Origin of the sequence: Guptibacillus hwajinpoensis, assembly GCF_020171785.1 — a bacterium.
In the GTDB taxonomy this organism is placed as follows: Bacteria; Bacillota; Bacilli; order Bacillales; family Guptibacillaceae; genus Guptibacillus; species Guptibacillus sedimenti.
In genome coordinates this window covers 114,016-170,819 of sequence record NZ_JAIVAE010000008.1, presented here as the reverse complement: position 1 = coordinate 170,819, position 56,804 = coordinate 114,016, and the positions used below count along the sequence as shown (strand labels likewise).

The window sequence follows — 56,804 nt, the reverse complement described above, 5'->3', positions numbered from 1 at the left end:
TCTTCTTGCGATCAGCAATCAAGTCATCAACAAGGTTGAACATATAGTTAATATCTTCTCTAAACTGTTTTTTCGATTTTACCATTAGCTTATCTTGAACGCCGAGACGCTGTGACTGATTCATTGCTTCATCTAGCGCGCGGACCATAGCATCAACAAATTCGTGGTTATTCTCTCTGTAAAAACTATTGAAACGAAAGTCGAATCCACAAAGACCAATGGTGTCGAGCGTTAATCGCGTCATATCTTCAGGCACATCAACTTCCTCATCTGGATTTAATCGTGCCCATTTCTGAATAAGCTGGGTTGCAATATCAACCATTTTATTATGGTAGCCTTTCATAGCCTGTTGGCTAAAGCTAGGCAGAAGAATATTGTGGGCTTTTTTCCAGTTTGGTTCTTCTGTTTCACTTGTAAATAAACCATCTCCGCCAAAAGCACGAACTTTTTGAAGAGCAGGACCTACTTTTTTATCAAAGCGCTTCTCATCTGTAATTTCTGCAACAAGGGCGGCACTTGAAACAAACGTACTGGTGCGTCCTGGAAACTGGAACTGATAAATTGGACCCAATTCTTTAGCAAGTTTCATAAAAGATTGAATTGGTTTTTCTTTATCAATAAGAGGGAGGCTTCCTAAAGGTCCATAAGTTTTAGGTTGTGGGAACGATTTCTTAGTAGTCATGATTACATCACCTCATTTATAAATTAACGGAATGAACGTTCATTCATTCTGCTGTATGAAGAGTTAATACTCTTCACGAATGTGCTCTTACGGAATCCCATAAACTATTCTCAATACCAGTAAGAAGCTCAGGATCAGGTTGTAGTTCACCGGCTCTTACAAGATTCTGAAGTTCTAGAAAAGCTCCATAAAGAATGGCGATAAGAGCTTCAGAAGGTAGGTTACGAATAATTAACTGCTGCTTACCAGTATCAAAAAAGCTTCTTAATAGGTTGAGCAACTGAGTGAAATCTTCCTGACTTTGACTATCCAGGAAATGTGCAGCACTATGCTTTTTAATGAAGTAGAGTGCGTGTTCATTCTGGTCTGTAAACAAAATCATGGCTTTAAATATATGGTGAAACTGATGACGAACAGTCTGTTGAAAGGGAAATTGATCCTCAATCGTCTTTGTAAAGGTTCGAACATAATCTTGAAAAAGGGTATTAACGAGCACCTCTTTATTCTCAAAATAACGGTAGATTGTACCAGCACCGACTTTAGCTGAAGTAGCAATCATTGGTACAGTCGTCGCATCATAACCTCGTTCGGCAAATAACGCTAGAGCACTGGTCATGATGTTTTCCCGCTTATTTTGGGTCGCCACAAGCATCCCCCTTTCTGATCAAAAATGCGGAATGAACATTCATTCTCTTTCTATTTTAAACCTATTGGAAAAGCTTAACAATAAAGCAGAGGTCCTAAAAAGATTGAAGATCCTGTTAACTAAAGGGCCATTTCACCTATTGTAATGCTAATAATTGGAATTTCGCTTTGGGGAAGGTGGTAAAAATTGTTATGAAGAGTGAGGGCAAACTCTTTTAGAAGCGTACCCTCATTTTATTCTACGGTTTTAGAATTACTTTAATATTTCCATCTTCTTTCTTATCGAAAATCTCATATCCTTTTGCGGCTTCTTCAATTGACATGCTATGAGTAATAATGTCTTTCGGGTCAAACTCCTGATTTTCAATCATATCGTAAAGCTTCGGCATAAGGTGAATCACAGGTGCCTGTCCCATTTTTAGGGATACGTTTCTAGTAAAGAAATCTCCTAATGGAAATCGGTTCGCTTCCGTTCCATAAACACCTGTCAATTGTACGGTTCCGAACTTACGAACTGACTTAGAGGCTGTCACAATGGGGCTAATTGTACCAAATTGATTATCAAATTCTGATCCAAAAGATTCGTTAGGAGGAACAGTGCCGTCCATTCCAACACAATCGATGACAACATCAGCGCCGCCTTTTGTCTCTTCGTACAATAAAGCTCCGATATCATCATGTTGTTTAAAATTAAATGTATCAACGTGGTTTGTGCGCTTACCATGTTCAAGACGATGGTCTACCTGATCGACCGCAATGACCCGTTTGGCGCCTTTAAGTTTGGCGAATTTCTGAGCCATTAATCCGATTGGCCCACTTCCTAGGATGATAACAGTGTCACCTGCTTTTACGCCGCTATGTTCGACGCTCCAATAGGCTGTAGGGACAACATCAGAGAGGAAAAGCACACTTTCATCCTCAAGTGTACTTGATTCTGGTACTTTAAATGAAGTGAAATCTGCATAAGGCACACGTAAGTATTCAGCTTGCCCGCCTGGGTAATTCCCGTTTATTTCAGTAAAACCAAACAAGCCACCGACTTCACCATGCGGATTCGATTCATCGCATTGGCTTTCCATCTGATTTTTGCAATAGTGGCACTCGCCACAACCAATATTAAACGGAATGACGACGCGGTCGCCTTTTTTTAAGGTTTTTACGTCTGGACCTACTTCTTCCACGATTCCCATTGGCTCATGACCGACGATGTAATCTTGTTCAGGTTCAATTCCTCCATGATATAAATGCAGATCTGAACCACAAATTCCGCTAGCGGTAATTTTTACAATCATATCAGTACGTTCTTGAATAGACGGAGCTTCTACATCCTTTACAACCATTTTTTCTTTCCCTTGATACGTAACAGCTTTCATCTCTTCACATCCTTTTGTGTATTGGTTTATTCTTCCTATTTCCGGAATCTCTTTTAATAAAACCTCATCTTTCGTCACAATAAAGGAGGCTCATCGCACAGAAGAGCCTCCTTTAATTTGAACATTATAATTAGTCGATTGGATCTTGCGCTTTTCCGTATCGAATGACATCGATAATCGCCATGCCATCACTCGGTTTGCCGGCATCATTTCGATAAGGCATTAGGGAAAAGAAAATAAAATAAATCGAGAAGTAAGTAAATTGGTAGAAGAAGAGATCAACTGGAAGAATGTCAGCATAAATTAATGCGTTTAGAATGAGAATAACAATAATGTTGAATAGACTACCAGCCGCATAAATGGCCACGTGAGCCCATGTTTTGTTATAGGTTAAATCTTCGTATTGGCACCAACCTTCCATAAAGTATTTCTTTTTTACTTCAAGAGGACCAATATGAAAAATGGTCTTCCCAGTACCAATACAAAATTTGATTTTGCCTCCAAAAACTCTTGCTACAAGAACATGTCCAGCTTCGTGTAGGAGAGTGATGATAGGTAATATGATAAAAAAGTTCACGAAGAACATCGGAACATCGCTTAAAGTAAACATTGAAAACCTCCAAATAAATCGTTTAATAATCGCTCTTTTCGTAAATAGTACACTGAGATAGTGCGTTCCCGATTAAAGGAATTCCAAACATGTATAAAGAAGATTCTTTCTGATATGGCCAATAGATGCATGTGGGTTGCTGAAAAATGAAAAAGGGTTTATGATGGTTACAGATACCCCAAGGGGTAATTTAGAAAACTGTTACTAGGAGGATAATGACATGTATTTACGTACGTTTTTTGATGAAAAATTGGCACAGTATTCTTATATGATTGGCTGTCAACGAACGGGTGAAGCGCTTGTAATTGATCCGGCGCGAGACGTTACACCGTATTTAGAAACAGCGAAAAAGGAAGGCTTTCATTTAGCGGCAGCTGCTGAAACGCATATTCATGCTGATTTTGTCTCAGGCGCAAGACAACTAGCTGAAAAGCATGACGTAAAGCTGTACTTATCCGATGAGGGAGATCAAGACTGGAAATATGGTTACCTCGATGGTTTGAATGTAGAACTTGTAACAGATGGTTCTATGATTCATGTAGGTAACGTTGAACTTCGTGTGATGCATACCCCTGGACATACCCCAGAAAGTATTTCGTTCGTACTGACAGATCGTGGTGGTGGCTCTGAAGTACCAATGGGGATTTTTACAGGAGATTTTGTATTTGTAGGAGACATTGGTCGTCCAGATTTGCTTGAAAAAGCAGCAGGGGCTGTGGGAACAGCTGAAACGGGTGCGAAATCAATGTTCAAATCTCTTCAAAAGTTTAAAGATCTGCCAGAATTCTTAACGGTGTGGCCAGGTCACGGCGCAGGAAGTGCTTGCGGCAAGTCACTTGGTGCCGTACCACAATCAACAGTTGGTTATGAACTTCGCAATAACTGGGCGTTGAAAGAAGATAAGGAAGAGACGTTTGTAAAAGAACTATTAAATGAACAGCCTGAAGCTCCGACGTATTTTGCTGTGATGAAGAAAGTAAATAAAGAAGGGCCCAACGTCTTAACAGGTGAAGAACTTAAAAAGGTTAAGAGCGTTGATGAAGTACGTGCACTTGCAACAAATGGTAAGACCACGATTGTGGATACGCGACCAGCACAGGATTTCGCGGATGGCCATATTGATGGAGCCATTAACCTTCCATTCAATAAAGCATTCACGAACTGGTCAGGTTGGGTACTAGACTATGAACGCGACTTGCTTCTTATTGCAGAGGATAATCAAAAAGAAGAGATCGTAAAGGCGTTACACTCCATTGGCATTGATCGGATGAAAGCATATGCTGGTCCTGAGCTTCTCTCTCAATGGGATGATCTTGAAGGCTATTCCTTTGTGACAACGGAAGAATTGAAAGATGTGTATGATAAAGAAGATGTTTATGTGGTTGATATTCGAAAAGAAAATGAATGGAACGCCGGTCACATTCCTGGCGCCAATCATCACATGCTTGGGTATTTAGAAGATCAAGCGAAGGACATTCCAGAAGATAAAACGGTTGTGGTTCACTGTCAGTCTGGAACTCGTTCAGCAATCGGAACAAGTTTACTTCAGTCGCTTGGTTTCAAGGATATTTTGAACTATAGCGGTGGTTTTGCTGCATGGGAAAAAGACGGAGATAAAATTGAAAAATAATCTAAAAAGAGCGTAAAGCCACTGCTTTGGTGGGTAACCCCAAAAGTTAGTTTTCTACTCTAACTTTTGGGGGTCGATACCTTTACGCTCTTTTTCTTATGCACTCATTTCAGTTTCTAACGTAGCCGGTTTAGGCTTTATTAGCATTAATCCAATCCCCCCAACACTAAGGACAGCTGCAACGAGGAACGGTGCGTGAGCTGATACTCCCTGCCCAATCAAACCAGAAAGAACGGGGGCAATGGCAGCACCGAGCCAGCGAAGGAAATTGTATCCTCCTGACGTTATGCTTCTTTCATATGGAGAAACTTCCATCACGTAGCTTGTAAAGAGGGCGTTATTGAGTCCTGAAGCAAGTCCTGAAACGATCACTACAGTAATCAGAAGCGGTGTCGTTGGGACCACAAATAGTAAGGCTAGTAAGAGAGCAAATATCAATAAGCTATAAGGAAGAATCTTCTTCGGTAGAAATTTTTTCTCAAGTTGATGACTTAGAATGGCTGAACCGTAGGCGAGCATTAATCCCCACCCAAAGAAGACAAATCCAATTTGAATCGCATTAAGTCCGATAATGAGAGGCGTATAAGCCAGCACTACGAAAAACCCGTAGTAATAGAGCATCGCTGCAAGAGCGGACGTTAGGAATGGTTTGAATGAAAAGAGCCCTTTTAACTCATTTATTCCAACAGGTTTACGTTTTTGTTTGCCATTTGGTTCAAATACAAAGAAGAGAACAAGGCAAAATGCAGCTAGAATTAGGATCGACGTTGCAAAGAAAGGGAATCTCCATGAATAACCACCAAGAACACCACCTACAAGGGGGCCGCCCGCCATTCCTAGTCCAATCGCTGCCTCATAGTAGCCAACGGCTTTTTGTGGGTCTTTAGATAAAGCGATTAATAGCGTCATGGCTGTCGCGAAGAACATAGAATTACCAAATCCCCAACCTGCTCTAAAAATCGATAGGCTTGCGATTCCATTTGAAAGAGCGCAGAGAAGCGCAAAAACCGTCACAATACATAAGCCAAATACCATCATGCGCTTATCGCCAAAGCGACTTGCAAAAATCCCTGCAGGAATCATCATAATGGCCATTGTTAAAATGTAAGCAGTAAACAGCATTTCTACTTGCCAGTGGTTTGCACCAATTTGTTCTGCGATCGTTGGAAGGATCGGATCGACAATCCCTATACCCATAAAAGCAAGAAAGGTTGCTGCAATTGTAATCCACCGGGCTTTTGTGAATTTCTTCTCATTCATTCCATTTAACCTCCAATAAATATCGTTCGGAAAGAACAACGGTTGTTATTTATACAACAAGTGTCGTAAAATATTTTAACAGAGTCGCGAAAATGAGCAATAATCAAGTTTTCGAAGAACGTGGTTTAAACGACAAGTTATAAAGTGTTGTTGAGAAAAGTGTAATTTGGAGGAGATTTTTATGAGAAAAAAGGAAGACCCACGCGTTACGCGAACACGAAAGCTCTTGCAAGATTCGTTTATCCATCTGATGTCAGTAAAAGAATATGAGAAAATCACGATTGCCGATATTACAACAGAAGCAACGGTTAACCGCGCTACTTTTTATTTGCATTATCAAGATAAAGAAGAGTTACTACTTCAAACGGTTGATGAAATGCTTCGGCAGCTGTTTGGCGAGGCACTGACCATTCCTCCTGGTAATTTATCAATTGATGAACTTCAGCGTTATATCGCAGAACATATTTTCTCAAGTATTGCAGAATACGATAAATTCTTTCACGTCATGTTAATCAAAAAAGGAATGCCGAACTTTCTTGATCACATGCGTAGCTTCTTCTTTGATTTCTATGACAATCGAATTGCAAAGGGGAGATTCGATCCTCTCCCGTTACCAAGTGAAGTCATCGCAAGTTATATCGCATCTGCTTATACAGGCATGATTTCCTGGTGGCTTGAAAATGAGATGCCTTATACACCGAAAGAGATGGCTGAGCAAATGATTCAGTTAAATCAAAAAGGACCGACGGGGATATTGAAGATGCACGTGAGGAAGCCCTGAAGAGAGTAAAGGTAGTTGACAGAAAATTCGATTCATTGTAATCTTAACTTACTAGCTCATACTTCCCTTTAGAAAGGTCTCCCTTTCAAAATCAGGACAGTAGGGCATCGTCTGAATGATAACAATGACAATAACTGATAAAACTGTTGAAGCTCTTGCCGGAGTTTCGTCCGCAGTTTAAAGCCAGTATATTTTTTCCGTAAGACGGGAGAAGTGTGCTGGCTTTTTTGTTTTTCTTATCATTCTAAAAACTATAAAAGGAGAGATGCGTGCAATGGAACTTACAAGGATCAAGCAGAATGAAAGAAGTGTGAAAAAAGGCAAAGGGTATGAGATTAAACCGAGTGCAGTTCATGAACGGCTTTATGTAGTGGAGCTGGAAGAAGAAGTGATCACTCGTTTTTTTGAAGACGTTCGTGAGATTAGTAGTCAGCAGTTAGCGTATATCCCTTACATGCGATTTGTTCTGACTGAGAAGCTCTCACGACTTTTAGATGAAAACTTTCAAAAAGCAGTTCGAGCCATTCTCCATGATCGACAGACGGGCGGATTTACCGTTGGGGTTAACAAGCAAACGACTGATTCAGAGGACTATGTAAAGTTTTCAACTGCATTTTCTCACCTTGTTGGCATTCCTAATTTCGATGCGATGTCCGGAAATTACTACGCCCGTTTTTCAGTGAAACATACGGATACGAGTGATTCCTACCTTCGTCAGGCGTATCGTCTTTTTACACTCCATACGGATGGAACATATGTAGATGAAGCGACGGACTGGTTGTTGATGATGAAATTTGAGGAGCAACATGCGGTTGGCGGACGTTCACGACTTCTTCATCTTGATGATTGGGAAGAGCTTGAGCGGTTTTATCAGCACCCGATGGCATCACAGCGATTGATCTATAAGGCACCGCCAAGCAAAAATGTGGTGAAGGAAGTGTTTCGTACGACGTTCTATGAACAAAACAATGAACCTTGTATTTGTTTTATCGATCAGTTCGTTCATCCAGAAAACATTGCGCAGGCAACTTATTTACAGGAACTATCACGTTCGATGGAGAATTCTTCTGCTACAAAAGGACTTGAGCTTCCAGCAGGAGAATTGATTATGTTGAATAATCGATTCTGGCTTCATGGAAGAGAAGCCTTTGAAGAAAATACTGGACTTCACAGAGAGCTTTTACGCCAGCGTGGTCGATTCGCTTGAGTTTAATTGGAGGAGACAGCATGTATGATTATCTCGTGATTGGGGGCGGAATCGTTGGTTTATCCACAGCGCTTTCGATTCGACAGCGTTACCCAAATGCAACACTTGCCATCGTTGAAAAAGAAAAGGAATGGGCTAGTCATCAAACTGGCAGAAATAGTGGTGTGATTCATTCAGGAATATATTATAAGCCTGGTAGCTTGAAAGCCACATTAGCGAAGCGGGGCAGTGAGTCGATCGTTCGCTTTTGTCAGGAGAATAATATTGCACATGATGTGTGTGGAAAGGTTATCGTAGCTGTTGATGAAACGGAAAAAGGTAATCTAAATCACTTGTATGAACGTGGATTGGAAAATGGTCTAGATGTACAAAAGCTCACAAAGGAGGAGCTTAAAGAGGTCGAACCTCATGTAAATGGGGTAGGTGGAATTCGGGTGCCGTCTACTGGCATCGTGAATTATAAGAAAGTGACTGAGAAATTAGCGGAAATTCTATCGAATCAAGAAGTTGACTTATTTCATGGAACTAGAGTAACAAATATTGAGGAAAGTCTTGATGAAGCGGTGGTTGATACGTCTAAAGGAACGTTTAAAGCAAAGTATATAATTAATTGTGCTGGACTTCAAAGTGACCGTATCGCTAGGCTCGCGGATATTTATACCGATTTAAAGATCGTTCCATTTCGAGGCGAGTATTTTGAATTGAAGAAAGAGAAAAGTCATCTGGTTAAAAACTTAATTTATCCTGTACCAAATCCAGATTTTCCGTTTCTTGGTGTTCATCTCACTCGTATGATGGATGGCTCGATTCATGCTGGACCAAATGCGGTACTTAGCTTGAAACGTGAGGGCTATCATAAGCTGTCATTTAATCCAAAAGATGCCCTCGATGTACTGGCATTTGAGGGGTTTTGGAAAATGGCGGGAAGTAACATGAAAGAAGGACTAAAAGAAATGGGACGCTCGTTTCACAGAAAGTCCTTTGTGAAAAGTCTTCAGCGACTTGTACCAGAAATTCAAGAGGAAGATGTGGTTCCAACTCACTCAGGAGTGAGAGCTCAGGCTCTCCTTAAGAATGGTCAACTTGTTGATGATTTCTTTATTATTCCTGGCAAAAGATCCATTCATGTTTGCAACGCACCTTCTCCTGCTGCGACAGCATCTTTAGAGATTGGAAAAATCATTGCAGGGAAAGTGCCTTCGCCTACGCGAAAGATGATTCGATTATCGTGAACAAAAAGCCATCGAGGAAACTCGGTGGTTTATTTTATGGAAGAGGGAAAAGGAGGCTGCTACGAGAAGAATAGTTCTAGATGTGGAGGGGGTAGAGCATGTTAGTAACGAAACAATATTGGATTCCAGTGTTTAATGAAGAAAGAACGGTTAGAATTTATTTACCAGATACATATGAACAAACGAATCAAGATTACCCAGCTCTCTATATGCACGATGGACAAAATGTGTTTGAAGATAAGGATGCAGTAGGGGGAAGGTCGTTGCGTTTAAAGGACTATCTCGAGCAGAATCATGATCAGGTTATCGTTATTGCGATTGATTCGGGCGCTAATCGGATGGAGGAATATCGCTTATGGGCGCCGGGAAAGATGAGTGATGAACTTACGGGGAAAAGTGATTCTAAAGAAGCGAAGGGTAGGGATTATCTGGATTTTATCGTGAGGGATGTAGTACCGTCGATGAATGCTACGTATCGCATACAGGTGGGATCGAATTATATGGCTGGTATTTCACTTGGCGGTTTGCTTACAGTCTATGCGCTATGTTGCTATCCAACTGTTTTTAGAAGAGGAGCGGGGATCTCTTCCGCTTTTTTTCGTAATCAGGAAAAGTTAGAGCAGTATATCTTAGAATCCGAACAAGTTGCATTTGACGGTCTTTATTTGGATTGCGGAGATAAGGAATCAGGAGAAGAGCGGATCGATCGAGCGTTTCTGAAATCGAATGAACGGATTTTTGGATTGTTAGAGGAAAGAGGGAGTAGTGTTGAATTTAAAGTGGTTAAGGATGGAAAGCATCACTATGAGTCATTTTCTCATAGAGTACCCGCTGTCATGACTTTTTTGCTAGGGCGTAGAGGTTACAAGCATTCGTAACTTAAAAGGACCCTGAATGAGGTCCTTTATTGATAGAATTTACATGAATAATAGTAATCCTGCCGATATTCCAATCGTAAGAACAATCGGAGTTAATTGGATTTTCAGTAACAAACCAGATGTACTAGCATGGTGATCAAGTGGATTTTGAACGGGTGCACTCATAAAATCCGCTACTCGGTCTGATATCTTCTTCTTGAAGGAAAGGGGGGGAACGTCAACGGTGTACTGCTCAAGTTGTTCACGGAGTTCTTTCGGTAGCGAATGGTTATTGTGTGATTTCATCATAATGTCCCTCCAATAAATCTCTTAAACGTTTAATGGCTATCGATAATCTTGACTTAACCGTTCCAACGGGAATATCTAAGATGTTTGCGGTGTCTTCTTGAGTCATGTCGTGATAATAGGTTAAGAGGATAACCGCTCGCTGCTTTTCAGGTAGCTGTTTAATCGCCCACTGAATCGTCATCTTCTCCACACAATCGTTAAAAGAAAATTCTTCTTTTTTGATCAGAAAAGGGAGAAGCGTTTGCCATTTTGCTCTTCGTTTTAATTTGTTAATCATCAGTTGATAACCGATTTTGAAAAGGTACGTTTTTAGAGAAGCTCGTGTAACATCATAGCGATCCTGATACTTGTGAAATTTAACGAATGTATCCTGAACAAGATCGATACTAAGCTGCTCATCACGAGTATAGCGAAATAAGAAACGGTAGAGTGAATCTTTGTGTGTAAGGTAAATGGTTTCGAACGTCATAGCCAATGATTTCTCGAAAGGAATCGATTCGCGTTCGTTAAAATTCATTTGGCCAGCGCTCTTTTATCCCTTTGTAAGTGTAAGCGAGTCGGAAAATAAACCAGAGAAATGTGAGAAGTGGAAAAACAAAGGTCTGATGCAGAAAGAACTGCACAAATGGATTTTCAATGTTTTCTCCCTTAATTAGAAAAACAAATAAACCTGTAATACATAAGAAAGAATACGCTGAGGAAACAATCATGACATAATCCCACCGCGACCAATAAAAATAGAGAGTTGTCTTCTGAAAATCAATTCTTCCATTTGTTTTGTGAACATGTTTTTGAAGCGTTGCGATTAAGACGGCAAAAATGGTTCCGAGAACTCCTGCCATCACTAACCCCATGATCCAACCGATTGCCATGTATTTCACACCTTTCATTTCTATATTTTCACATATTTATACAAATAAAAGTGGGTGAAAGTTCATTTTCATGATGAGATTTTTTATACTGGGTAAACTATAGGCTAAGTGAAATACGAAGGCGGGTAAAAAAAATGATTAGAAAAAAATGTTGCGTGGGTCTTGTTTTTGCGTTGCTTCTACTTATGAATAACGCATATCCGGTTCAAGCAGAGCAAGAAAGGAATTTAAATGAGGTTACCTATCTCAAATCAGAAACCAAAAAAGACGCTGCTCTTGAAGAAACGTTTGCTAAAGAGTTCGGTCTTACGAAGGGGACAGACTCCATTCGTTATTACTACAATAAATTAGACTTAAACAATGATCAGATACGTGAAACATTTGTCTATTTAGTCGGTCCAATGGTATGTGGAACAGGAGGATGCAGTGGACTTTTGTTAGAAGAAAAGAACGGGGATTATAAGGTGAAGTCTCGATTTTCTTTAGTCAGAACCCCAGTCATCATTCAAAATGAAACAACAAACGGGTGGAAGGATATCGCCATGTATGTAACAGGTGGAGGAATCGAGCCTGGCTATCACCAGCTAAAATTTGATGGAGCAAACTATCCTTCCAACTCATCTGTCCAACCGATTGTACAAGAGGATAAGATAAAAGGGATAGGGATCATAAACGATGAAATTGCTGAAGATACTGGTATTGTTTTTTAAAGAGAAGTAGAGGACAAATTCTCATTTGTCCTCTACTCTTTTTATGTGTTAAGAGGTTCGGGATGCAGCTCGTATTGCTTGTGAGCATCCTTAAGAGCAGCAGCAAGAGCATTGCCGGCTTTTCCGAGATAGCCCTCTTTTAACTGATGAAGAGGGTCTGTAATACCATCTTTTAAACTGAATCCCTTCAGCAACTGTTTGACGAATTGCTTGCTATGTTCCGTTGCGAGTGTGCAAGATGCGTCGACAATCACGCCATACTTTTTATCAACTTCAAGAGTGAGGGTTAAGGTGTCTGAAATGTTGTTAGCAGCCATGCCAGTTGGGAGTTTTGAGTGGCCGGCGACGAAAAGAGTGTTCATAAGTAAGACCTCCTGATTATGGTGATGAATAGTATTCCTGTATACGGTGGACTTCTTTCATAAGTGATGATGAAATCGATTTTTCAACTTGAAAATAAACGGGTGAAAAGGCCTTTTCCCATTTCTGATATTGATTATTTGTTAATGTATCAATTTGTATATCAGTTGTTCTTTTAAGTTGTCGGATATGGCTATCGTTAATCTCAATTGAATGCCTTCTAACCCAATCCGTTGTTTCTTTATTTGCTTCTGTTATTGCCTTTTGGTGTGTTTTAGAAAGCTTATTCCAAAACTCCTCATTAACGAGGACAGCGTAACCAAGATAAGCATGGTTACTAATGGTCATGTATTTTTGTTCTTGATAAAACTTTTTTGAATAAATGTTTGAAACGGTATTCTCCTGCCCGTCAATAAAGTCCACTTCAAGATTCCGATAAGTTTTGTTAAACGATAGTTGACTCGTACTTGTATTCAAAGCATCGAATTGGGCTTTAATTGTTGGACCGGGCATTGTTCGGAAGTGAAGCTGTTCCATGTCTTCTGGTTGAAGAATAGGGTGTGTATCATTTGTAAACTGTTTGAAGCCGTTATACCAGAAACCGAGCCCCTTTGCGTTCGATTGGGTAAGATCCTTCATTAATTCTTTTCCGATTTTACCGTCATATGCTTCCTGCACGGCCTGGTAAGTTGGAAAAGCATATGGAAGGTCAAGCACTTGCCAATTAGGGAAACGAGTTGATAGCTTCGCAGTAGCAGGTGCAATCATTTCAACTTTCCCATTCGTTAAAGCTTCCCATTCGTTTTGATCCTGATAGATTTCGCCGTTTGAGTATATTTCAACATGCACGTCATGATTTGTTTTGGTTTCAACAGCCTCTGCGAAGTAACGAGCTGCCATGCCTTTCGGGGTATTTTCCGCAGCAACATGGCTAAAGCGAATAATTACCCGGTCACTAATTCCATCTTGTTCGTCATCATGAACAATCGGTGATGTACTAACAGGAAGGTTATAACCTGAAAAGATAGCTGTGAGAATCCCTATAAAAATGAATGCGGCAATCACTGCTATTGATTTCATAGACTCCCCTATTCCGTAAGCGTTTCCAATAGTTTATCATAGATTATAACGTGTTAAAGCAAACATTTTACATTTCTGATACGATCAGAATGACGGATACATGAAATAAGATACATAGGATTGATTTATTCTTAATGGTGGAAGGACGTAACGCCAATGACAAGAAGAGTGCCAATTAAAATAAAAATAATGATTTTTTCATTTGGTGTTGTGTTTTTTTCAATCACGATTGCAGGTATCATTGCTTCTGGAAAAATATATAAGGAAAATGAGAGGGAACTGGGGGAGAGAGGGTTAATCACGGGACGCATCGTGGCTAATTTACCTGAGGTTCAACAATCATTAATGGAAAGTGAAGGCTGGATTCAAATAAATCCTATCGTGAATCGCATTAGTACAATTAATGGAGCAGACTATATAGTTGTCCTTGATACAAACCGTATTCGATACTCCCATCCCGTTGAAGAAAAGCTTGGTACCGTATCAGCTGGGAAAGATGAAGGGGCTGCATTTGCAGAACATAGTTATGTGTCAAAAGCCAAGGGAGAAATGGGGATAGCTATACGATCATTCGTGCCAATTATGAACCAACAGCACGAACAGATCGGCGTGGTCATTGTAGGAAATATGCTTCCTAGCATTACAAGTGTTCTTCTCAGTATTAAACCAGAACTTCTTCTCATTGTACTACTTGCACTGGGATTTGGAATGGTAGGCTCATGGCTACTTGCAAAGCAAATTAAAAAAGAAACATTTCAGCTTGAGCCACATGAAATCTCAAGGTTGTTAGTAGAGAGGACAGCCACATTTCAAGCAATGAATGAAGGTGTCATTGCGATCGATCTGCATGGAGAGGTTATCATCTTTAATGAGAAAGCTAAAACCATACTGGATATTGTAGAAGATGTAGTTGGAAAACAAATAAATAAAGTGTTGATGAGCCCTAAATTGATTAGAGTTTTATATGAAGATCATGCCTTTGAGCGTGAAGAAATGACATTTGGAAACAAAGTACTGATGATTAGTAAAGTACCAGTTTCAGTGGGAGAAGAAACTGTCGGTGCGTTAGCTGTTTTCCAGGATCGAACAGAGGTATCTCTAATGGCAGAGGAACTAACAGGGGTAAAAAACTTTGTTGATGCCCTCAGAGTACAAAATCACGAATCTATGAATCGATTACATACAATTGCTGGACTTATTCAGCTAGATCAGAAAGAAAAAGCGTTGAATTATGTTTTTGAGGTTTCCCAAAAGGATGAGGAACTGTCTTTATTTCTAAGTAAGAACATTAAAGATTATCGAATTTCTGGATTGCTTATAAGTAAAGTGAAACGAGCACAGGAATTAGGGGTTGTTCTCTCTATTAATCAACATAGTAGATTGGAAAGACTCCCTTTCTTTTTAGATAGTCATGACATTGTCCTAATCATGGGTAATTTAATTGAAAATGCCTTTCATTCCTTTGAAAACCTACATCGTAAAGAAAGAATGATTGAGATCAGTCTCATTCAAGATGATCATTCGATTGCTATCACTGTCGAGGACAATGGGTGCGGTGTTCCGAAAGAGTTCACTGATGACATATTGACCAAGGGTTTTACAACAAAAGGTGAAAACGGAAGTGGGCTTGGGTTATATCTAGTGAAACGAACAGTTGATAAGGGCAAAGGAGATATGAAAATCATTTCTCATGAGGGTGAAGGAACGAGTATCGACCTATTCTTTCCAATGAGTAACGAAGGGGATGAGAGTGTTGAAGATAGACGTTTTATTAATTGAAGATGATCCGATGGTACAGGAAGTGAATCGACAATTTATCGAGAAAGTTGATGGTTTTCATGTGATTGGAGTTGCTGGAACTGGAGAAGAAGGCATTGAACTTGCAAAAATGCTAAAGCCTGAACTTATTATACTTGATGTCTACATGCCAGGAGCAAGCGGTTTAGAAACATTGAAATTAATCAGACAGGAAGAAATCAATGTTGAGGTTATTGCAATCACAGCAGCAAATGACCGTGAAACGATAAGAACGATGTTGCATCATGGCGCTAGAGATTATATTATTAAGCCTTTTAAATTTGGTAGGTTGAAGCAAGCCTTGCAAGAATTCCTTCACTATAAAGCGAGGTTAAGTGGAGAAGGAAAGCTTTCTCAGGAAGAGCTTGATCGGCATTTCTCTCATGTACAAGATGAAACGAACGATTCTATAACTACTCATCAAATACCTAAGGGGTTAAATCACCAGACAATGAAACAAATTATTCTCTATATCGATAAGCAAGCCAAGCCCCTCTCAGCTGAAGAAGCAGCCGATGGAATCGGCATAGCTAGAGTGACAGCAAGAAGGTACTTAGACTATCTTCAAAAGTCAGGAAAAGTACAATTGGACATACAATATGGAGGCGTTGGCAGACCGCTTAATCGCTATTCTCTTTTAAAGAGTTCTTCGAGTTAATGGAAGAGCACTTTTTCTGTCTAGAAACTATGAAAGTCGGTAAAGTCTAGCTCCAGTGCTTGTCGGGACTAACCGAGCACTGGAGCTTTTCTTATGACCAAAAAGACCAAAATGTCCAATATGTTCTAAATATTCAAAAATAAAAGTGTAAGCGTTACCATAAATGTAGCAAACAATGAAGCGGAGGAATGTAAATTGAAAACAAAGATGCTCGCAACCTTATTGATTGCACTTGCCATGATCATTTCAGCATGTGGTGGTGGAAATTCAGTAGGTGGGAATAGTGGTGAAGAATCTTCAGGCTCATCGCAATCCCTTGTATTTGGGACTGGAGGAACATCAGGATCATATTATCCCATCGGTGGAGCGCTTAAGCCGATTCTAGAACAAAGTGATTTAGTAGGAAATATTACTGTAGAATCGACCGGAGCTTCTGTAGCAAACATCCAGAACATCCAGGATGGGCTAAACCAGATGGCTGTTGTTATGAGTGATGTAGCTTATGATGCGGTTGAAGGGAAAGGTCAATTTGAAGGTAAGAAAGTTGATATTAAAGCGCTAGCAGGCATGTATCCTAATGTAGTGCAAATTGTTGCAACGAAGGATAGTGGAATCAAAACAGTGGAAGATCTAAAAGGGAAAAAAGTTGGGGTAGGAAAAGTGGGATCTGGTGTTGAGCAGAGTGCACAAAAAGTACTTGAAGCAGTCGACTATACCTATGATGATCTATCAAAAGTAACTCATACTGGTTATGCCGATAGTGTTCAAGAAATGAAGAATGGCAATCTGGATGCAGCATTCTTTACATCTGGTGTTCCAAATAGCAACATTACGGACTTGATGCAACAGAATGAAATCACTTTTGTTGAAATTAAAGGAGAAACAGCAGAAGCACTGAAGGAAAAGTATCCCTTCTATAAAGACTACAAAATACCTGCGGGCGATGAAGCGAAGTATAATCTTGAAAATGAGATTGTAACTGTGGGTATTCAAAATATGATTATTGTGTCCCCTGATTTAGATGAAGAGTTAGTAAAGGATATGACCAAACGTTATTATGAATATCTTGGATCTGATGAAGTAGCTGTTGGTGTTTTAAAACAGCTTGATCGAGATGAGATTGCAAAAGATCTTATTACACCTCTCCATCCGGGCGCAAAGGCATTCTATGAGGAACAAGGAATACTTGAATAATGAAAAGCGAGGGCATCGATCCGGTGCTCTCGTTTTTAGAAGTATAGTTCTTATCATAATTTTACTTTGCATAGTATTGCTTCTTATTCCTTTTCAGGTCCTTACCATAGAAGAAGAAGATGGAGAAGAGAGCGCTCATATAGGGGCGTCAGAGTTTAGCTTAAGATGGAAACATTCTGTTGAAAAGGAAGATTGGGAGGAATTTTTTGTTCTCACAGACACAGGGATCCTTCTAACAAAAACTCGTTTTAAGACATTTGGGGCAGGTGTTCCAAATGATGTTGGCTCAGATACCTTTATAAAAGATGGCTGGGTTTACATGAGTGGTATTCAACGGTCAATTGGTACTAGTTTTTATTTTCGAACAGGAAAGACAACGGAACACCGTATAACGGTAGATGGACAAAGCGTCAAGCTTAAGGCAAACAGTTCCTATCATGTAACTGTTAATCAACTTAAACTATTCCAAGCTTTGCTATTAAAAATACGAGTTATGTGAGGTGAAGATTGTGACAGAGGGAAAAAAGAAAGATGCAGCTGAATATGATCGGGAAAGTAGTGTGAGATCGGTCGATCATTCTAAAATGAAAATGGTCATCACTGTTTTAGCGGCAGGACTTGCCCTGTTTCATTTATATACTTCTTACGCAGGTTCACTGGTGGATATTCAACAACGTAGCATTCATTTATACACGTTAATGGCACTTGGTTTTCTAATCTATCCTTTTATGAAAAAAAACGCAAATAAAAAGGTACCCATCTATGACTATATCCTTTTTATTCTTTCGTTATTTATTGGCGTTTATATGCTTTTTACAGCAGAAAGAATAATTCAATCCGGTGGGCAAATTAATTCTATTGATTTCGTGGTTGGTATTTTAATAGTCTTACTTTTACTAGATATCACCAGGAGAATTACTGGGTGGGGACTTACTTTGCTAGGGACTGCTTTTCTGATTTATGGTTTTTATGTCAAATTATCCATTTATCCTCAATTAACTGAACCGGTTATTCTCAGTGTATCGAAACAAATTATTTCTCAGCTAGTTTTCATTACAGAAGGTATACTTGGAACAGCAATCGGAGTATCGGCAAGTTATATTATCTTATTTATCCTGTTCGGGGCTTTCTTGAGTAGATCTGGAATGGGACAGCTCTTTAATGATCTTGCACTCGCTGTTGCCGGGCATACGAAAGGTGGACCCGCGAAAGTTGCGGTTATAGCGAGCGGGTTCCTTGGATCTATTAACGGATCGGCTATTGCGAATGTCGTAACGACAGGTGCTTTTACAATTCCTTTAATGAAGAAGATAGGATACCATCGAAACTTTGCTGGTGCTGTAGAATCAGCAGCAAGTGTAGGGGGACAGATTCTACCGCCGATCATGGGCGCAGCGGCCTTTATTATGGCTGAGAATTTGAATGTACCATACACCAAGATCATTCTTGCTGGTATTATTCCAGCGGTATTGTTTTATATAGGTATTCTTTTGCAAGTTCATTTCCGTGCAGCTAAACGAGGATTAAAGGGATTGCCTAAGAGTGAGCTCCCGACTGTAAAAGAAGTACTGATTGAACGAGGACATCTCATTATTCCTATGCTTTTTCTACTTTACCTGCTATTCACAGGAAAAACGCCATTCTTTGCAGCTTTCTGGGCGATCATTGCAACGGTCATTATTTCTGCCACTAGAAAAATGCTTCCTGTTATCATGCTGTTAGGATTATTTTTAGTCTTTCAACCACAGTTAACAGCTTTACTTTCAGGGCAAACACTTCCTAACATAAGGGGTGACTGGTGGGAATTAATGATTATTATTGTATTGCCGTTTTCTATCAATTTGTGGAGAAGATTCCTTAAGCTAGAGGCTGAAGAAATTGGTATCATGGATAGTATTCAAGCGCTTGAAGAAGGAACGAAAACGACAATTCCGGTTGCTATTGCATGTGGAGCGGTAGGTATTGTGGTGGGTGTGGCTTCTTTAACAGGAGTAGCGCTTGAAATCGCGAATAGTATTGTAAGCATAGGTTCAATGGTTAATAGTCCATTGATTCAATTAATTATTACACTCATTTTGGCGATGATCACGTCTATTATACTTGGAATGGGTCTACCAAGTATTCCAACGTACATCATTACAAGTACGATGGCTGCTCCCATTTTATTGCAGCTTCCATTGTTTAGAGAGCTTGCAGGATCCCAAGAGACAGCGATTTTTGTAGCTCATATGTTTGTGTTTTACTTCGGTATCTTTGCTAATATTACCCCTCCTGTCGCCTTAGCAGCTTTTGCAGGAGCAGGAATTAGTGGAGGAGACCCTAATAAAACTGGATTCCAAGCTATGAAACTAGCAATAGCAGGATTTATCGTCCCGTTTATGTTTGTCTTTTCTCATGAAATGCTCATGGTTGATGCAACGTTTTTGAATATCCTGTTAATTGCAGTTACATCTCTAATAGGTGTTTTTCTATTATCAATTACTGCTGAAGGGTATTTTCTTACGCAAGTATCAACTTGGTTCAGAATAATAACTGGAATAGGAGCACTTCTTTTAATTTATCCTGGTATTATGACAGATCTTATTGGTGGATTGATTTTTATAATTGTTGTAGCGAAGAATCTTGTATCAAGAAAACAATCTTCTGGAAATAGCTTATCAGCGTGATAAATATTGAATAGTTGTATTTGAAAGGAACGTGTATATGGATCTCAATCTAAAAGGAAAATCAGTCGTCGTAACAGCTGCAAGCAAAGGACTTGGAAGAGCTTCTGCCCTTGAATTTGCGAAAGAAGGGGCGCACGTCATTTTATCAAGTAGAAGTGACGATGAACTTAAAAAAGCATGCGAAGAAATCATCGAAGAGACGGGGAATGAGCATGTTACCTGGATTGTTTGCGATATGACAAAAGCGGATGATATTAATCGAATGATGACGTTTGCTGCGGAAACGAATGGTACAGTCGATGTGTTAATTAATAATGCGGGCGGTCCTCCAGCTGGAGGATTTGAGGATTTTAGTGATGATGACTGGCAACAAGCGTTTGAATTGAATCTATTAAGCTTTATTCGAACATCTAGAGCAGCGATACCTTATATGAAGGAAAATGGATGGGGACGTATCTTAAACATTGCTTCATCTTCTATAAAACAGTCCCTGGATAACTTGATCCTGTCGAACACATTTCGAGCAGGAATCGTGGGACTAGCCAAAAGTCTTTCACAAGAATATGCTGAGCATAATATTCTTGTAAATACCGTTGGTCCTGGACGCATTGCTACAGATCGGGTTGAACAACTTGATCGTTTGAAGGCAGATCAGCTAGGAGTCACTGCTGCTGAATTAAAGAGTCAGGCGGAGCAATCCATTCCGATGAAAAGATACGGTGAACCCGACGAATTTGCAAAGGCAATCGTATTTCTTGGATCAGATGCGAATACGTATATGACAGGGCAATCGCTCGTTGTAGACGGAGGTCTTGTCAAGGCATTATAAAGAAGTGATGGGCGCAGTAGACTGCGTCTTTTTTCTTTGAGAATCTCCCCTAATTATTTTTCTTTTAGGAAGAAACCGATATAATAGAAGAAGATGAAAAATGACTAATTCTGGTGTTGCTAAACCCTTTGGTTTCAAAGCAATTGTCGGTACAGGGAGGGTGATTGGATGATAGACGCGAAAGAACGAATTCTTGAAGCGACGGATATTCATAAAGCAACTGAGATGATCAGCATTGCGACGAATAAGCCTGTGATTATTGAAAATAAAAATTTTGAATTGATTTCATATAGCACGGCGTCTGAGAGCTTTGATCAAACGCAACAAAAAACCATTTTGTATAAAAAGTGTCCTGTTTTTATTATTGATCGTTTGAAAAAGGAAGGGATTGTTCAACAGCTTGAAAGTAATGAAGCCCCGATTCGAATTGCTCCTATTGAGGAAATCGGTTTTTATCAACGCGTGGTTGTGAAAGCGATTTATGAGGAACGGACGATGGGCTATCTTTGGGTGCAAGAAACCAACAGCCCCTTAACGGAAGAAGAGGTCGAGTTTCTTACTGAAATCACTCCTCGCATCGGAAAGCTTATTCATGATTCTTACCAAAAAGGAAAAGAGCATGAAGGGAAGCAGGAGAAATTGCTTTGGAACGTGCTGCTACATGAATATGAAAGTGAAAACCAAATGAGACGGAAAGCCCAATTAGCAAGCTTGCCACTGCCTGAGCGCTTTTCTGTACTGGTCATGTCGATTGCAGAGCCTTCTCAAGAATCGCTTTTAAATGAAGTGCTCGAGCTTCTGTCTCGATTTAAGCGTCACAAAATCCAGGTGCTAAAAACCGATCTTCAAGTGGTTGCTGTGATTTCTGGTGATAAAATTCGGAAGGGATCGGCAATTGAAAATAGTCGTGAGCTTGTTGAGTACGTGAAAAGTGCCTTAACTCATGAAGAGTTTTATTCGTTTCTAATTGGCATTGGGAAAGAATACATGGAGCTTACTGATATGAGGAAGAGTTTTCTCGAAGCACTTGAAGTGATTGAGACCGCTGACTTTATTGGCCCAAGACCCGATGTTATGCCAAGAGAATTTTCGAAGCTCGGCGTTTACAGGTATCTTGCGGCCCTTTATGAAAAGAACAATACGGAGCATTATTACAATCAAAATTTGCTTAACTTGATGGAAAAAGATTCTGTTAGCCATTCAAGTCTGTTGAAGACGCTCGAGGTGTATTTATCCAACAACGGTAAAGGAAAAAGTACCGCGGCTGAGCTGTTTATCCATCCTAATACGCTCAATTATCGTATGAAGCAAATCCAGGATCTGACCGATATTGATTTTGATGATTTTAATATGAAAAGTCACATTTATATTGAGTTGTTGTTGTTAAACAACATCCCTTCCTACTATAATCGATACCTTTCCGCTGTAGAGGATCAGAAAAGTACGGCGAAATAGCTGAGTTAAGCAGAGATCTGGCTAGTTATTGGCTCAATTTGAGAAGTTGCACATGGTGCAACTTCTTTTTTAGTTTTTTGTATCCGTTAAGTAGCCTAATTCGAGGTGAGCGAGTTAGGTTTATTGGCCAGAATTGAGATATATTAGCCAAAATCAAAATATATTGGCCAAATTCGAGATTTATTGGCTAAATCCCAAATATATTGGCCAAACCGGAAATCCGGGGTGCTCGTCTCCAGTGCCTGTCGCTCCTAACCGCTCACTTCTGCTTTTCGTGAGATCCAGCTGCGCGGGCCAAATCCTCCGGCTGTTTCACCCAATCGAATGAGACAAAAAGCGTCTCACTCTCATGGGCTCCAACATCCTGCGGATTTAAACGGGCCCGCTCCGCTTTTCGTGAGATCCAGCTCCGACTCGCAGAAACTGCGATATTTCACTCTTTCACCAGAACACAAAAAGCGTGTTCTCGTTCAAGAGTTCCAATATCTCCGTTTCTAAACGCTCGTCTCTGCTTTACCTGATCCAGCTGCAGTGGGCAGACACTTGGTCACTTCACCATTTCATCAGAACACAAAAAGCGTGTTCAAATGAAATGGCTCCAGTGCCTGTCGTGTCTAAACGCCCACTTCCGCTTTTCCTGAGATCCAGCTCCGACTCGCAGAAACTGCGATATTTCACTCTTTCATCAGAACACAAAAAGCGTGTTCTCGTTCAAGAGTTCCAATATCTCCGTTTCTAAACGCTCGTCTCTGCTTTTCCCTAGATCCAGCTGCAGTGGGCAGGGGCTCGATCGCTTCACCCCACAAAATGAACACAAAGACCGTGTTCTTTCTGAGGAGCTCCAGTGCTTGTCGCCCCTAATCGCCCACTTTCGCTTTTCCTATTGTGTTTAAACCACAAAATGTCTGCTAAACTATTGTGCTTTGACCACGTTGCCAGATGGCCCTTAAAATCGATATAATTTTCACAAGAAAACAAAAACTTTCTTTGGAGTAAGCTTGATGAATGATTGGAGATATAGGGTGAAAAGGAGCGTGGTAGAGTTGGAAGCCATCAACAAGAGTTTTTTCCTTTTTCTCGCTAGCAGACCTTCCCTTGATCGGCTCGCCAAACGTTGGGGTAGTAAGTTTGGGGCGGATAAGATTGTTGGGGGTGAGACTTTTGAGCATGCGGTTCCTCTTATTCAGAATTTGAATAGTCAGGGGCTTCGGGTAACGGTGGATCATCTTGGGGAATTCGTATCTTCGGAAACAGAAGCGAAGGAGCGAACGCAGGAGTGTATCAATACAATCCGCATGATTAGTGCTCATCAACTAAATTCTCAAATGTCTTTGAAAGTCACTTCACTTGGTCTTGATATTAGCCATGATCTTGTCTGGCGTAACATGGTTGAGATTATGGAAGAAGCGGTGAAGCATGATGTATTCGTTACGATCGATATGGAAGATTCGACACGAACGGAAGCGACGCTCAATCTTTACAAAGACCTGAAGAAAAAGTACGACAACATTGGTACGGTTATTCAATCTTATTTATACCGATCTGATCACGATCTGGATAATTTGAATGAAGTAAAGCCGAATTTACGTCTTGTGAAAGGGGCGTATAAGGAAGCAGCGAAGGTTGCTTTTCCAGCGAAATCAGATGTGGATCATAATTTGAAGCAGCTGATTAAGAAACATTTATTGAATGGGAATTTTACAGCCATCGCTAGTCACGATGATGCCATCATTAACTTTACGAAAGAATTCGTGAAAGAGCATGATATTCCGAAAGATCAATTTGAGTTTCAAATGCTTTACGGCATGCGAAACCAGAGTCAGCTCGATCTTCTAGCTGAAGGTTATGCGGTAAGAGTATACCTACCTTACGGGAACGATTGGTATGGGTATTTTATGCGGCGGTTGGCGGAACGACCTGCGAACATCGCCTTTGCTTTTAATGGAATCTTTAAAAAATAAACTTCTTATATTTGAAAGGGGAATTTACTCATGGTAGTACCATACAAACACGAACCGTTTACTGATTTCACTGTTAAGGAAAATAAGAAGGCTTTCGAAGAAGCACTGAAACTAGTGAAAGAAGAGCTAGGAAAAGATCACGATCTTCTCATCAATGGTGAACGTGTTAGCACGGAAGATAAAATTGTTTCCATTAACCCTGCGAACAAGGAACAAATCGTTGGTCGCGTATCAAAGGCAACGAAAGAGCATGCGGAACGCGCCATTCAGTCTGCAGATGAAGCGTTTGAAGGTTGGAGAAAATGGTCGGCTCGCTCTCGTGCTGAGCTATTATTCCGCGCAGCTGCGATTGTTCGTCGCCGTAAGCATGAATTCTCTGCCTACCTTGTCTATGAAGCAGGTAAGCCGTGGAAAGAAGCGGATGCGGATACAGCTGAAGCAATCGACTTCATGGAATACTATGCCCGCCAAATGATTGAGCTAGGGGAAGGGAAAGCGATTGAGAGTCGTCCTGGCGAGCAAAACCGTTACGTTTATACGCCAAGCGGAGTTGCACTTGTTATTCCTCCATGGAACTTTGCGTTTGCGATTATGGCAGGTACAACGGTAGCTCCACTTGTAACAGGAAACACCGTTCTTCTTAAGCCAGCAAGTGCAACGCCGGTTGTTGCAGCGAAGTTTGTTGAAGTGCTTGAAGAAGCGGGGCTTCCAAAAGGCGTCTTGAACTTTGTACCAGGTAGCGGAGCTGAAGTCGGGGACTATCTTGTTGATCACCCGAAAACATCGATCATTACCTTCACTGGTTCTCGTGAAGTAGGTACACGCATTTATGAGCGTGCGGCGAAAGTACAGCCAGGTCAACAGCACTTGAAGCGTGTCATTGTCGAAATGGGCGGTAAAGATACAGTTGTTGTGGATAACGACGCGGATCTTGAACTAGCGGCACAGTCGATCGTTGTTTCTGCATTTGGCTTCTCAGGACAAAAGTGTTCTGCAGGCTCACGCGCAGTCATTCATAAAGATGTGTACGATCAAGTGCGCGATCGTGTCGTTGAACTAACGAACGAGCTAACGATGGGCGAAACGACAGGACCAGACGTTTATATGGGACCAGTCATTGATCAAGCATCATTTGATAAAATCATGAGCTACATTGAGATCGGAAAAGAAGAAGGACGACTTGTGGCTGGTGGTGAAGGTGATGATTCAAAAGGCTACTTCATTAAACCAACGGTATTCGCGGATCTCGCTCCAAAATCTCGCATGCAGCAGGAAGAAATCTTCGGCCCCGTTGTCTGCTTAACGAAAGTAGATAATTTCGATGAAGCGATTGAAGTAGCAAACAACACGGAGTATGGTCTTACTGGTGCTGTGATCACGAATAACCGTGCACACATTGAGCAAGCGAAAATGGACTTCCACGTAGGTAACCTATACTTTAACCGTAACTGTACGGGCGCGATTGTTGGGTACCACCCATTTGGAGGATTCAAAATGTCCGGTACAGATTCAAAAGCAGGTGGACCGGATTACCTTGGACTTCACATGCAGGCAAAAACAGTTTCTGAAATGTTTTAATCGAATAGGCTAAAAAGGCTGTCACCTTAAGTGGGTGACAGCCTTTGTTTTGTTCTAAAGGAGAAGGGAAAGTGATGAGAAAGGAAGTGGTTTTATATGGAAATTTGGACGGCTGTTGTGATTATGATCGGGCTTATTTTGGTTCGCGTGATTGGGTTCTTTTATCCATCTTATCTTGAGATAAAAGGAAAACCGTTAACGGAAGGCCAAAAGTATGTGATCGACACAATAGCAATTGGAGTTTTGCTTTTTACGTTTATCATTGTGTGGACGTTGTAAAAGGTAGGAAGAGAAACTTAGCTCTCTTCCTTGTGAAGTGGGAGAAAGAGGTTGGCTATTGTACCGGAACCTTTATCAGAATCAATGACGATTTTTCCGTCATGAGCTTTCATAATATCAAAGCAAATCGAAAGTCCAATTCCAAGCCCACTGTTTTTCGTACTAAAAAAGGGGGTTCCGAGCTGTTTCACCTCTTTCTCACTCATCCCCTTGCCATTATCCTTAATTGCAATGATGGCGTGTTGATCTTTTTTAGATAAAGAGACCGTAATTTCTCCACCCTGAGGCATTGCTTCAATGGCATTTTTAATAAAATTAATAAGCACTTGTTTGATTTGAGAGGCATCCATCCAAACGGTTATTTGCTCCTCTTCGGCATGGAAGTTAATCTCCACATTATGTAGGTGAGCATTGCTTTTCATTAATTCAACCGTTTCAAATATGAGAGGATATAATTGGCCGGCTTTTCGTTCACTACTTGTTTGTTTTCCCATCATGACGAATTGATTGACGAGGTTTTTCATTCGTTCAAGCTCAGTTCTAATAATATCGATATAGTGGGTTTGTTTTTTATCCACATCCAATAGCTGTGTAAAGCCGATGATGGATGTGAGAGGATTGCGGATTTCATGTGCTAATCCAGCCCCTAATTTCCCGATAGCAGAAAGTTTCTCAGATTGAATGACCTGTTCTTGTAGTTGATAATAAGAGGTCATATCGCGGAACTGAGCAAAAGCACCGCTTAACCGCTGATTGTGATCATATAGAGGTAAAATATCAAGTAAACATTTGCGTTCATCAAGCTTTGAGAAGGTGATTTCGATATTCTCGATTCCTTTTTCTTTTGTGAGCACATGATCGAAAAATGGTTTAAGAACAGAAACCTCTGATATATGAGACCCGATCATGTTTAGTTTATTCATGCCTGTTAGGTGAGCGGCACTTTGATTAAATTCTCTTATATGACCAGCCTGATCTGAAATAACAATGCCAATTGGCGTGGTGCTCATCAGCATTTGATTGTAGAGATGAAGCTGTTCGTTTTGTTCATGAACCCGAATTTCGCGTTCAATGGTATCGATTGAAGATGAAAGCAAGCCAAGGTGTAACGGTGAGGCGTGCTCTTTTGGTGTCATAATTGAAATGGTGCCGATCACTTCTCCGTTACGATAACGATACGGTGCCGAGTAGCACGCCACCTCGCTGAAACAATAATGGTAATGATCCTCTCCAATTAAATGAAAGGGCTTATTGTGTTTTAGTGCAAGGGTAATAGCATTCGTACCTGCCGTTTCTTCATCGAATTTAACGCCGTTTTGAATGCCGAGTGACGCTGTCATTTGTTTAAGACGCTCGTCACCATAGGAATCTAACACAACCCCCTGGTCATCGGTTGTTACGATAACGGTAGGGATATCGGTTAGAAAGCTTAAAAGTTTTGTCATGAATGTTTGAATGATGGAAAGCGCACGTTCGTAATGGTGCATGCGCTGATTTAACTCTTCTTCTGTTAATAAAACGTGAAGAACAGGAACTGAGTTTGGATCCATATGGTAAACATGCTCGCAGGTGGTTTTAGAGTTTTGAATGTACGTTTCACGTTGCGTCATGGGGCATCCTCTTTTCCTGGTAATAATAGCTTTATATAAAAAGTATGGAAGTATGAAAATGAAGCGTTTTTTTATAGATTATCATATTTTTGTATGGGTTGGTTCGTTTTTACCATAAATAAGAATGAATGAAAATTAGGAGAAGGGTGATGACTCCTTATAAAATAGGATGACTAGATAAGCCACTCATTTTCGAAGGAGGAGATAGCGGGTGAGGACGATTCTCTTATTTGCGTTAGCAGGTCTTGCTGAAATTGGTGGAGGCTATTTAATATGGCTTTGGCTTCGAGAAGGATATTCAAGCTTACTAGGTTTAGCAGGAGGGCTTGCATTGGTATTATATGGTGTCATTGCCACCTGGCAAGTTTATCCTGATTTCGGAAGGGTGTATGCAGCGTATGGAGGGGTGTTTGTCGTGATGTCAGTTCTTTGGGGCTGGGGAATTGATAAAAAGGTTCCTGATCTTTATGACATACTTGGAGGTGCGATTTGCCTTATAGGCGTAGCCGTAATGCTCCTCCCCCGTCACTAGCAGGGTATAAATGTGAAAAGGGTTTTCATCACATGAAGAAGAATGAAAGAGAGGGGGGAATGAAAGGAGAGTAACGATCAATGAAAATCAATGAGCATAATCGCATTGTATGGGATAAAAAAGTGGCTGATGGCGTTTCATATACAAAGCCCGTCACAAGTGAAATGATTGAAGAAAGTAAGAAGGGAAATTGGCACATTACTGTAACAACGGAAAAACCCGTTCCACGTGATTGGTTTCCCACTACGCTAAAAGGGGTTAAGATTCTTTGTCTCGCGTCTGGCGGTGGGCAGCAGGGACCGATCCTTGCCGCTGCAGGAGCAGAAGTAACTGTTGTTGATCTTTCTGAGAAACAATTGGAGCAGGATCGTTTTGTTGCTGAAAGAGATCATTTGCAGCTTACGATCGAAAAAGGTGATATGACGGACTTATCATTTATTCCTGATAACACTTTTGATATGATCGTTCATCCAGTCTCGAATGTATTTGTGGAACATATTTGCCCCGTTTGGGAAGAGGCAGCTAGAGTACTAAAAGATGGTGGCACGCTAATTTCAGGATTTACTAATCCTTTGCTTTACCTTTTCGATGATGAGCAGGAGGAGAAAGGGATTCTGGACGTAAAAAACAGCATTCCGTTTTCCCCGCTCGATCAATTAAGTGAAACTGAGCTTCAACTATATAAGGAAAGCAATCAAGCCCTTGAATTCGGCCATACGCTAGAAGATCAAATTCAGGGACAGATTGATGCGGGCTTTCTGATCGCTGGTTTCTACGAAGATGATTTTGGCGGAAGGCGTCTGATCGATCGTTATACTCAAACGTTTATTGCTACAAAAGCGATAAAATCAAAATAAAGTTGCCAGTCAGATAAGAGAAAAAAGGGGGATTTAACATGGAATACGGTGGATCATCGGTGTACGATCATAATGATTTCTACGAGCAATATATGGCTAGACGACATCGCGAAGAAAGTCCCAACAAAGTAATTGAATATCCTGCCCTAATGTCTTTACTCGGAGACGTTACGGATCAGACAATACTTGATCTCGGTTGTGGAGACGCTTCGCTTGGAGAAGCATTACTAAGCAAACAGTGTAAAGAATATGTAGGGGTGGATGGCTCTCAGAACATGGTGAAGCAAGCGGAATTAAAGCTACAAGGGACGAAAGGAAGCGTTGTCCACACATCGTTAGAAACCTATTCTTATCCAGCCGGTGCTTTTGATCGGGTTGTTTCCCAATTAGTCCTCCATTACATAGAAGATCTAGAATCAATCGTTAAGAACGTATATGAAACGTTAAAACCTGGAGGGAAGTTCGTTTTCAGCGTTCTTCATCCGGTTATGACAGCTTCTTTCAAAAGTATGACAGGAAAGCGAACGGATTGGATCGTTGATGATTACTTTGACACAGGGAAGCGAATTGAACCATGGATTGGGGAACAAGTGGTGAAATACCATCGGACGATTGAAGACTATTTTCTTATCTTTCAGGGTGCAGGATTTGCGATACAGGGCTTAAAAGAAGGAACGCCACAACGAGAAAATTTTCAAGAGGAAGAAGAGTTTAAAAGAAGACAGCGTATTCCGTTATTTTTAATCATATCCTGCATAAAATAACAATTGACAGCGATGAAAAATTAAATTATGATCATCTCAACCAATTAAATAACGCAACTCCTAAAGGGGAGTAGCTTTTACAGCAAAGTCGTCATTCCAGAGCATGTTAGCTCTCGGCTTTGTTGGCAACATTCGTGTTGTTAGCAAGACCTTTACTTTTACGGTAAAGGTCTTTATTTGTTTCAAAAGACCTTTTGCCAAGCGGCAGAGGTCTTTTTTTATGCAAGATCATTTATTTGAAAAATAAGGAGGACTTAGTAATGGATGTGTCAATGTTGTTGGAATACGGATGGGTTTTGTTACTTCTCATTGCACTTGAAGGGCTGCTTGCGGCAGATAATGCTCTTGTATTGGCGATTATGGTAAAACATTTACCAGAAGAAGAGCGTAAGAAAGCATTGTTTTACGGGCTAGCTGGTGCCTTTGTTTTTCGCTTTGCCTCCTTATTTGCGATTTCTTTTCTCGTTGGTGTTTGGCAGGTGCAAGCGATCGGTGCGCTTTACCTTTTATTCATTGCAATTAATCATATCGTTCGAAAGCAGCTGATGAAGAAGGGGAAAAGCGATGTTGAGAAAAAAACCAAAAAGCAGTCTGGGTTTTGGGGAACAGTCATTAAAGTGGAATTAGCAGATATTGCGTTTGCGGTCGATTCTATCTTAGCTGCCGTTGCTTTAGCCGTTACGCTTCCCAATACACCTCTTCCACAAATAGGTGGACTAGACGGCGGGAAATTTCTTGTGATTTTTGCTGGTGGGCTAATCGGATTAATTGTGATGCGATTCGCGGCCAATTATTTTGTGAAACTTTTAAAAGCTAAGCCAGGGTTGGAGATTGCTGCTTTCATGATTGTTGGTTGGGTAGGTGTAAAATTGTCTGTTTACACCCTTTCTCACCCAGAATTAAGCATTCTACCTGAATCATTTGCGAAATCACCCGAATGGAAAGTTACGTTCTATGCAGTATTGCTCCTCATTGCAATCGGAGGCTGGTTTTTATCGAGTTCAAAAAAATCTGAAGTGTCAAAAGGAGAATCAATGTAAATGATCAGCGTTTTCTCCAAATCGCGCAATGAATCTGGTAAATTAAATAAGTAGCATACGGTAACAATTCGGATGAGGAGGAGCAAATGATAAGAGTAGATGTTGTGTATACGCTTCTTTATAACGAAAGGGACGATCAAGTGTTAATGGTTCAAAATAAGAAGCATGACAATTGGTCACTCCCTGGTGGTGCTGTCGAAGAAGGAGAGACGCTCGTCGAGGCGGCTAGTCGTGAAATGAGAGAAGAAACGGGATTAACGGTGGAAGTGGGAAACGTGTTGAGTGTTAATGAAGCATTTATAGGAAATCATCACGCTCACTTCTTTACCTTTCAAGGCAGAATCACGAACGGCACGATTGCCATTCTAGACACAGAAACGATTGCGGAGGCAAAGTGGATGAATCGAACTGAAGCGGATGAATGGATGCCTTATTATCAAGGGGGGATTCAGACGTTACTCAAAGCGTCTGTACCATACGTCTTTCAAGGTTGAATGTAACGGCGGTAAGGGCAAAACCCTTACCGCTGTTTTCATCCAAAAGTTTAAAAACGAAAGGAGATGCTTTCTTCTTTTCCTTCATTTAATGACTTCACGATAATCTTGTTATTCGTTACTTCTTCGTTTCCTATAAGAATGACTTTTTCGATTCCTCTTTTACTCGCTCGTTCAAGCGATTTCCCAATTCTCTTTTCACTCATATCTACTTCCACTCGATAACCTAATTTACGATAAGTGGAGGCAACCATTAGGGCTTCACGCTTGGCATCGATCGGAATGATCATATAATCGGGTTGTGAATCCTTAACGAGTGATGACTCCCTTCCTTTTAATGCAGTGAAAATCACATCAAGACCGAATGAAATGCCAACGGTTGAAAAGGATTCTTCACTGCCTAGTAAACCAGCAATAGCGCTGTCATAGCGACCGCCACTGCCTATGCTCGATGAGATGGACTGATCACTGAGGAAAATCTCATAAATGGTTCCGGTATAAATATCAAGACCTCTTGCAAGAAATGGGTTAAAGGAGCAATTCTTTAGAACGTTAAGTCCATCCAAATAGGAAGTTAGTTCAGAAAGCTCATTTACTCCTTTTTGCACATTCTCATTCTCGGAGGCAAATTGTTGGAAATAAGTGAGGTTTTGACCGCTCCAGTCTTGCGCGTAGCGCTCAACGTTCCGAATGGCGTCTGCAGAGATGTCTTTTTGTTGAAGTTCTTTTTTAACACCTTCTATTCCAATTTTCTCGAGTTTATCCATTGTCAGGATAACATCGTTTAATCGCGAGGAAGGGACCGATAGGGTCTGTAGCATGCCGGCAAGAAGCTTGCGATTGTTATATTGAATCGTTACGTTAAGTTCAAGTTGATTGAAAATATCAAGTGCCATTTCCATTAATTCAGCTTCTGCCATTTGAGAACTTACGCCGGTGATATCGACATCACATTGAGTAAATTCGCGGAATCGTCCCGGTTTCACAGGTCCATCTCGAAAAACTTTTCCAATTTCATATCGCTTGAATGGCATACGTAAACCTGGATTCATTGCCACTACTTTTGCAAATGGAATGGTAAGGTCGTAACGAAGGGCAAGCTCTCTTTTCCCACGATCGCTAAGTGTGTACATTTCTTCTAAGATTTCATCCCCGCCCGCGTATTTGGAAGCCATTAGTTTTTGTTCATTTAGAATAGGCGTTTCTAACGGAAGACAGTTATATTGGATAAACGTATCCTCAAGCGTTAGCCTCACTTTTCGACGTATTCGCTCATCCTCAGGTAAATAATCCATTGTTCCTTTTACATTTTGATCTTTCAGCTTTTTCATTGCGCTCATCCTTTCGTTTTTGAATACAAAAAACCGCATGAATGGGAGAAGAGTTCTTCTCAATTCATGCGGTTACGAGCAATAGCCTTCCTATACGCGATTTTTTATCAATCGGATAGCAAGGCTAACTGTGATGATGAAGTTGTACGATGAATAACTGTTTCATATCGCTCACCTCTTATTGTCAAATATAGTAGCATACGAAAAATATTAAGGCAATCTTTCTTTTCTTCTGAATATTTGATAGGATAATATTTCCTTTAGAAAGGCGGTTAGAACAATGAAAAACCTTACAAAAGAGAAAATCATCTCTAGGATCCCAGAATTGACTGATGAGACACTCATTCCAATTACAAAAGGATATTCGCATGATTTAAAATACGCAACACATTGGAAGGGACAGCACGTGTTGCTTCGGATCTATGAGCTAGCTTTAAGTGAGCGCGTACAAGAAAAAGTAGCAAAGATGCGTGCATTTAGGGAGCGTGGTGTTCGATGTCAGGAAGTGTATGCCTTTGGTGTGATACCGGAAGAAAATTTCTGTTACACGATTTTTTCTTTTCTTGAAGGAGAAGATGGCGAGGTGGCGTTACCTAGCTTAACAGAGGCTGAACAATACAGAGCAGGGTATGAAGCGGGAGTAGATCTTTTGAAAATGCACGAATTGCCCATCGTTGCCTCTAAATCAGAGCATATCGCTTTTGTGACAACTAAATTTGAGAAGGCGGTCAAGCGGTATTTGAAGCTCGAAACACGTCTTTCACATGATCAAGAGATAATTGATTATGTTAGAAGAAACTTGCCACTTATTGGAGAGAGTAAGCTTGTATTTGCGCATCATGATTATCATGCAGGAAACCTGATTATTCAGCATGGAAAGTATGCTGGTGTGATTGATTTTAACCGATGTGGTGTAAACACGGCTTATTCTGAGTTTGATAAGCTTGAATTGTTTTCGAGTCGCTTGAGCATTCCTTTTTCAAAAGGGATGATTCAAGGATACTTTTCTGGTGAAGTTCCTGAACTTTTCTGGAAAATTCGTTCCGTACATATGGCCCAGATCCTTATCTATCATATGAATTGGGCGACGGATTTTTTTCCACAAGATCTTTCACTTGCCGAAGAAGCAATAGAATATGTTCTAGAGACATATGATAGTTTTCATCGAATGGTTCCAAAATGGTATGAAGAAAGCCAGGCATAGGCCTGACTGATCACATCGCTTCTTTTATCCCCTTTTTAACGAGCCACCAATTTGCTGGATAGCTTGTCGCAAATCCAAGAACCATCGCAATTTGCATCATAAACCAGTATACGGCTGAGTTAGGCTTTGGAGGTTCGGCAAAGAGAACGAAATGTACGATGGCCATCCAGCCAAACATTCCAACTTCAAAAGCAATTAAGGAAAGCGTGTCTGCTTTGGCGGCTTCTTTAATCGCACTCCATGCACCATCTTCTTTGTTCATTGGATAAATGGCATAAAATTGAAAAAGGATACCGAATCCATATGCCAGTATAAACTCAACGAGATAGTGTGTGTAAAGAACAGAGCCCAGGAGAGCAAATCCAGTTAAGGCAACGATCGGAACGCCGACAGCATCTCCTAAAGTGCAGCCTGCTGAGCAATGACTCGTAGACATAAACACTTTTGCAGGTTCACCTCGATGATCGTCATAATCCAGGTTTTTTGCCTTCAGGCGTCCCCATTTAAAATATGACCAGATCGCAAATGGGCCAAGAAACCACCCGTTAATTGGCCAAACGACGTTCATAATTCGCATCATTTGTGGATGACGGATAATATCAACAAGAATCACGAGCGATGAGAGTAACCCAATGGAAAGAGCGAGAATTGAAATAAGCTGAAGTGTGTTCAAATGAATCATCCCCTTGGAGTATTAAGTCTATTTATAAACTTTACCCACTAGGGGTATTTCCAAAACAGGGGTTATCCGAATGAACAAAAAAACCGCTCTCCAGATAGTGAGAGCGGTTTTTGAGAGCGGATTATTCGCTAATTTTCGCAACAATCTTACCAGTTACATGACGCTTCGATAACTCAACTAAAGCTTGTGGCACCTCTTCAAGAGATATGGTTTTTGAAATCATCGGATCCAGATGGCCACCTAGAAGAAGTTGAATCATTTCATCTCCCATCATAGCAAGGTCAGCTTGTTCTGCTAAGTTAGAGGATTGATACACGCCTCCAAGAGCGATCTGATGGAAAGAGAGTGGTCGAGCGAAAGAGACACCCTGTTGAAAATCTGGGGCACCGGCAATATACGCGATTTGACCGTTAAATGTTAAGGTTTCAAGTGATTTTGTCGCGTTATCTCCACTTACAGCGTCAAGCACAGCGTGAACGCCAATACCGTTTGTTAGTTCGAGCGTTCGTTCCACGAAGTCTTCTTCTTTGTAGTCAATTGCATAGTCAGCACCAAGTTTTTTTACAAAATCGTGATTATGACGTGACGCTGTTGTAATGACGGTTAATCCCATATACTTCGCCATCTGAATCGCAAAGCCACCTACACCACCAGCGCCGGCATGAATCAGAATCGTTTGCCCGCGATGAATGTGTAGCTTGCGGAAAAGGGCCTGATAAGCAGTGTATCCTGCGGTTGGGAGTGCTGCAGCATCAACGAAAGAAATGGATTCAGGAAGCTTAGCAATCGTGTGAGCTTGTGCAATTGCATATTCGGCAAATGTTCCTTTCTTCATGAGATCGCCATGGTACACTACGCGATCACCTGGCTTCCAATCCGTTACTTCTTCGCCTACTTCCTCGATCACACCAGCGCCGTCAAGACCAAGGATATGAGGGTATTCCCAGTTAGGGTTTCCGTTTGTTGCCGTCTTATAATCAACGGGGTTTAATCCAGCAGCGTGAATGTTAACAAGAACTTCCCCTTTTTTGGGAGAAGGGGTTTCCATTTCTTGCACTTTCATGGAATCCCACTGATTTTTATCTTGAAGTAAAAGAGCTTTCATCTTAATTCCTCCTCTAGTATGAATATGGATATGATTCACCTGAACTCGTTTTTGTAAACCTAAGCGTTTTGCCATTATAAAACAGATGATTTTTTTTGATAAGTAGGCACTTTTTAGTAACTATGTGAAACAAAACAGCTTCCACAATCGTAGAAAGAGTAGAGAGCTCAATAAGGAGTGAGTAGATGACACTGATCGGATGGGTTTTTTGGGGAACAATTGCAACGTTTCTAGTGGTTGGCTTTCTCTTCCAAAAAGTTTTTGGAACAAAAGCACCGAATCGAACGAAACACGAACTAGCACAAGAAGAAGTGAAAAGCCATACAAGTCAATACGTTCATAATGATTGAAACTAAAGGGTGAATGGTCATGCGAGAATGGATTGGAGCAGCGGCAGTTTGTACAAATGATCAGGGGGATTTGCTGATGATTCAAAATGACAAGGAGAAATGGGCCGTTCCTTCTGGAGAAGTAGAAAAAGATGAAACGCCTGAGATGTGCTGCATACGTGAAGTGAAAGAAGAAACAGGCTATGATGTTGCGATTGAAAAGCCACTATTTGTGAAAGATCAGGATGTGAATGGCGTTCATGTCACGACTTATTATTATGAAGTAAATGTGGTTGGCGGCATGATTTCTCTTTCGAAATCTGAACAAGACGTAACTGAAATTGAGTGGAAAACAGTGGAAGAAGTGGAAGCGGTAGTTCATGCTTATCCTGAAGACGCATCTTACTTAACGAATTTCTTATATGAAAAGACTCCTTAACATGGTTTAAGGAGTTTTTTATGCTTCAACCTCATTTTATATAAGGATGTGAACGATTTGAAGCGGATGATTCCTTTAGTGACCTTCTTTTTAGCGATTGATCTTATAACCAAACGTTGGATTGACTCTGTCCTAACGATCAATGAACGGATTGAAGTCATTGATGGTATTTTAGGTTTCCGGCTTTACTATAACGCGGGCGCCACGATGGGGCTATTAGAAGGATACACGGGTTTACTTCTCTTTCTACAAACAGGAATCATTCTTCTGTTGATTTACGGGTACATACGTGCAACTCCAAAACGTTTTGCCATGCAAGTAGCTTTTAGCTTATTGATTAGTGGTGGGATTGGAAATTTAGTTGATCGTATTCAATATGGTCATGTTATTGATTTTCTTTCAGTAAAGTGGAGCTCGGGTATTTTTAACGTAGCTGATATGTGTATTCGATATGGGTTTATTTTAATCGTTATTCTTTACTTCATGAAGAAATTTACGATCAAAGGCTTGGATGAAGATGCAAATCAAGAGCCACAAAAAAGCGAGAGAGGATAATCCTCTCTCGCTTTCATTTATTGCGCTTCTTGAAGAATTTGTTCAAGCTGAAATGCGCGAACTTTCCTTGGTAGGAAGCTTCTTATTTCATCTTCATGAAAACCAACCTGAAGACGTTTCGTATCAAGTAAGATCGGTCGCTTCAAAATACCAGGATTTTCTTTAATTAAGCTATAAAGTTCCTGAAGCGTCAGTTCATCGAGCTCTTTATCAAGTGATTCAAACGCCTTTGAGCGCTTTGAGATGATTTCTTCTGTTCCTTTTTCAGTCATACGTATAATCGCTTTAATTTCATCCTCAGAGAGTGGCTTTGCAAACATGTTCCGCTGTTCATAAGGAAGATTGTGCTCTTCAAGCCATGCTTTCGCCTTTCTGCAAGATGTACAGCTTGGTGACGTATAAAGTGTAATCATGTGTTTGACCTCCAAACGGATTTTACATGGTTCATCTCCATGTTAAGTATACTAAAAAAGTGGTTCGCTGACTGTAAGTTATGTTACACATTTTTGACGATTATCTATGTTTGATTTCATTTCCTAATAATAAAGTAGCGAAGTTAATGCAGGAGTAAGTGTTGTTTCATTATAGCCAGGTTTTACTAGGGTATACCCACTAACAAGAGCAGGCAAACTACATATGAAGTAGAGATCTTAATGGAGGATGCTCATGGACAATAAAAAGAAGTGGGATTTGATTTCTCTTGCTTCAATTCCACTTGTGATGACGCTGGGGAATTCAATGCTTATACCCGTTCTACCTCTTATTGAAAAAAAGCTAGGCATCACATCCTTTGAAGTATCGATGATCATTACGGTCTACTCAATCGCTGCTATCTTATTAATTCCGATTGCCGGGTATTTATCTGATCGATATGGAAGAAAAAAAGTGATTATCCCTAGTTTATTTATTGCAGGAGCTGGGGGACTAGTGACGGGATGGGCATCATGGTCTCTAGAAGATCCGTATAGCATGATTCTCATCGGAAGAGTACTTCAAGGGATTGGATCTTCAGGAGCAGCCCCAGTTGTCCTTCCGCTTGTAGGAGATTTATTCAAAAGTGATAAAGATGTAAGTGCAGGACTTGGTTTGATTGAAACTTCGAATACAATCGGTAAAGTACTTAGTCCTATCCTTGGGGCGCTCCTTGCTTCTTTTCTCTGGTACTTACCATTCTTAGCCATTCCGGTTTTCTCACTTATTTCTATATTGCTTGTTATTTTCCTTGTGGAGTCACCAGAGAAAAATGAGAAGCCGCAAACATTTTCATGTTTTTTGTCGTGTTTAAAGAACATTTTTCATAACGATGGAAAATGGCTGACAGCGATATTTGCGATCGGTGGCATAATCATGTTTGTTCTATTTGGAATTTTATTCTACCTCGCCGGATTTTTGGAAAAGGAGTTTCAAATTGTAGGTGTTAAGAAAGGAGCCATCATTGCCATTCCGCTTGTGGCCCTATCTTTGACTTCTTATATCGCTGGAAAACGAATTGGTGAGAACAAAACGACGATGAAATGGTGTATCTTTGCAGGTCTTTCCTTGCTGGCTGCTGCTACAATAGGTGTATCTTTTACGGAAATACTGTGGTTCATGTTACTAATATTGTTTGTAGCTGGGATCGGGATAGGCATGTCGCTTCCATGCCTTGATGCGCTTATAACAGAAGGCGTGAAAAAAGAAGAGCGTGGCACAATTACATCGCTTTACAGTTCAACGCGTTTCCTTGGGGTAGCAGCAGGACCACCGATCTATGCCATTCTTATGAAGCAATCGCATGAAATCGTCTTTTATACCTCTGCAGCTGTAGCTGTAGCAGCCATTCTACTTTGTTTTGTTTCGATTAAGCCTGAAGCGGATGTTTAGAGTGTTGAAATATGGGGTAACTATATAATCCCCCATTAAATCCTAAAAAGGGAATTGAAACAAGAGTACAAAGAGAGGGATGAAAGAATGTCATTAGAATTAACCTTACAATTTTTAATGTTAAGCATAGGGTTCATTGCAGTTGCAGCACTATTTCTAAATGTTGATAAGAAACGAACTCAGAAACGTTTGGAAGTCGAGCTAGCAGAATACGAACAGCAGCATGAACAAAATAACCAGAAACATAACTAAGATGGAGACTCTGAATTGGGTTTTCATCTTTTTTTGTGCTTTCAGATCCGATACTAAATTTAAGCAGAAAAGTTTGATATTTGAGTAGGGTGGAATGTAAAGGTTAGCTAACTGATTCCGCAACGGAACAACTTAATGATAAAGGAGAGTATTCGCTATGAACGGCACAGACCATTACTTTGCTAAAAATTACGATGAGTCAAGAGTAACCTTTCGCAGTCATCTCGATAAAATTCAAAAGAAGTGGCCGGATGCAACTTTAACAACAAAAGCGATTGGAAAAGAAGAAAATAACACAATTGATATGATTTATTCAGAAGCACTAACTTCAAATGATCAGGTGCTTTTTTTTACAACTGGTGAACACGGAATTGAAGGCTATGCAGGTGCAGCCGTTATTCAACTATTCGTTGAAAATTATCTTGATCAAATGGATCCATCCAAAACAGGTATTTGCTTGATTCATGCCATTAACCCGTGGGGAATGCGCCACTTTCGTCGCGTAACCGAAAATAACGTCGACCTTAACCGAAATTATTTCTATGATGAAAATTCCATTCGTAGAGATGTGAATAAAAATTATGCAAAAGAAAGTAACTTATTTTTACCGAATGGAAAAATCACTGATTTAAAAGAAGAAAAGCATAAGTTATATGCTCAGTTAATGAAAGGACTCGCAAAAGAAGGATACGCCGGATTGAAAAAGGCAAAGGGAATGGGGCAATTTGAATTTGAGCGAGGCGTCTACTATGGGGGTTCTTCAGCTGAAGAGTCGGCTGTTTTCTTGAAAAGTATTCAAGAAAAGATGCTAGGAACTTATGCGAGCGTGATTCATATGGATTGGCATACGGCCCTAGGGCCAACGAATGAAATCACGATGGTGATCTCTGAGAATGACGGCAGAAGCGTAGATGAGCTGAAAGAAGCTTATCAACTTAAAAATGTTGAAACCTATACCCCTGAGAAAGTAAAAGGTGACTCAACAAATCATTTCTATAAGCTCAAAGAAGAAGCGTATCCGGAAACATACCTTCTTTCCGCTCTGTTTGAGTTTGGAACGTTTGGAACAGACAAACAGGCAGAACTTCGTGAATTTATGACGATTATTTTAGAAAACCACTTGTATCATGAAGGCGCAGAGTCTGTGGATGATATTCAGTGGATTCTCGGAGAATTTGAAGCGATGTTTTATCCGAATGACGTAGAGTGGAAGAAATCGGTTCTAAATGAAGCGCGTAAAGGTATGGAAGGTGTATTAAAGAAAGAAGGCATCTTAAAATAAATAAAGGAGGTAGCGGATGATTCGCTACCTCCTTTTGCGTGCTTATCCAATTGATCTTCGAACTTCATTTACTTGCCCATCAATCGTAAGTGCCTTGTCTTCTCGATCCTCAATCTTAATATTCGTGATGACGCGATCTGACCCTTTCCGAAGCGCACTCGTATGAATGTCTCTCGCCAATTCAAAAAGTTCATCTACATTTCCTTCAAAAACGGTAGAAGTTGGGCCAATATGGTAAGTGAAGCCTTCTTTCTCAGCTATTTGAATGGCTTCAGTGACAAAATGACTCATACTCGTCTGACTAGTTCCTATAGGTGTTACGCTGATTTCTAAAAGTGCCATATACAAACGCCTCCAGTTTATTCATGATAATAGACTATTGACTGATCTGGCATTTTTTAAACATTTACTGTTTAAGCTCACTTCGAAAGTACTAACTACCTTATTTTACAAAAAAAGTGAAACGTCTTAGGTTTTTTTTTCGTATTAAGAATATAAGCTACAGGAGGGATGCTGTATGTGGAACTTTATTCTTATGCTAGCTGTTATTGTTGCTTCTTTAACAGGATTCAATTGGTTGATGGGGTATCGGAAAAACCATCTCCAAATCGATCTGGACGATCGCTATATGGATTACAACGAATACGTGAGAGCCTTAAAGAGTGAACTGAGATCTCAGGGGAAAGACGTGGACTATTTAGGTGACCGAACGTTTAAAATTGATGGGAAATCGTATATGTTTATTGAACGGAACGTAACAATGGGTGGGGTGCCACTACAGAGAGCAATCTTCAAACCGATAAAATCCTAGCAAGCATAAAAATTGCTTTGATAAGTTCTTGCCACTATGCTTATCCTATTCGTAAACGAGCATTGGAGGTTAGAAACAGATGAAGCAAATTGCAGTTACCGCTATATTAAAGCCAAAAGAAGGACAAGAAGAAGCCGTTTTACACGTTCTTCAAGAAGTGTTAGTAGGCTCACGAAATGAAGAAGGAAACATTCAGTATGACGTGCATCAATCAATAGAGGATTCAACGTACGTGATTTATGAAGTGTGGAAAGATCAACAAGCCATTGAGACGCATATTAACTCCGATCATTATGAAAAGTATCGGCAGGATATTGGTTCTTTGCTTGAGAGTAGAGAAGTATATAAAATGAAAAAGCTCGACTAACTTCATTATTGTCTGCTTTTCATTTCCGCGGAAATAACTGTGAAATCGCGGATAACTTTCGATTTTCGCGGAAAAAATATCGAGATTCGCGGAATAATCTTGAATATCGCGGAATTAACGACTTATTTCATACAAAAAAGCACGCTGGATGACTATCCACCGTGCTTTTATCTTAATTAGCGTCCTTCTTTCGCAAAACGAGCGATACGTTCTTCGATTTCATCGCGAACACGCTGAAAGAAGGCCCATTTTTCTTCTTCTGTTCCTTCTGCTTTCGCCGGATCATCAAATCCCCAGTGATCACGTTTCACATGAGGAGGCGTCACCGGGCATTTGTCTTTTGCATCGCCGCAAAGTGTGACAACGAAATCAGCGTTGTTTAACAATTCCATATCAATTTTATCTGATGTTTGGGTTGTGATATCAATTCCAGATTCGTTCATCGCCTTCACAGCATTAGGATTAAGCCCATGTGCCTCAATTCCTGCAGAATAAACATCGTACGTGTCACCAAGATATTTTTTTCCAAAACCTTCAGCCATTTGGCTTCGGCATGAGTTTCCTGTACATAAGAAATAGATTGATTTTTTAGTAGACATAGTGAGCTCCTTTTGAATCGAAATTTAAAGTATAAGTAGCCAGAAATAAAGGCCAAGTAACGTAATAAGTAACGTTGGTACGGTTAAGATAACGCCAATTTTAAAGTAGTAACCCCACGAAATTTTGACACCCTTTTGCGAAAGAACATGAAGCCATAGTAAGGTTGCAAGCGACCCAATTGGCGTGATTTTTGGACCTAAGTCAGAGCCGATAATATTGGCATAAATGAGCGCTTCGCGAAGTGTACCTGATGTGGTTGTGGATTCAATTGCAAGAGCATCAATCATAACCGTTGGCATATTGTTCATGATCGATGACAAAATAGCTGCGATAAAGCCCATTGAAATCGTGCCAACAAGTAATCCCTGGTCTGCAGCAGCTTGGATCACGTTTGCGAGAATATCGGTTAGTCCTTGATTACGGAGACCATAAACAACCACGTACATGCCAATTGAGAAGAAAACAATCGCCCATGGCGCCCCTTTAATTACCTTTGTTGTTTCTACAGCTTTGCTGCGTCTAGCCATTAAAAGAAAGAAGATCGCAACGATTCCGGCTATGATGGAAACAGGTACGCCGATAAACTCACTTGCGAAATAACCGATTAGAAGAACAGCTAGAACGATCCAGGAAAGTTTAAACATATGGATGTCCTTAATGGCTTGCTTTGGAATGCGAAGCTCATTGACGTCATAGTTCCCCGGAATATCTTTACGGAAGAAGAGATAAAGCACTAGAATGCTTGCTCCAAGTGAAAAAAAGTTCGGCACAATCATTCGCGAAGCATATTCAACGAATCCGATGTTAAAGAAATCAGCCGATACGATATTAACGAGGTTACTAACAACAAGGGGTAGTGACGTAGTATCAGCGATAAAACCACTTGCCATAATAAACGGAAAAATCATTTTTTCTTTGAAATTTAAATTTCGCACCATTGCGAGAACGATTGGTGTCAAAATAAGTGCGGCTCCGTCGTTGGCGAATAATGCTGCGACAATTGCTCCAAGCAATGAGACGTAGATAAACATCCGAAGCCCATTTCCTTTGGCGGCTTTTGCCATGTGAAGAGCAGCCCATTCAAAGAAACCAATTTCATCAAGAATAAGAGAGATGAGGATAATCGCAATAAATGCAAATGTGGCATTCCATACAATGCCTGTTACTGTGAGAACATCTTGAAAGTCCACAACACCCACAAGCAAAGCGAGTATAGCTCCCCCGCATGCAGACCAACCAATGCCAAGGTTTTTAGGTTGCCAGATAACAAGCACTAAAGTTAAAACAAAAATAAGTATAGCTAGTGTAACGGTCAAACAAATTCCCCCATTAATCGCAACAAATGCGCAATCCTTTTTTTTCTAGATCATTCAGTTTTTCCATTTGGTCAGGAATGATGGTTAAAATACGTTCAATCAGCAATATAGCTTCATGATCTGGATTTAACGAATAGAATACCCACTGCCCTTTTTTACGCTCCTTCACTAACCCAGCGTCTCTCAATTTCCTTAAATGCTGACTGATTGAAGGCTGGCTCATTTGAAGAACTTCTACAAATTCGCACACACAGCATTCACCATCTTTTAATAGTCCCATCATCGTTAAACGAGTTTTATCTCCAAGCAGTTTAAGAACAGAAGCTGCTGGTTCTAGTTCGATCACTGATTTCTCCATCGCTTCACCTCCCTGAATCAGTATATAAGCATACGCTTATATATGCAAGGGGATTTAATCAGATTAATACCCAAGAAGAGTTTATGGTCCTTATGAGAAGAAGGAATTGAAAAGTATCGATCAAAACTAAACAAACGCCCATCCATCAGATTGGTTTTTGCATAGTATGTATTAAATCCATGATGGAAAGGAGGTCATACTCCATGGGATACGGTTACGGCAGTGGGTTTGCTCTAATTGTAGTGCTGTTTATTCTCCTTATCATCGTAGGTGCAGCTTTTGTTGGAGGAGGCTACTAATTCTCAAAACATAAGCTGTATTTGGCAGAACAACTCTGTTGAAAAAGCACGGGTTGAATAATAAACGCGCAAGAAGGCTGATATCGATAGAGTCAGCCTTTTCTTGTAGGATTTTTTAGGACAGCCTTTTTTAATCGGTCACTATTCCTGGAAATCGATTTTAAATTTAAGTTATATCCGAGCGATCCATAGGTTTTACGGTTTTTTGGATCAATGAGGTTTGTGTGCCTTTGATAAACTCGAGGGGTTTGCCAGAGTGCTATCAACGCTTCCGTCATTGGCATTTCATGGTAACGTTCTGGCCACATTGCCTTAATGTGGTGTTTTACCCTTGGATAGTATTTAGGATTCATTCCAGGAAAAAGGTGGTGTTCTGTGTGATACGAGAAATTAAAGTGCAAGATATCTACAATTTTTGGCACCGTTACTGTGAGACTGTTAGCAAGTGGATCATTGACAGGAGTCAATGGATTTAACCGATGATTGGTTGAAATGTAAGCCATCACAATAAAGTTCGCGATTAGAAGGGGGACAAGATAAGCGAATAGCCAGTTCCGAAAACCAATGACGAAGATGAGACTTAGCCAAGAGATCCATGGCAAAATCATTTGCATCCAGATATCACGTTGTTTTTTACGATTGAATTCTTTTACATATGTAAAAAACATTTTCAAAGAATGAGCGCTAAATTGAACTGTAAGTGATGCAAAAGCAAAGAACGACCGGATAAACAGCGGAAGACCATAAATCCACTTAAACATTCTCATTTTTGATATACGCTCGAGTGTTGGCCAGGCGTCAGGATCATTTTCTTCATGCTGTGTATGAACATGGTGATTGAGGTTGTGCCATTTTCTCCAAAGCGTTGGTCCGGTGTTTAGAGGCCAAAAAGCCATTGCCCCCAAAAGGTCTCGAAGCCACGCTTTTCGTACGACAGTTCCATGTAAAATTTCATGACCAAGAAAACCTAGGCCGGCAAAACAGGAACCAAGGATAATAGAGAAAATTAGCAAAACAAGTGGATGAAAATCGTTCAAACCAATGAGTGAAATAACACTAATCGTGATGATGAGATATGTAAGTCCACCGAATAATCTAGTTGGAACGGGTTTAAAGGCTTCAGGTGGAAGAAGCTTTTTAAGTTTAGCAGCATACCAGCTAAATGAATGCAGGTCGTCCATCTTAATCCTCCTAATACTTGTGGAATTGGTGATGTTGTTCTTTGGAATAAAAAACCTGTGAGATAAACTAACGTCCTGATGGATGTCTTTTACATTTATAAAGCATGCCCAATTTATTTTGAAATAGCCTTTTTTTATTGATTTGTGGGATATTTCACCAGGGAATTAACCATTCTGAAGGTGTAACTTTGTGATATGACTAATTTTAAAGAAGAATAGTATCGAAAAATCATACTTTTTCTCAAATTTCAATATTGTTATTATAAAAGCGTTGTGTATAATTTAAAATATTAGAATATTAAAAAAATAGTTCAGGGGGGAATTTGATGAGAATGTTCACGAAAGGGTTATTGATTACGGTGTTAGCGTGCTTGTTAGCGATCATGACGGCATGTGGTCAGAATGAAAGTAGTTCGACAAGCACTTCTGAAGGGGATAGTGAGAAGAAAGAGAAGTTAATTGTTGGGACTGACGCTGCGTTTGCGCCATTCGAATACATGGATAAAGGTGAGATTGTTGGCTTTGATATGGACTTTCTTGATGCTGTGATGAAAGAAGCTGGTTATGAATGGGAACCGAAAAATATCGGTTGGGATCCGCTATTTGAAGCTGTGCGCCAGGGGAAAGAAGTAGACATGGCTATCTCAGGAATCACGATTAATGAAGACCGAGAAAAAACATTTGATTTCTCGAATCCATATTTTGAATCAACGCACATGGTGATGTTCAAAGAAGGAACAGATATTCAAACGGCAAAAGATATTGAAGGGCTGACAGTAGGGGTTCAAAACGGAACAACTGGACAAGCAGCAGCTGAGAAGATTATGGGAGATAAGAGCTCTAGTATTAAAAAGTTTGAAAACAACGTTGTTGCCATTATGGCACTGAAAAACAATGATGTGGAAGCGGTAGTAACGGATAATACGGTCGTCAATGAATATGTGAAGAATAACCCGGATGATAATTTCCAAACAATCGAAGATCCAGAAAACTTTGAATCTGAATTCTATGGCTTGATGTTCCCTAAGGACAGTGAACTGAAAGCAGAATTTGATGAAGCGATTAAAAAAGTAATCGAAAGTGGAGAATACGCTAAGATTTATGAAGAATGGTTTGGAAAAGAGCCCAATACAGATACGTTGCTTGAGCAAGCAAAATAAACGACTAAACCGACTTACTACGGCTTCAGTGATACACCGGCCGTAGTTCCTTGTCGGTTAACCATCGCAGAAAATCACAAAGGAGATCGAATATGGGCGTATTTTCATTTGAAATTGTTCGAGAGTATCTTCCTTTCTTTCTAAAGGGAGCTATGGTTACGGTTGGAGCTTCGTTAGCTGGGATACTAATTGGAAGCATTTTGGGACTGTTTATGGGGATTGGACGAATCTCAAAATCATGGTGGATTCGCTATCCATTTATTTGGTACATCAATGCTTTTAGAGGAACGCCGTTATTTGTTCAAATTCTTCTCATTCACTTCGGCTTAATTCCGTTAATAATGGAATCGGTTAATCCGCTTGTTTCTCTTATTGTGACGTTATCTTTGAATGCTACTGCATATATTGCTGAAATATTCCGCGCAGGAATTCAATCAATCGATCGAGGGCAAATGGAAGCAGCGAGATCGCTAGGAATGACGCATGTCCAGGCGATGCGTCATGTGATTCTGCCACAAGCATTTAAGAGAATGATTCCTCCCCTTGGGAATGAATTTATTGTGCTATTAAAGGATTCTTCTCTTGGAGCGATTATCGCCGCACCAGAATTAATGTACTGGGGGAGAGCCGCTCAAGGGCAATATTATCGCGTGTGGGAACCATACTTAACTGTAGCAATTATCTATTTAATCCTTACCCTTTCGTTGACGTACTTATTGAATTACATCGAAAGGAGACTGGATACGGCATGATTAAAGTCGAACGTTTGAAGAAATCTTTTGGTGATTTAGAAGTATTAAAAGAAATCAATGTCGAAATTAAACCTCAGGAAGTGGTCGTTGTCATTGGTCCTTCTGGATCCGGGAAGTCTACGTTTCTAAGGTGTTTGAATCTATTAGAATCGATTACTGGTGGCAAAGTAATGATTAAAGATCAGGACTTAACAGCAAAGGGGACAAATATCAATCAAGTGCGGACGAATGTAGGAATGGTCTTTCAACAGTTTAATTTATTTCCTCACAAAACCGTTCTTGAAAACATCATGATGTCTCCCATGAAAGTGAGAAAATGGCAGCGCAAGCAAGCAGAAGAAAAGGGACTTGCTCTTCTTCGTAAGGTAGGTCTTTATGAAAAGGCACATGTTTATCCTGACTCTTTATCTGGAGGCCAAAAGCAGCGCGTTGCCATTGCGAGAGCACTTGCGATGGAGCCTGAAATTATGCTGTTTGATGAGCCCACTTCTGCTTTGGATCCAGAAATGGTTGGAGAAGTGCTTGAAGTGATGAAAGAGCTAGCCAAAGAGGGGATGACAATGGTCGTTGTCACGCATGAAATGGGATTCGCAAAAGAAGTAGGGGATCGCGTTTTGTTTATGGACGGGGGATACATCGTAGAGGAGAATGTGCCAATTGAATTATTTGAGCATCCTAAGGAAGAGAGAACGAAAGCCTTTTTGAGTAAAGTGCTATAATTCATACAATATTTGTTGAAAAAGCCTTGCTTTTTTCTTCAGTAAGATTTAAGATAAGGAAAATAATTTAGCGATGAGGAAGAAGAGTAATCTTGAGTGACACTTTAGAGAGCTGATGGTTGGTGGAAATCAGCGTGTGCGACAGATGAATGGGCTTCTGAGCTTCCGGAACTGAACGATTTAGTAGGATTCGGCGGAGCGTCTTACCGATACAAGAGACACCTTATCGAAATGGGTTTCTGTAGGGGTAAGTGCGTTTACGTCTGTAAACGAATAAAGGTGGCACCACGGGGTCTCTCGTCCTTTTTTAGAGGATGAGGGGCCTTTTTGTGTTGTCTGAAATGGAGGAGAACGATGAAAAAGACGATTTTAACAGGAATCAAACCAACAGGACGGGTGCATTTAGGCAATTATATTGGTGCTATTAAACCTGCGTTAGCACAAGCAAGCAATGAGGCACTAGACCCAGTCTATTTTGTTGCCGATTATCATGGATTAACAAAAATTCGAGATCAGAAACAGATGCAAGAATTATCATATGGGATTGCGGCCACTTGGCTTGCGCTCGGTCTAGACCCGGCTAAGGTTATTTTCTATCGACAGTCAGATGTACCAGAAATTTTTGAACTATCATGGATTCTAGCCTGCTTTAGCCCAAAAGGATTAATGAATCGAGCTCATGCTTATAAAGCGATTGTCGATAAGAATAGGATGGAGGATCGGGAAGAAGACGATGGGGTAAATATGGGGTTATTTACGTATCCGATCTTAATGGCTTCCGATATTTTATTGTTTCAATCCCAATACGTTCCTGTAGGAAAAGACCAAATCCAACATGTAGAGATTGCACGTGATTTGGCAACGGCTTTTAACCATCAATTTGGTGACATATTTACAATGCCGAATCACATAGTTGATGAAAATACATCGGTTCTTCCTGGACTGGACGGTAGAAAGATGAGCAAAAGTTATCATAATACGATTCCTTTGTTTGAAGAGCCAACTAAGCTGAAGAAGTTAATCAATCGCATTACAACGGATTCGACTGGACCATCGGAACCAAAAAATCCAAACGACTCGACAGTTTTTGCGCTATATAAGGAGTTTGCAAGTAAAGAACAGACAGTTAACATGAGAAAGAGATTCGAAGAAGGGATTGGATGGGGTGAAGCGAAAAAAGAGCTTTTTCTCGTAATGAATGATTACCTTACTGAACCACGAGAAACGTTCCGCTACTATATGTCTCACAAGGATGAACTTGACCGCATCCTTGAAGAAGGAGCAAAGAAAGCAAGAGCAAAAGCGCAACCGTTATTACAGGAAGTGAAAAGGAAGCTTGGTATTCGGTTGCACACTTAACCTCTGTTTCATTCATGCCGATAAAGATACTGAACAGATTTTTAATCGGAGGCACAAAATCATGATTGAAATATCAGGACAGTACAATTGGTGGATCGTTTTACTGTCTTTAATAATAGCTGTTTTTGCATCTTATAGCGCGTTAGATCTTGCGGGGCGGGTAGCTTATTCAAAAGGGATACGCAAGTGGATATGGGTTATTGGCGGAGCGGGTACGATGGGGATTGGAGTCTGGTCCATGCATTTTATCGGTATGCTGGCTTTTTCGATGCCGATGGCGATGACTTACAACATCCCGCTCGTTTTCTTATCTATAAGTGCAGCATTCTTAGGTTCATTGATTGCTCTTGTGGCTATTGGTGGAAAACAACTTTCTATAAGAAGACTCATTGTTGCAACGGTTTTTATGTCAGGTGCTATTATCGCGATGCATTATATTGGCATGGAAGCGATGGAAATGGTGGAAATCACCTACAATCCCTGGCTACTAAGTACATCAGCTTTAATCGCGATTGTTGCTTCTTTTGGAGCGCTGAAACTATCTTTTACACTCTCAAGACCGAAGAAAATTCGTCATATCATTTTGTTGAAATTAGGTAGTGCAAGTGTGATGGGGTTGGCGATTGCGGGGATGCATTATGTTGGGCTAGAGGCTGCTACCTTTTATATGGCACAATACCATAACCCTCTTATGAACGGATTAGATACGTCAGCCCTCTCGATTGTAATTGCCATTGGCACGCTTTGTGTACAAACTATTTTAATTTTCGGTATTGTCACCGAACGTAAATTTATTAAACAGGAAACGGAGTTAAAGGGAAATGACTACCGTTTACGTTCTCTTTTAACATATAGCATTGATGCAATTTTAACACTTACAGTAGACGGCAGAATTCGTTCGCTGAATCCTGCTGGAGAAGCGTTGTTTCAAGTGAAAAGGAATCAGCTAAGTCGTATCGACCCCGTTGATTTCTTTGGAGAAAAGGAACTTGAACGTGTACGAAAGTACTTTCTCACAGTTCACAAAACGAGGCAGGCGGTCAGTTTTAACACAAGTATTATAACGCTTGATAAAGAGGTGAGTGAGCTAAATGTCACGTTTGTTCCAATCTATTTAAATGAGAAACTAGATCGGATTTATGCGATGACTAAGGATATTACGAGACAACAAAAGGCGGAGAGACAAACGCATCAGATGGCTTACTACGATGCCTTAACTTCTTTACCGAATCGTCGGTCATTTGTCGAGCACTTAGAGGGCCACCTTAAAAGGGATCAACAGGGTGACCTGGCAGTGATGATGCTTGATTTAGATCGCTTTAAAGTGATCAATGATGCCCTTGGGCACAATACAGGAGATCTGTTCCTTTGTGCAGTAGCAGAGAGATTGGCGTCTGTTGTGTCCCCCTATGGTTTCCTTTCTCGGCTTGGGGGAGATGAGTTTGTTATTGTACTTAATGGTGTTAAAGACATCTATCCTGATGCCCTTGCGAACCAAATTATTGAAGCTTTTGAGAAGCCGTTTCGCGTAGGTTCACATGATTTATCGACTTCAGCAAGTATTGGGATTGCAGTAACGTCAGCTGATGGGAGAGATGTGGAATCCTTAATGAAACGTGCGGACATCGCGATGTATTCAGCCAAGGGACGTAACCGTCAGAAATACCAATTCTATTCAACAGCAATGGGACAAAAAAGCGAATCAAGATTAGTGGAAGAAAGTTCGTTAAGAACCGCACTGCTCAATCAGGAATTTATTTTACATTACCAACCACAGGTGAAATGTGAGGATGGCGCACTCTCAGGAGTCGAGGCGCTTGTGCGCTGGCAGGTGAATGAGGGAGAACTCAGGTACCCAGGTGATTTTATTTCCCTGGCTGAAGAAACAGGATTAATTGTCGAGCTTGGAAGTCAAGTGCTCGATATGGCGTGTGAACAAGCGAAGAAATGGAGCGATCAAGGTCATTCCCTTCGCGTTTCAGTTAATCTTTCGCCTAAACAATTTCAAAGTGATGAACTCATTACAACTGTAAAAGAAACGCTTGACCGTTACAAGCTTGATCCAGCGTTACTCGAGCTTGAAGTAACCGAAAGTATGACAATGGAAAATTCAACTCGTTCGTCCTGGATGATCACTTCACTCCGGGACCTTGGAGTGAGTATATCAATCGATGACTTTGGAACGGGTCATAGTTCTTTAAGTTATTTAAAAGACTTTTCGATTAATCAGGTGAAAATTGATAAATCCTTTATTGATGAGCTGACTCAAAATGTGAAGTCTGATCAAATTACGAGTGCCATTATTGCAATGAGCAAGCAATTGAAATTGCATGTCATCGCTGAAGGGGTTGAAACGGTTGAACAAGCTGAATTTCTATCTCAAAAAGGCTGTGATAGCATACAGGGTTATTACTACAGCAAGCCTGTTCCATCGAACCAAATAGAAGAAACCTATTTCATGATTGACCAAGCACCGGCTTAGTAGAAATCATGGTAAACCACACTGTTTTCATAGTGTGGTTTTTTTGTATAAGAACCACGCTTCGACTCTATTGACAGTTTGTTAACCTGATGATAATTTAATGTTAACTTGTATTTATTTATAGTTAACATATATAAGGGAGGCGTATGATGCAAATAGTAATGAACCATTCGGTGGAGAGCTGGGAGCATTTTGCTGATTTAGCTCTAGAGGGGAAAGCATTAACAAAAGAACAAGCTTTAACAATTTTATCATCACCAGACGAGGAGTTATTACCTCTTTTACATGCGGCTTTTAGAGTACGAAAGCACTACTATGGTAAGAAAGTGAAGTTAAATATGATTATCAACGCAAAAAGTGGGCTATGTCCGGAAGATTGTGGGTACTGTGCTCAATCCGCTTTTGCGGACACAAGCGTCAGTAAATATCCTTTACTTGATCAAGAAACATTAGTTGAAGGAGCTAAAGAAGCGATGCATCGTAAAGCTGGCACTTACTGTATCGTTATGAGTGGACGCGGAGCAACAAATCGAGAACTAGATAAAGTGATAAGTGCGGTCGAGCATATTAAGTCAGAAATGCCGCTAAAGATTTGTGCGTGTCTTGGTATTCTCTCTGAAGATCAAACAGAGCGGTTAAAACAGGCAGGGGTCGATCGCTATAATCATAATGTTAATACAAGTAAGGGGTACCATGAGAAGGTTACCTCAACGCATACATATGATCATCGTGTTAAAACGGTAGAAAATGTGAAAAGGTCTGGGATTTCACCATGTTCTGGTTGCATTATTGGAATGGGAGAAACCGTTGAGGATGTGTATGACATAGCAAATGAACTTCGTCAGCTAGATGCCGATTCTATTCCTGTTAATTTTCTCTATTCTGTACCAGGGACGAAGCTTGAACAGATGGATGAACTAAATCCACGCTACTGTCTAAAAGTACTAGCCCTTTTTCGGTTCATGAATCCGACGAAGGAAATTCGAGTTTCTGGGGGACGTGAGGTTAACCTTCGCTCACTTCAAGTAATGGGTTTATATGCAGCAAATTCCATCTTTGTTGGTGACTACTTAACAACGAATGGTGCGGATGCAACTGCGGATCACCAAATGATAGAGGATCTTGGATTTGAAATTGAATCATAGACAAAAAGGACTGCCTTTGCTTACTGGCGGTCCTTTTTAATCCTTAATAAGCTTGTATCCAATCCAATTTAAGGCCTGTTGAAGGTTTGATTTTACTACAATTTGATCGAAATCACTCGTCGCCTGAACCGCTTTAATCGCAAGTTCTGGACGAATACCTGTTACAATCATCTGAACACCGATCAACTTAAGAGATTGTCCAATCTTTAGCAAGTTCGTTGCACTTGCAGAATGAATATTCGCTAGCCCCGATAAGTCGAAGATCAAGTAGTCAAGCTGATTTTTTGCACTCTCAGCAAGCGCTCTTTCCATTAGTCGTTCGGTTCGTATTTCATTTACGTCTCCGATAATTGGAAGAATGGCTACTTCCTCTGAGATAGGAACAACAGGGACAGAGAGAGACTCTATTTCTGTATTTGCTCGTTCTAATTCAAGAACATTACCTAACAGGTTGGCCATCGCTTTAAACAAGTCGATGTGATCCTGGGTATAGTGAAAGGGTTTTAAATCGAGTCCGCAAAGCGTTCCGAAATTATCGCCATTTCGGTAATAAATTGGTACTCCGATTAACGAGCCACCACCAAGGTTTTTCGTTACTTCCATATCTTTTGTTGAATCATGAGTAGCTAAATCATCAATGATAAGGGGTTCACGACCGCCTTTAACAATGAATTGTCAGTAAGAATCTCGATATAGGGTTTCAAAACCTGATTCGAGAATAATTTCATCTCTGTTAAAAGAAGAAATGATATCGACATCGGTTTTATCATTTTTTGCTATGAAAAATGTATTAACACCTACAAATTTACTAATAACCTCTAGTACATCTCTCGAAGCATCCTCGATCGAAGTATAGGTAGGAGTATTTGACTCAATCATTTCATTCACCTCTCTTCATAAGACCTTATAACACTTATGTCTCTATAGTATCGTATCATTAATAAGATAGATATGAAAAAATAAATCACTAGTAATGGAAAATGGTACTTTTGATAAACACAATTGCAACTGAAATAAATTTTCATTCTTTTTAAATTTATAGCTTAAATGTTGATGATTAGGGTAAAAGAAGAAAAGAGAATTTTGAACGAATTCTACATAACGGTAGACGAAATGGATGCAAAAGTGAAAGGAGATCTCGATGTATTGATCCGGCATCGTTTGTTATACGTAAGAAGCTAATTAATTAAGAGGTGAGTTAATGAAAAATGCAACGCTTGTTTTTTGGTATAGTCTCATTGTTTGTACGTTAGTTGTGTTATGGGGAGCGATCTGGCCGGAGCATTTACAGTCAGTAACGTCCACAGCTACAGCTTTCATATCAAGTCGATTTGGATGGTATTACCTCCTCATTATTATGGGGATTCTTGTTTTTTGTGTATACTTGATTTTTTCAAGATTTAAAGATATTAAACTTGGTGGCAAAAATGACAAGCCAGAGTTCAGCTTACCAACATGGTTTGCGATGCTGTTCAGTGCAGGAATGGGAATGGGAATGGTTTTCTGGACAACCGCTGAGCCAATCTCTCATGCTTTCAAAAATAGTCCAAGTGGCGAATTAGGAACGGATAAAGCGATTGTTGAATCTCTTCAATATTCCTTTTTTCACTGGGGTGTTCACGCCTGGGCTGTTTATGCCCTTGTTGCGCTCGTCCTCGCCTATTTTAAATTCCATAAAGGGTATCCCGGATTAATTAGTGCTACACTAACCCCTTTGTTTGGAGAAAAACGAATGCAAGGGACGCTCGGACACATGATTGACACGCTTGCTGTTGTTGCGACAGTTATAGGCGTTGCGGCAACGCTTGGGTTCGGATCAGCACAAATTAATCAAGGACTGAAGTTTTTATTTGATGCTCCAGCGAACTTCTCAGTTCAGCTGCTCATTCTCGTAATTTCAACCGCGTTATTTATTGCTTCTGCATGGTCTGGGTTAAAAAGAGGAATTAAATATTTAAGTAATATTAATATGATTCTCGGTTTTGCTCTTATGATTCTTCTGCTTATTGTCGGACCAACGCTATATATTATGAATATGTTTACTGGCTCTTTAGGTGGCTACATATCGAACTTTTTCGATATGAGTTTTCACATTGAACCGATTAACAACGATCAGCGCTCATGGGTTGATAGTTGGACGATTTTTTACTGGGCATGGTGGATTTCATGGTCCCCTTTCGTTGGAATCTTTATTGCGAGAATTTCAAGGGGACGTACGATAAAAGAATTTATGCTTGGTGTATTATTTGTTCCTTCAATTGTCTGTTTCATTTTCTTTGCGGTCTTTGGAGTTTCAGCTCTCGACTTGCAACAAAGTGGAATTGCAACGATTTCCGATTATTCGATAGAGACGGCAACATTTGCTGTTTTACAAGAGTACCCTCTTGGCACATTAATGTCGTTTATTACGATTTTTGTTATTGCGATTTTCTTTATTACATCAGCAGATTCGGCAACATTTGTATTAGGAATGCTTAGTACCTCAGGATCATTGAATCCTTCAGCCGTGATTAAGATCGTATGGGGCTTATCCCTTTCTGCCATGGCGGCAATCATCGTTTACTTCGGTGGAACGCAAGGCCTGCAAAATATGCTAATCCTTGCTGCTTTACCATTTTCAGTCGTTGTCCTAATGATGGGTTACTCCTTCTATCGGGCGGCGAGTAAAGAAGTACTATCGAAAAGAAAAAGAGCAAAAGCACAAAAAGAAGCGGTGTAATAAGATAAATAAGCTGTGTTCCTCCAGGGGGACACAGCTTTTTTGCAGGAAAAAAGGAGAAAATCGGGAATTTCTTAATGAAAGGTGACTATGGAAGGAATGAGGAAGTTGAAACAAATTATCGCGATGGGTGGCGGAGGTTTTTCAATGGAACCCGACAACCCGCTATTGGATCGCTATATCTTAAAGCAAGCTATCAGCAAGCACCCAAAAATCTGTTTTATCCCGACTGCTAGCGGTGATGCAGATGGATACATAGCAAGATTCTATGCATTTTTTGAAAAACAGTTATGCGTGCCATCTCATTTGTCTTTGTTCAAACCACATGTGAAAGATATCGAAGCCTTCTTGTTAAGTCAGGATATTCTGTATGTAGGGGGAGGAAACACAAAAAATCTTCTCGTCCTCTGGAAAGAATGGGGACTTGATCACATAATGAGGCAAGCCTGGGAGAAAGGTATCGTATTAGCCGGCATAAGCGCAGGGGCGATCTGCTGGTTTGAAGAAGGGGTTACCGATTCATTTGGGGATGAGCTTCACGCGCTGGATTGTCTTGGCTTTCTACCAGGGAGTAGCTGTCCTCACTTTGATGGAGAAGATAAGCGACGATCTGCCTATCATGCTTTGATTGATTCAGGTCACATGCAACCAGGAGTAGCGCTCGATGATGGAGCAGCTGTACACTATGTGGACGATTCGATGAAGGTGGTCGTAAGTTCACGCAAAGAAGCGTATGCCTATAAAGTTGAGAGACTGCAGGTAGATGAAGAGCGGTTGGCGACGATTTATCTCGGAAATGAAAAGGAGAATACATAAAGATGGAGTTCCTTACGACACAAAACGTTTCAGAAGTTGCTCTGATGAATCAAGCTTTAGCTAATGAAGGGTTACGTCCCTTATCGGATCGCGAAATCCATCTCTTGGGAGAAGGTGCCTGGCACTTTGCCTTTTTACTGGAGAAGGAACAGGTCGTTCTCCGGATTCCTAAGAAAGTGGCCTATGAGAAAGAGGTTCATTTCCAACAAAAAGAGTTAACAGCAGAGTATGCTGCAACAAAAGCTTTTTATCAACATGCTAATCGAGCAAAAGAAGGGGTATGTCCTGAGTTCTTTACATTTTTTGTACAACCAGAGTTAACGTATACGTTAGAATCGTACTTGGGAAAATCTGAT

General features: G+C 40.4%; 62 protein-coding genes and 1 other annotated feature (2 of these 63 only partly in view). Of the genes, 40 read left to right on the top strand and 22 right to left on the bottom strand.

The features are described from left to right. The 4 genes from LCL91_RS13285 to LCL91_RS13270 form a co-directional block, all read right to left on the bottom strand. A protein-coding gene (locus tag LCL91_RS13285; RefSeq protein WP_224883050.1) for a bifunctional cytochrome P450/NADPH--P450 reductase crosses the window boundary here: on the bottom strand, positions 1-682 show its beginning. It extends 2,486 nt beyond the left edge of the window; only the first 682 of its 3,168 coding nucleotides appear in the window; it begins with the start codon at positions 680-682; the stop codon falls past the left edge of the window. A gap of 73 nt (positions 683-755) precedes the next feature. Further along, positions 756-1,328 (bottom strand): TetR/AcrR family transcriptional regulator, encoded by a 573-nt coding sequence (locus LCL91_RS13280; protein WP_425589683.1) that lies wholly within the window; start codon positions 1,326-1,328, stop codon positions 756-758. A 238-nt stretch (positions 1,329-1,566) separates the two neighbouring features. Then, positions 1,567-2,700, bottom strand: coding sequence for an alcohol dehydrogenase catalytic domain-containing protein (locus LCL91_RS13275; protein ID WP_224883048.1), 1,134 nt, complete (start codon positions 2,698-2,700; stop codon positions 1,567-1,569). A 130-nt stretch (positions 2,701-2,830) separates the two neighbouring features. Further along, positions 2,831-3,310: a M50 family metallopeptidase gene (locus LCL91_RS13270; RefSeq protein ID WP_224883047.1), complete on the bottom strand. Its 480-nt coding sequence runs from the start codon at positions 3,308-3,310 to the stop codon at positions 2,831-2,833. A gap of 220 nt (positions 3,311-3,530) precedes the next feature. Between LCL91_RS13270 and LCL91_RS13265 the strand changes: the two genes are divergently transcribed. Beyond that, a complete protein-coding gene (locus LCL91_RS13265; protein WP_224883046.1) occupies positions 3,531-4,940 on the top strand; it encodes an MBL fold metallo-hydrolase in 1,410 nt (469 codons plus the stop codon). Between the two features lie 96 nt (positions 4,941-5,036). Here the strand turns inward: LCL91_RS13265 and LCL91_RS13260 are convergent, their stop codons facing one another. Then, positions 5,037-6,200, bottom strand: a complete 1,164-nt coding sequence (locus LCL91_RS13260; protein WP_224883045.1) for an MFS transporter — start codon at positions 6,198-6,200, stop codon at positions 5,037-5,039. Between the two features lie 181 nt (positions 6,201-6,381). Here LCL91_RS13260 and LCL91_RS13255 point away from each other — a divergent pair, with 181 nt between their 5' ends. The 4 genes from LCL91_RS13255 (at position 6,382) to LCL91_RS13240 (ending at position 10,298) form a co-directional block, all read left to right on the top strand. Beyond that, the gene (locus LCL91_RS13255; RefSeq protein ID WP_224883043.1) at positions 6,382-6,981 is read left to right on the top strand and encodes a TetR/AcrR family transcriptional regulator; all 600 of its coding nucleotides are present in this window, start codon (positions 6,382-6,384) and stop codon (positions 6,979-6,981) included. A gap of 274 nt (positions 6,982-7,255) precedes the next feature. Next, positions 7,256-8,188, top strand: coding sequence for a glutarate dioxygenase GlaH (glaH, locus tag LCL91_RS13250; RefSeq protein WP_224883041.1), 933 nt, complete (start codon positions 7,256-7,258; stop codon positions 8,186-8,188). Between the two features lie 20 nt (positions 8,189-8,208). Next, positions 8,209-9,420 carry an L-2-hydroxyglutarate oxidase gene (lhgO, locus tag LCL91_RS13245; RefSeq protein WP_224883038.1) on the top strand — a complete coding sequence of 404 codons (1,212 nt, stop codon included), beginning with the start codon at positions 8,209-8,211 and terminating at the stop codon, positions 9,418-9,420. A 98-nt stretch (positions 9,421-9,518) separates the two neighbouring features. Continuing rightward, positions 9,519-10,298, top strand: a complete 780-nt coding sequence (locus tag LCL91_RS13240) for an alpha/beta hydrolase (RefSeq protein WP_224883036.1) — start codon at positions 9,519-9,521, stop codon at positions 10,296-10,298. 39 nt (positions 10,299-10,337) lie between these two features. Here LCL91_RS13240 and LCL91_RS13235 read toward each other — a convergent pair whose 3' ends face one another. From LCL91_RS13235 to LCL91_RS13225, 3 genes are read right to left on the bottom strand one after another with little or no spacing between them, the layout of a single operon-like run. Next, on the bottom strand, positions 10,338-10,583 hold the full coding sequence (locus LCL91_RS13235) for a hypothetical protein (protein ID WP_224883034.1): 246 nt from the start codon (positions 10,581-10,583) through the stop codon (positions 10,338-10,340). Beyond that, on the bottom strand, positions 10,567-11,103 hold the full coding sequence (locus LCL91_RS13230) for an RNA polymerase sigma factor (protein WP_224883033.1): 537 nt from the start codon (positions 11,101-11,103) through the stop codon (positions 10,567-10,569). The genes LCL91_RS13235 and LCL91_RS13230 overlap by 17 nt, the downstream gene beginning before the upstream one ends. Further along, positions 11,093-11,458, bottom strand: a complete 366-nt coding sequence (locus tag LCL91_RS13225) for a hypothetical protein (RefSeq protein ID WP_224883031.1) — start codon at positions 11,456-11,458, stop codon at positions 11,093-11,095. The genes LCL91_RS13230 and LCL91_RS13225 overlap by 11 nt, the downstream gene beginning before the upstream one ends. A gap of 134 nt (positions 11,459-11,592) precedes the next feature. Here LCL91_RS13225 and LCL91_RS13220 point away from each other — a divergent pair, with 134 nt between their 5' ends. Next, complete coding sequence (locus LCL91_RS13220) at positions 11,593-12,168, top strand: hypothetical protein (RefSeq protein WP_224883030.1); 576 nt, start codon at positions 11,593-11,595, stop codon at positions 12,166-12,168. Between the two features lie 41 nt (positions 12,169-12,209). On the opposite strand, the gene LCL91_RS13215 is transcribed toward LCL91_RS13220, so the two are convergent. Both LCL91_RS13215 and LCL91_RS13210 read right to left on the bottom strand, forming a co-directional pair. After that, positions 12,210-12,530 carry a DUF3870 domain-containing protein gene (locus tag LCL91_RS13215; RefSeq protein ID WP_098442463.1) on the bottom strand — a complete coding sequence of 107 codons (321 nt, stop codon included), beginning with the start codon at positions 12,528-12,530 and terminating at the stop codon, positions 12,210-12,212. Between the two features lie 16 nt (positions 12,531-12,546). Then, positions 12,547-13,608, bottom strand: a complete 1,062-nt coding sequence (locus LCL91_RS13210; protein WP_224883029.1) for a DctP family TRAP transporter solute-binding subunit — start codon at positions 13,606-13,608, stop codon at positions 12,547-12,549. 156 nt (positions 13,609-13,764) lie between these two features. Between LCL91_RS13210 and LCL91_RS13205 the strand changes: the two genes are divergently transcribed. The 10 genes from LCL91_RS13205 to LCL91_RS13160 all read left to right on the top strand — a co-directional run bounded on the left by LCL91_RS13205 (position 13,765) and on the right by LCL91_RS13160 (position 26,025). After that, complete coding sequence (locus LCL91_RS13205) at positions 13,765-15,387, top strand: ATP-binding protein (RefSeq protein WP_224883028.1); 1,623 nt, start codon at positions 13,765-13,767, stop codon at positions 15,385-15,387. Then, positions 15,362-16,063 (top strand): response regulator, encoded by a 702-nt coding sequence (locus LCL91_RS13200; RefSeq protein WP_224883027.1) that lies wholly within the window; start codon positions 15,362-15,364, stop codon positions 16,061-16,063. Before LCL91_RS13205 ends, LCL91_RS13200 begins: the two co-directional genes overlap by 26 nt. A 195-nt stretch (positions 16,064-16,258) precedes the next feature. Then, complete coding sequence (locus tag LCL91_RS13195; protein WP_224883026.1) at positions 16,259-17,257, top strand: TAXI family TRAP transporter solute-binding subunit; 999 nt, start codon at positions 16,259-16,261, stop codon at positions 17,255-17,257. Beyond that, complete coding sequence (locus LCL91_RS13190; protein ID WP_224883025.1) at positions 17,250-17,756, top strand: DUF1850 domain-containing protein; 507 nt, start codon at positions 17,250-17,252, stop codon at positions 17,754-17,756. The genes LCL91_RS13195 and LCL91_RS13190 overlap by 8 nt, the downstream gene beginning before the upstream one ends. 10 nt (positions 17,757-17,766) lie before the next feature. Then, complete coding sequence (locus tag LCL91_RS13185; RefSeq protein WP_224883024.1) at positions 17,767-19,923, top strand: TRAP transporter permease; 2,157 nt, start codon at positions 17,767-17,769, stop codon at positions 19,921-19,923. 37 nt (positions 19,924-19,960) lie between these two features. Next, complete coding sequence (locus tag LCL91_RS13180; RefSeq protein ID WP_224883023.1) at positions 19,961-20,752, top strand: SDR family oxidoreductase; 792 nt, start codon at positions 19,961-19,963, stop codon at positions 20,750-20,752. Positions 20,753-20,920: 168 nt separating this feature from the next. Continuing rightward, positions 20,921-22,207 (top strand): PucR family transcriptional regulator, encoded by a 1,287-nt coding sequence (locus LCL91_RS13175; RefSeq protein WP_224883022.1) that lies wholly within the window; start codon positions 20,921-20,923, stop codon positions 22,205-22,207. Between the two features lie 1,043 nt (positions 22,208-23,250). Further along, positions 23,251-24,168, top strand: a complete 918-nt coding sequence (locus LCL91_RS13170) for a proline dehydrogenase (RefSeq protein ID WP_305078305.1) — start codon at positions 23,251-23,253, stop codon at positions 24,166-24,168. Between the two features lie 30 nt (positions 24,169-24,198). After that, complete coding sequence (gene pruA, locus LCL91_RS13165) at positions 24,199-25,746, top strand: L-glutamate gamma-semialdehyde dehydrogenase (RefSeq protein WP_224883018.1); 1,548 nt, start codon at positions 24,199-24,201, stop codon at positions 25,744-25,746. A 96-nt stretch (positions 25,747-25,842) separates the two neighbouring features. After that, positions 25,843-26,025, top strand: coding sequence for a hypothetical protein (locus LCL91_RS13160; RefSeq protein WP_224883016.1), 183 nt, complete (start codon positions 25,843-25,845; stop codon positions 26,023-26,025). Between the two features lie 17 nt (positions 26,026-26,042). On the opposite strand, the gene LCL91_RS13155 is transcribed toward LCL91_RS13160, so the two are convergent. Continuing rightward, positions 26,043-27,635: an ATP-binding protein gene (locus LCL91_RS13155; RefSeq protein WP_224883014.1), complete on the bottom strand. Its 1,593-nt coding sequence runs from the start codon at positions 27,633-27,635 to the stop codon at positions 26,043-26,045. 211 nt (positions 27,636-27,846) lie between these two features. Here LCL91_RS13155 and LCL91_RS13150 point away from each other — a divergent pair, with 211 nt between their 5' ends. The 5 genes from LCL91_RS13150 to LCL91_RS13130 all read left to right on the top strand — a co-directional run bounded on the left by LCL91_RS13150 (position 27,847) and on the right by LCL91_RS13130 (position 31,322). Continuing rightward, on the top strand, positions 27,847-28,167 hold the full coding sequence (locus LCL91_RS13150) for a YnfA family protein (RefSeq protein WP_224883011.1): 321 nt from the start codon (positions 27,847-27,849) through the stop codon (positions 28,165-28,167). Positions 28,168-28,247: 80 nt separating this feature from the next. After that, positions 28,248-29,024 carry a class I SAM-dependent methyltransferase gene (locus LCL91_RS13145; protein ID WP_224883009.1) on the top strand — a complete coding sequence of 259 codons (777 nt, stop codon included), beginning with the start codon at positions 28,248-28,250 and terminating at the stop codon, positions 29,022-29,024. A gap of 38 nt (positions 29,025-29,062) precedes the next feature. Then, positions 29,063-29,788, top strand: a complete 726-nt coding sequence (locus LCL91_RS13140) for a class I SAM-dependent DNA methyltransferase (RefSeq protein WP_224883007.1) — start codon at positions 29,063-29,065, stop codon at positions 29,786-29,788. Between the two features lie 260 nt (positions 29,789-30,048). Next, positions 30,049-30,828, top strand: coding sequence for a TerC family protein (locus LCL91_RS13135; RefSeq protein WP_224883005.1), 780 nt, complete (start codon positions 30,049-30,051; stop codon positions 30,826-30,828). Positions 30,829-30,914: 86 nt separating this feature from the next. Beyond that, positions 30,915-31,322 (top strand): NUDIX hydrolase, encoded by a 408-nt coding sequence (locus tag LCL91_RS13130; RefSeq protein WP_224883003.1) that lies wholly within the window; start codon positions 30,915-30,917, stop codon positions 31,320-31,322. A 50-nt stretch (positions 31,323-31,372) separates the two neighbouring features. Here the strand turns inward: LCL91_RS13130 and LCL91_RS13125 are convergent, their stop codons facing one another. Continuing rightward, positions 31,373-32,653, bottom strand: a complete 1,281-nt coding sequence (locus tag LCL91_RS13125) for a histidine--tRNA ligase (RefSeq protein ID WP_305078270.1) — start codon at positions 32,651-32,653, stop codon at positions 31,373-31,375. A 280-nt stretch (positions 32,654-32,933) separates the two neighbouring features. Between LCL91_RS13125 and LCL91_RS13120 the strand changes: the two genes are divergently transcribed. After that, complete coding sequence (locus tag LCL91_RS13120) at positions 32,934-33,857, top strand: aminoglycoside phosphotransferase family protein (protein WP_224883000.1); 924 nt, start codon at positions 32,934-32,936, stop codon at positions 33,855-33,857. 10 nt (positions 33,858-33,867) lie between these two features. On the opposite strand, the gene LCL91_RS13115 is transcribed toward LCL91_RS13120, so the two are convergent. Further along, positions 33,868-34,539 (bottom strand): DUF4396 domain-containing protein, encoded by a 672-nt coding sequence (locus tag LCL91_RS13115; RefSeq protein ID WP_224882998.1) that lies wholly within the window; start codon positions 34,537-34,539, stop codon positions 33,868-33,870. 121 nt (positions 34,540-34,660) lie between these two features. Further along, the gene (locus LCL91_RS13110) at positions 34,661-35,644 is read right to left on the bottom strand and encodes a zinc-binding dehydrogenase (protein ID WP_224882996.1); all 984 of its coding nucleotides are present in this window, start codon (positions 35,642-35,644) and stop codon (positions 34,661-34,663) included. A gap of 185 nt (positions 35,645-35,829) precedes the next feature. On the opposite strand from LCL91_RS13110, the gene LCL91_RS13105 reads away from it, so the two are divergent. The 3 genes from LCL91_RS13105 (at position 35,830) to lspA (ending at position 36,967) form a co-directional block, all read left to right on the top strand. After that, a complete protein-coding gene (locus LCL91_RS13105; protein ID WP_224882994.1) occupies positions 35,830-35,994 on the top strand; it encodes a hypothetical protein in 165 nt (54 codons plus the stop codon). A gap of 19 nt (positions 35,995-36,013) precedes the next feature. After that, positions 36,014-36,412 (top strand): NUDIX hydrolase, encoded by a 399-nt coding sequence (locus LCL91_RS13100; protein WP_224882992.1) that lies wholly within the window; start codon positions 36,014-36,016, stop codon positions 36,410-36,412. 66 nt (positions 36,413-36,478) lie between these two features. Beyond that, entirely contained in the window at positions 36,479-36,967 is a 489-nt protein-coding gene (lspA, locus tag LCL91_RS13095; protein ID WP_224883211.1) for a signal peptidase II, read from the top strand. 17 nt (positions 36,968-36,984) lie between these two features. Here the strand turns inward: lspA and spxA are convergent, their stop codons facing one another. After that, positions 36,985-37,380, bottom strand: a complete 396-nt coding sequence (gene spxA / locus LCL91_RS13090; protein ID WP_098442482.1) for a transcriptional regulator SpxA — start codon at positions 37,378-37,380, stop codon at positions 36,985-36,987. Between the two features lie 253 nt (positions 37,381-37,633). Here spxA and LCL91_RS13085 point away from each other — a divergent pair, with 253 nt between their 5' ends. The 3 genes from LCL91_RS13085 to LCL91_RS13075 all read left to right on the top strand — a co-directional run bounded on the left by LCL91_RS13085 (position 37,634) and on the right by LCL91_RS13075 (position 40,364). After that, complete coding sequence (locus LCL91_RS13085; protein WP_224882990.1) at positions 37,634-38,830, top strand: MFS transporter; 1,197 nt, start codon at positions 37,634-37,636, stop codon at positions 38,828-38,830. Between the two features lie 87 nt (positions 38,831-38,917). Next, positions 38,918-39,082, top strand: a complete 165-nt coding sequence (locus LCL91_RS13080; protein ID WP_224882988.1) for a hypothetical protein — start codon at positions 38,918-38,920, stop codon at positions 39,080-39,082. A 157-nt stretch (positions 39,083-39,239) separates the two neighbouring features. Further along, positions 39,240-40,364, top strand: a complete 1,125-nt coding sequence (locus LCL91_RS13075; protein ID WP_224882986.1) for a M14 family metallopeptidase — start codon at positions 39,240-39,242, stop codon at positions 40,362-40,364. A 42-nt stretch (positions 40,365-40,406) separates the two neighbouring features. Here the strand turns inward: LCL91_RS13075 and LCL91_RS13070 are convergent, their stop codons facing one another. Further along, on the bottom strand, positions 40,407-40,706 hold the full coding sequence (locus tag LCL91_RS13070) for an MTH1187 family thiamine-binding protein (RefSeq protein WP_224882985.1): 300 nt from the start codon (positions 40,704-40,706) through the stop codon (positions 40,407-40,409). Positions 40,707-40,881: 175 nt separating this feature from the next. Here LCL91_RS13070 and LCL91_RS13065 point away from each other — a divergent pair, with 175 nt between their 5' ends. Both LCL91_RS13065 and LCL91_RS13060 read left to right on the top strand, forming a co-directional pair. Further along, positions 40,882-41,175 carry a hypothetical protein gene (locus tag LCL91_RS13065; protein WP_224882984.1) on the top strand — a complete coding sequence of 98 codons (294 nt, stop codon included), beginning with the start codon at positions 40,882-40,884 and terminating at the stop codon, positions 41,173-41,175. A gap of 79 nt (positions 41,176-41,254) precedes the next feature. Further along, positions 41,255-41,542, top strand: coding sequence for a putative quinol monooxygenase (locus LCL91_RS13060; RefSeq protein WP_224882983.1), 288 nt, complete (start codon positions 41,255-41,257; stop codon positions 41,540-41,542). A gap of 176 nt (positions 41,543-41,718) precedes the next feature. Here LCL91_RS13060 and arsC read toward each other — a convergent pair whose 3' ends face one another. From arsC to LCL91_RS13045, 3 genes are read right to left on the bottom strand one after another with little or no spacing between them, the layout of a single operon-like run. After that, positions 41,719-42,141: an arsenate reductase (thioredoxin) gene (arsC, locus tag LCL91_RS13055; RefSeq protein ID WP_224882982.1), complete on the bottom strand. Its 423-nt coding sequence runs from the start codon at positions 42,139-42,141 to the stop codon at positions 41,719-41,721. A gap of 24 nt (positions 42,142-42,165) precedes the next feature. Further along, complete coding sequence (locus LCL91_RS13050; protein WP_224882981.1) at positions 42,166-43,458, bottom strand: arsenic transporter; 1,293 nt, start codon at positions 43,456-43,458, stop codon at positions 42,166-42,168. Positions 43,459-43,471: 13 nt separating this feature from the next. Continuing rightward, positions 43,472-43,816 (bottom strand): ArsR/SmtB family transcription factor, encoded by a 345-nt coding sequence (locus LCL91_RS13045; protein ID WP_224882980.1) that lies wholly within the window; start codon positions 43,814-43,816, stop codon positions 43,472-43,474. A gap of 203 nt (positions 43,817-44,019) precedes the next feature. Between LCL91_RS13045 and LCL91_RS13040 the strand changes: the two genes are divergently transcribed. Then, positions 44,020-44,115, top strand: coding sequence for a YjcZ family sporulation protein (locus tag LCL91_RS13040; RefSeq protein WP_142329528.1), 96 nt, complete (start codon positions 44,020-44,022; stop codon positions 44,113-44,115). A 92-nt stretch (positions 44,116-44,207) separates the two neighbouring features. Here LCL91_RS13040 and LCL91_RS13035 read toward each other — a convergent pair whose 3' ends face one another. Further along, a complete protein-coding gene (locus tag LCL91_RS13035; protein ID WP_224882979.1) occupies positions 44,208-45,296 on the bottom strand; it encodes a fatty acid desaturase family protein in 1,089 nt (362 codons plus the stop codon). Between the two features lie 326 nt (positions 45,297-45,622). Here LCL91_RS13035 and LCL91_RS13030 point away from each other — a divergent pair, with 326 nt between their 5' ends. The 6 genes from LCL91_RS13030 to bioB all read left to right on the top strand — a co-directional run bounded on the left by LCL91_RS13030 (position 45,623) and on the right by bioB (position 52,913). Continuing rightward, a complete protein-coding gene (locus tag LCL91_RS13030) occupies positions 45,623-46,456 on the top strand; it encodes a basic amino acid ABC transporter substrate-binding protein (RefSeq protein WP_425589682.1) in 834 nt (277 codons plus the stop codon). 92 nt (positions 46,457-46,548) lie between these two features. Continuing rightward, positions 46,549-47,208 (top strand): amino acid ABC transporter permease, encoded by a 660-nt coding sequence (locus tag LCL91_RS13025; RefSeq protein WP_098442492.1) that lies wholly within the window; start codon positions 46,549-46,551, stop codon positions 47,206-47,208. After that, positions 47,205-47,927: an amino acid ABC transporter ATP-binding protein gene (locus LCL91_RS13020; RefSeq protein WP_224882977.1), complete on the top strand. Its 723-nt coding sequence runs from the start codon at positions 47,205-47,207 to the stop codon at positions 47,925-47,927. Before LCL91_RS13025 ends, LCL91_RS13020 begins: the two co-directional genes overlap by 4 nt. A 64-nt stretch (positions 47,928-47,991) precedes the next feature. Next, positions 47,992-48,235: a binding site (T-box leader), on the top strand. Between the two features lie 46 nt (positions 48,236-48,281). Next, positions 48,282-49,286, top strand: a complete 1,005-nt coding sequence (locus tag LCL91_RS13015) for a tryptophan--tRNA ligase (protein ID WP_224882974.1) — start codon at positions 48,282-48,284, stop codon at positions 49,284-49,286. 61 nt (positions 49,287-49,347) lie between these two features. Then, positions 49,348-51,768: an EAL domain-containing protein gene (locus LCL91_RS13010; protein ID WP_224882972.1), complete on the top strand. Its 2,421-nt coding sequence runs from the start codon at positions 49,348-49,350 to the stop codon at positions 51,766-51,768. A gap of 149 nt (positions 51,769-51,917) precedes the next feature. Continuing rightward, entirely contained in the window at positions 51,918-52,913 is a 996-nt protein-coding gene (bioB, locus tag LCL91_RS13005) for a biotin synthase BioB (protein WP_305078264.1), read from the top strand. Positions 52,914-52,949: 36 nt separating this feature from the next. On the opposite strand, the gene LCL91_RS13000 is transcribed toward bioB, so the two are convergent. Continuing rightward, entirely contained in the window at positions 52,950-53,555 is a 606-nt protein-coding gene (locus LCL91_RS13000; protein WP_369522958.1) for an STAS domain-containing protein, read from the bottom strand. 33 nt (positions 53,556-53,588) lie between these two features. Continuing rightward, the gene (locus tag LCL91_RS12995) at positions 53,589-53,792 is read right to left on the bottom strand and encodes a hypothetical protein (RefSeq protein ID WP_224882970.1); all 204 of its coding nucleotides are present in this window, start codon (positions 53,790-53,792) and stop codon (positions 53,589-53,591) included. Between the two features lie 322 nt (positions 53,793-54,114). On the opposite strand from LCL91_RS12995, the gene LCL91_RS12990 reads away from it, so the two are divergent. The 3 genes from LCL91_RS12990 to LCL91_RS12980 all read left to right on the top strand — a co-directional run. After that, entirely contained in the window at positions 54,115-55,632 is a 1,518-nt protein-coding gene (locus tag LCL91_RS12990) for a BCCT family transporter (RefSeq protein ID WP_224882969.1), read from the top strand. Positions 55,633-55,740: 108 nt separating this feature from the next. Further along, the gene (locus LCL91_RS12985) at positions 55,741-56,448 is read left to right on the top strand and encodes a peptidase E (RefSeq protein WP_224883205.1); all 708 of its coding nucleotides are present in this window, start codon (positions 55,741-55,743) and stop codon (positions 56,446-56,448) included. A 2-nt stretch (positions 56,449-56,450) separates the two neighbouring features. Then, on the top strand, positions 56,451-56,804 hold the beginning of the coding sequence (locus LCL91_RS12980) for an aminoglycoside phosphotransferase family protein (RefSeq protein WP_224882968.1). 729 nt of this gene lie beyond the right edge of the window; 354 of the gene's 1,083 nt are visible here — the first part of the coding sequence; it begins with the start codon at positions 56,451-56,453; the stop codon falls past the right edge of the window.

Bases quoted from the DNA above. Each gene is read 5' to 3' on its own strand.
- LCL91_RS13275 (WP_224883048.1), bottom strand. From the start codon at position 2,700: ATGAAAGCTGTTACGTATCAAGGGAAAGAAAAAATGGTTGTAAAGGAT.
- LCL91_RS13270 (WP_224883047.1), bottom strand. From the start codon at position 3,310: ATGTTTACTTTAAGCGATGTTCCGATGTTCTTCGTGAACTTTTTTATC.
- LCL91_RS13265 (WP_224883046.1), top strand. From the start codon at position 3,531: ATGTATTTACGTACGTTTTTTGATGAAAAATTGGCACAGTATTCTTAT.
- LCL91_RS13260 (WP_224883045.1), bottom strand. From the start codon at position 6,200: ATGAATGAGAAGAAATTCACAAAAGCCCGGTGGATTACAATTGCAGCA.
- LCL91_RS13255 (WP_224883043.1), top strand. From the start codon at position 6,382: ATGAGAAAAAAGGAAGACCCACGCGTTACGCGAACACGAAAGCTCTTG.
- glaH (WP_224883041.1), top strand. From the start codon at position 7,256: ATGGAACTTACAAGGATCAAGCAGAATGAAAGAAGTGTGAAAAAAGGC.
- lhgO (WP_224883038.1), top strand. From the start codon at position 8,209: ATGTATGATTATCTCGTGATTGGGGGCGGAATCGTTGGTTTATCCACA.
- LCL91_RS13240 (WP_224883036.1), top strand. From the start codon at position 9,519: ATGTTAGTAACGAAACAATATTGGATTCCAGTGTTTAATGAAGAAAGA.
- LCL91_RS13235 (WP_224883034.1), bottom strand. From the start codon at position 10,583: ATGAAATCACACAATAACCATTCGCTACCGAAAGAACTCCGTGAACAA.
- LCL91_RS13230 (WP_224883033.1), bottom strand. From the start codon at position 11,103: ATGAATTTTAACGAACGCGAATCGATTCCTTTCGAGAAATCATTGGCT.
- LCL91_RS13225 (WP_224883031.1), bottom strand. From the start codon at position 11,458: ATGGCAATCGGTTGGATCATGGGGTTAGTGATGGCAGGAGTTCTCGGA.
- LCL91_RS13220 (WP_224883030.1), top strand. From the start codon at position 11,593: ATGATTAGAAAAAAATGTTGCGTGGGTCTTGTTTTTGCGTTGCTTCTA.
- LCL91_RS13215 (WP_098442463.1), bottom strand. From the start codon at position 12,530: ATGAACACTCTTTTCGTCGCCGGCCACTCAAAACTCCCAACTGGCATG.
- LCL91_RS13210 (WP_224883029.1), bottom strand. From the start codon at position 13,608: ATGAAATCAATAGCAGTGATTGCCGCATTCATTTTTATAGGGATTCTC.
- LCL91_RS13205 (WP_224883028.1), top strand. From the start codon at position 13,765: ATGACAAGAAGAGTGCCAATTAAAATAAAAATAATGATTTTTTCATTT.
- LCL91_RS13180 (WP_224883023.1), top strand. From the start codon at position 19,961: ATGGATCTCAATCTAAAAGGAAAATCAGTCGTCGTAACAGCTGCAAGC.
- LCL91_RS13175 (WP_224883022.1), top strand. From the start codon at position 20,921: ATGATAGACGCGAAAGAACGAATTCTTGAAGCGACGGATATTCATAAA.
- pruA (WP_224883018.1), top strand. From the start codon at position 24,199: ATGGTAGTACCATACAAACACGAACCGTTTACTGATTTCACTGTTAAG.
- LCL91_RS13160 (WP_224883016.1), top strand. From the start codon at position 25,843: ATGGAAATTTGGACGGCTGTTGTGATTATGATCGGGCTTATTTTGGTT.
- LCL91_RS13155 (WP_224883014.1), bottom strand. From the start codon at position 27,635: ATGACGCAACGTGAAACGTACATTCAAAACTCTAAAACCACCTGCGAG.
- LCL91_RS13145 (WP_224883009.1), top strand. From the start codon at position 28,248: ATGAAAATCAATGAGCATAATCGCATTGTATGGGATAAAAAAGTGGCT.
- LCL91_RS13140 (WP_224883007.1), top strand. From the start codon at position 29,063: ATGGAATACGGTGGATCATCGGTGTACGATCATAATGATTTCTACGAG.
- LCL91_RS13135 (WP_224883005.1), top strand. From the start codon at position 30,049: ATGGATGTGTCAATGTTGTTGGAATACGGATGGGTTTTGTTACTTCTC.
- LCL91_RS13130 (WP_224883003.1), top strand. From the start codon at position 30,915: ATGATAAGAGTAGATGTTGTGTATACGCTTCTTTATAACGAAAGGGAC.
- LCL91_RS13125 (WP_305078270.1), bottom strand. From the start codon at position 32,653: ATGAAAAAGCTGAAAGATCAAAATGTAAAAGGAACAATGGATTATTTA.
- LCL91_RS13120 (WP_224883000.1), top strand. From the start codon at position 32,934: ATGAAAAACCTTACAAAAGAGAAAATCATCTCTAGGATCCCAGAATTG.
- LCL91_RS13115 (WP_224882998.1), bottom strand. From the start codon at position 34,539: ATGATTCATTTGAACACACTTCAGCTTATTTCAATTCTCGCTCTTTCC.
- LCL91_RS13110 (WP_224882996.1), bottom strand. From the start codon at position 35,644: ATGAAAGCTCTTTTACTTCAAGATAAAAATCAGTGGGATTCCATGAAA.
- LCL91_RS13105 (WP_224882994.1), top strand. From the start codon at position 35,830: ATGACACTGATCGGATGGGTTTTTTGGGGAACAATTGCAACGTTTCTA.
- LCL91_RS13100 (WP_224882992.1), top strand. From the start codon at position 36,014: ATGCGAGAATGGATTGGAGCAGCGGCAGTTTGTACAAATGATCAGGGG.
- lspA (WP_224883211.1), top strand. From the start codon at position 36,479: ATGATTCCTTTAGTGACCTTCTTTTTAGCGATTGATCTTATAACCAAA.
- spxA (WP_098442482.1), bottom strand. From the start codon at position 37,380: ATGATTACACTTTATACGTCACCAAGCTGTACATCTTGCAGAAAGGCG.
- LCL91_RS13085 (WP_224882990.1), top strand. From the start codon at position 37,634: ATGGACAATAAAAAGAAGTGGGATTTGATTTCTCTTGCTTCAATTCCA.
- LCL91_RS13080 (WP_224882988.1), top strand. From the start codon at position 38,918: ATGTCATTAGAATTAACCTTACAATTTTTAATGTTAAGCATAGGGTTC.
- LCL91_RS13075 (WP_224882986.1), top strand. From the start codon at position 39,240: ATGAACGGCACAGACCATTACTTTGCTAAAAATTACGATGAGTCAAGA.
- LCL91_RS13070 (WP_224882985.1), bottom strand. From the start codon at position 40,706: ATGGCACTTTTAGAAATCAGCGTAACACCTATAGGAACTAGTCAGACG.
- LCL91_RS13065 (WP_224882984.1), top strand. From the start codon at position 40,882: ATGTGGAACTTTATTCTTATGCTAGCTGTTATTGTTGCTTCTTTAACA.
- LCL91_RS13060 (WP_224882983.1), top strand. From the start codon at position 41,255: ATGAAGCAAATTGCAGTTACCGCTATATTAAAGCCAAAAGAAGGACAA.
- arsC (WP_224882982.1), bottom strand. From the start codon at position 42,141: ATGTCTACTAAAAAATCAATCTATTTCTTATGTACAGGAAACTCATGC.
- LCL91_RS13045 (WP_224882980.1), bottom strand. From the start codon at position 43,816: ATGGAGAAATCAGTGATCGAACTAGAACCAGCAGCTTCTGTTCTTAAA.
- LCL91_RS13040 (WP_142329528.1), top strand. From the start codon at position 44,020: ATGGGATACGGTTACGGCAGTGGGTTTGCTCTAATTGTAGTGCTGTTT.
- LCL91_RS13035 (WP_224882979.1), bottom strand. From the start codon at position 45,296: ATGGACGACCTGCATTCATTTAGCTGGTATGCTGCTAAACTTAAAAAG.
- LCL91_RS13030 (WP_425589682.1), top strand. From the start codon at position 45,623: ATGAGAATGTTCACGAAAGGGTTATTGATTACGGTGTTAGCGTGCTTG.
- LCL91_RS13025 (WP_098442492.1), top strand. From the start codon at position 46,549: ATGGGCGTATTTTCATTTGAAATTGTTCGAGAGTATCTTCCTTTCTTT.
- LCL91_RS13020 (WP_224882977.1), top strand. From the start codon at position 47,205: ATGATTAAAGTCGAACGTTTGAAGAAATCTTTTGGTGATTTAGAAGTA.
- LCL91_RS13015 (WP_224882974.1), top strand. From the start codon at position 48,282: ATGAAAAAGACGATTTTAACAGGAATCAAACCAACAGGACGGGTGCAT.
- LCL91_RS13010 (WP_224882972.1), top strand. From the start codon at position 49,348: ATGATTGAAATATCAGGACAGTACAATTGGTGGATCGTTTTACTGTCT.
- bioB (WP_305078264.1), top strand. From the start codon at position 51,918: ATGCAAATAGTAATGAACCATTCGGTGGAGAGCTGGGAGCATTTTGCT.
- LCL91_RS12995 (WP_224882970.1), bottom strand. From the start codon at position 53,792: ATGATTGAGTCAAATACTCCTACCTATACTTCGATCGAGGATGCTTCG.
- LCL91_RS12990 (WP_224882969.1), top strand. From the start codon at position 54,115: ATGAAAAATGCAACGCTTGTTTTTTGGTATAGTCTCATTGTTTGTACG.